Here is a 54,673-nt window from a genome sequence, read left to right as displayed (position 1 = left end):
GACGAGGTCGAACCGCGCCGCGACTTCATCCAGGACAACGCGCTTTCGGTGGCCAATCTGGATATCTGACGGGATCCGGCCTGCTTCGCGGGCCATCCGGATACGCTTTCAATATCGGGCGATGGCTCAGCCATCGCCCGTATTTTTTAAGTACGGCCGGTGCGTCGCGCGATTGCCCGCTCGAACATCACGAACGTGTCGTAAATCAGAAGCGCCAGCACGCCGACCACAAGCCCGCCCTGCAGAACGAAAGCGGTGTTGTTCGACAACAGCCCGGCGATGATGACCTCGCCAAGCGTCTTGGCCGCGACTGTCGAGCCGATCGTGGCCGTTGCCAGCGATATCACGACCGAAAGGCGGATGCCGGCCAGAATGACGGGAAACGCCAGCGGAAACTCGACCTGTGTGAGACGCTGTAACCCGGTCATGCCGACCCCGCGCGCGGCCTCGGACACATTGCCCGGCAGGTTGGTCAGCCCCGTCAGTGCATTCTCGAAAATCGGCAGCAGGCCATAGAGAAACAGCGCAATCAGCGTCGGTATCGGGCCGAAACCGAACATCGGCACGGCCAGCGCCAGCACGGCGACGGGCGGAAAGGTCTGGCCGATATTGGCGATCGAGCGCGACAGCGGCAGGAATTCCTCACCGAAGGGCCGGGTGACGATGATGGCAAGGCTGACGGAAAACAGCGTTGCCGCAACGGTTGCCACGCCGACAATGGCGAGGTGGCTGAGTGTCAGCGACAACAGGCTGGTCTGGGTATAGATCGCGGGTGCGCCATTTTGCGTGAACGGCCGGAATACCGGGGCGAAGGCTTCCGGAAAGACGATAAAGGCGATCAGCAGCGCAAGAAGCGCCAGACGGATGAGGACCGGGGCTTTCATGATGACGGTCCTGCGGCACGGCGGATCAGGGCATCGCGGGTGACCCGGCCGATCACCCGGCCATCGCGCTCGACGGGCAGCGCGTTGCGGCCGGACCACAAGGTGGCGGCAAGCGCGTCCTTCAGGCTTGCCGTCGCCGGGATCGGTTCGCCGTCCGCCGGTCCGTCCTCGAGAAGGTTTTCGCAGGCCTCGAGCGAAAGCATGCGGAATGCCTTGTCGCCGGTGCCGAGCAGCTCATTGACGAAATCGCTTGCCGGATCGGTGATGATCTCGGCGGCGCGGGCATATTGCTCGAGCCTGCCCTCATGCATGACGGCGATCCTGTGGCCGAGCAGAATGGCCTCGTCCATGTCATGGGTGACCAGCACGACCGTGGTGGAAAACCGGCGCTGAATGTCGAGCAGGTCTTCCTGCGCCTTGGCGCGGATGATCGGGTCGAGCGCGCCGAAGGGTTCGTCCATCAACAGCACGGCCGGTTCCGCCGCCAGCGCCCGGGCCACGCCGATGCGCTGCTGCTGGCCGCCGGACAGTTCATGCGGCATGCGGTCGCGAAAGGCTGATGGCTCCATGCGAAACAGCTCGAGCAGTTCATCGACGCGGGCATCGCGCCTTTTCCTGTCCCAGCCGAGAAGCTTGGGCACGGTGGCGATGTTTTCGGCCACCGTGCGGTGGGGAAACAGGCCGTGGCCCTGAATGGCATAGCCGATGCCGCGCCTGAGTTCGTAATCCGGCAGTTCGCGGTTGTCGCGCCCGTCGATGCGCACTGTGCCGGCGGTCGGTTCCACAAGCCGGTTGATCATCCGCATCAGTGTGGTCTTGCCGGAGCCGGAGGTGCCGACAATGGCTGCAAGCTCGCCGCGCTCGACGGTGAGCGAGACATTGTCGACGGCGCTGTAGCCGTCATAGACCTTGGTGATACCCTCGATCTCGATCATCTCCGGCTTCCTTTTCTGGCGCTGCCCTGGCTGATTTCAACAAGCGCATCGAGAATGATGGCCGCGGCGAAGGCCATGCCGACAACAGGCAACGCGCCCAAAAGCACCAGATCGGTCGCCGTCTGGGTAATGCCCTGAAAAACGAACGTGCCATAACCCCCGCCGCCGATCAGCCCGGCGATCACGGCAAGGCCGATATTCTGCACCAGCACGATGCGGATGCCGGTGAGGATGACGGGAAAGGCGAGCGGCAATTCCACCTGAAAAAGCTGTTGCCGGCCGGTCATGCCCATGCCGCGGGCGGCCTCGCGCGCATCGCGGGGAACACTGTCGAGACCGGCAACCGTGTTGGAGACAACCGGCAGCAGCGAATAGGCAAACAGGGCGACGATGGCCGGGGCAAAACCGATGCCGGCAATGCCGAGTTCGGCTGCCCCCGGCACATTGCGGCCGACCCAGGCCAGCGGCGCGATCAAAAGGCCGAACAGCGCGATCGACGGGATCGTCTGCAGCACATTCAGGCTGTTCAATATGGTGGCGCGCACCTTGGGCACGCGAAAGCACAGGATTCCGATGGGAATGCCGGCGGCGGCAGCTGCGGCCAGCGAGCCGAAAGCCAGTTCCACATGGGTGCGGCCCTCGCGCCAGAAGGCATCGGCGCGGTTATTGTATTCCTTCAAGATCGAAAGATCGTTCCACGCTCCCGACCACAGCAGAAGCCCGATGGCCGCTGCCGCAACCAGCAGAAATCCGATCCGCACCATCGGCGGCAGCGCCTTGCGCACGATGGCATCGGCCATGGCGATGGAAAAGGCAAACAGCAGGATCCAGAAGCTCGCGCCCGGCGAGACGCGGGCATAGGGATTGTCCGACGGCATCAGATAGTAACCGGCCCGTCCGACCATCAGCGCCAGAACGGCGATGGCGGCAATGGACACGGCAAGCCGGAGATTGACCGGCGTCCTGAACAGGATGACGGTAATGGCGGCCAGCATGGCAACAACGAGGGCGACGGCCTGCCAGAGCGGCATGGCCGACCAGACCATCACATTGTCGGCGGCAACGATGCGGTTTGCGCGGAAAAGCGCAAACGGCTGAAGAAAGAGCGCCAGCAGCGCAATCGCCGTGACGATGACGCCGAGCTTGTCCAGCTTTCCGGCGACCCGGCCCTGCTTTCGGTATTCGCTGATGGCTGTCATGCCATGCCTTTCGGCCGTCGGTTGGTTATCCCGCGAGGGCGGGGTGGTGGAATGCATGTCTTCGATCGCCTCCATTGAGGAGGAGACGATCGCATGGCTGGGCCGCACAGCCCCCAAGTCTTCTCGCCCCGGAGGGGAGAGATGTCGCGACAGCGACAGTGAGGGGGGAGGCTATCCACACGGACACCGTCACGATTTCGAAACGCTGCTTCACCCTCACTGCCCCTTTCGGGGCATCTCTCCCGCAAGCGGGAGAGAGTATATGGAGCGAAATTGCCCGCCCCACACAATCGCCGGCTCCTGACGAGAGCGATTGCTTTGGGGGCTCTGCCGCCGATTCCGGCCTTACTTCAAAAACCCGTTCGTTGTCAGATAGTCCTTGGCAACCGCATCGGCCGGTTCGCCGCCGACCTGGACGCGGCCGTTGAGGTTCTGCAGGGTTTCAAGCGTCAGACCTTCGAAGATCGGTTTCAGGATATCGGCAATCTGCGGATATTCCTCGAGCCGCACTTCGCGGATGATCGGGGTGGGAAGGTAGACCGGCTGAACGCCCTTGTCGTCCTTCATCACCGTCAGACCCGAAGGGGCGATGCCGCCGTCGGTACCGTAAACCATGGCGGCATTGGCGCCGGAGGTCTGCTTGGCGGCGGCGGCAATGGTGGCCGCCGTGTCGCCGCCGGAAAGCTGGATCAACTGGCCGGAGGCCAGGTCGAAATCATAGGCTTTCTCAAAGGCGGGAAGGGCCGCCGGCGAGGTGACGAATTCGGAGGATGCGGCAAGTTTCACCGTGCCGCCATCGGCGACATAGGCGCCGAACTCGCTCATGGTCGACAGGTTGTTCGGCTCGGCGACATCCTTGCGTAGCGCAATCGCCCAGGTGTTGTTGGCCTCCGCCGGGGTCAGCCAGACGATCTTGTTGGCGTCGTAATCGAGCTTCTTGGCCTCTTCATAGCCGGCTTCGGGCTTGTTCCAGACCGGCAGGTCGGTCTTGTTGAAGAAGAAGGCGGCATTGCCGGTATATTCCGGATAGATGTCGATCTGGCCCTGCGTGATTGCCTGACGCACGATCGGCGTGCCGCCAAGCTGGATCTTGTTTTCGGTCGGAATGTCGTTGGCCTGAAGCGCCTGAATGATGATGTTGCCGAGAACGCCGCCCTCCGTGTCGATCTTGGAGGAAACCACGACCGGATCGGCCGCGGCGGTTCCGGCAAACGCGAAGGCGGTGATCGCGAGCGCGCCGGTCAATGTAGCAAGTCGTTTCATGATGTGTCCCTCTCTTGCCAGTCCTTGCGGACCCCTGAATGATCGCCTGCGACCTCAAACCTCCACAGACGGTGCGAGTGCGAAAAAGTCATCGAGCAGGGCAAGCATCGCCTGTTCGATCAGTCCGGGCAATATCGCGTCCGAGCCGGGGTCCTCCTTGATCAGCTCGACCGCGCGCCAGGACAGCCTGCCCTTCACATAGGGCGCGTCATGCGATCTGACGATAGCATAGACCAGATTTGCAACACCGCGCGGGACATTGCCGAAAAATATCCACGACCTGTTCCCACTGCAGCGCCTTTAAGCCCGACGCATGGCAGAGGACCGTGCGGGTAAAAATGACAAAACGCAAATTATGCCATCTTTTTGAGGAACAACGTTTCCGTCTGATCGGTTGCTGTTCAGGCATGTCATCGGCATTTACAAAGGAGGTTGGCTTATGGCCATGTTTAAAGTTCCGTCGAAATCCTGGGTGATCGTGTGCGATGGTGCGCAGGCGATGTTCATGGAAAACATCGGTGATGTCGAGCAACTGAAGCTGCGCGTGGCCGAGCGCTTTGCCCAGAATAACGCGGCATCGCGCGAGATCGGAACAGACCGGCCCGGCCGTTCGCATTCCTCGGTCGGCGACGGTCGCAGTGCCATGGAAGAGACCGACTGGCATGAACAGGCCGAGCAGGACTTTCTCAAGGGTGTGGCCGAACGCCTCAACGCGCTGGTCTATGACAAGACGATCGAGGATTATGTGCTGATCGCGCCGCCGTCTGCGATCGGCGTCCTGCGCCCGTATCTCACACAGCAGACCAAAGACACGGCGCGCACCGAAATTCAGAAGGAACTGGCCAACCAGCCGGTTGCCCAGATCGAAAAACACCTGACCAGGCTCAAGGTCGCCTGAGCCGCGGCTGACCGGCGGTGCCGGAAAATCTTTCGGCCGGGCGCAGAACGGTCCGGCCGGTTGCCTTTCCTCAACGAATTTCGCCGGAGACTGGAAACCCGTCTGATTGTCGCTTAAGTGTGAACAGACGTTGGGTCCGGGACGGAAACGGCGTTCATCGCGCCGGACACGGGGGAATTTGGGCATGGCAATCATTGATGATGAAAACGGCGTCTGGCTCGGACGCGTTTTTCTGCCCGAGGCAAAAGGGCCGGCCGTCGTAACCCTGCGCGGCGGCGCGGTTTATGACATCACGTCCGAGGTTGCGCCGCTTGTGCGCGATATCTGCGAGATGGACGATCCGGCGGGTTATGTGATCGAGGCCCCCGGTTTCCGGCTTGGCATGCTGGAGGAAATCGCCGAAGCCGCGCCCGGCGATGAGAGCCGTATCCACTTTCTGTGCCCCTCGGACCTTCAACCCGTCAAGGCCTGCGGCGTTACCTTTGCCCGCTCGATGGTCGAACGGGTGATCGAGGAAAAGGCGGCGGGTGATCCCGGCAAGGCAGAAGCCATTCGTGCGCGTATCGGCGCGGCCATCGGCGACAGCCTGAAGAACATCGAAGCAGGGTCCAGGGCAGCCGAGGCCGCCAAACAGGCGCTGATCGGCGAGGGGCTGTGGAGCCAGTATCTCGAGGTCGGTATCGGCCCGGATGCGGAGGTATTTTCCAAGGCACAGGCGCTTTCGGCCGTGGGGCCGGGCGCCGAGGTCGGCCTGCATCCGGCATCGCACTGGAACAATCCTGAGCCGGAGGTGGTTCTCGCCGTGTCGTCTGCCGGCAGAATTGTCGGCGCAACGCTTGGCAACGACGTCAATCTTCGCGATATCGAGGGACGTTCGGCGCTGCTGCTCGGCAAGGCGAAGGACAATAATGCATCCGCATCGATCGGCCCGATGATCAGGCTCTTCGATGGCGAGTTCACGCTCGACGATGTCCGCCGCGCCGAACTGACCCTGACAGTCGAGGGAGAAGACGGCTACACGATGACGGGGCATTCATCGATGGCGGAAATCAGCCGCGATCCCGAAGCCCTGGTCCGCCAGACCATTGGCCGGCATCACCAGTATCCCGACGGCTTCATGCTCTATCTCGGCACGCTGTTCGCCCCGACCGAAGACCGCGATCTGCCGGGTGAGGGCTTTACCCACAAGCCGGGCGACAGGGTGGCGATTTCCGCGCCCGGTCTCGGCTGCCTTGAAAACACCGTCCGGCTTTCGACGGAATGCGCGCCCTGGACATTCGGCGTGCGCGCGCTGATGACAAACCTTTCCGAACGCGATCTCATTTGAACCGGCATTGTCCGGGTATTGAAGAATAACTCCCGAGGAGAATTCACTATGACTTTTGAACCGCATGGCAAACATCTGATCGGTGGCGAATGGCTGGCGACGGATGTTACCTTCACATCCCGACCCGCCAGCGGCGAGCCGCTCGAATTCTGCGAAGCCAATGAAAAGCGGATCGATCAGGCCGTCAAATCCGCCGAGGCGGCGTTCTGGACCTACGGCTATTCGACCCGGCAGGAGCGTGCGGCGTTTTTGAACAAGATTGCCGACGAGATCGAAAAGCGCGGCAGCGACATCACCGAAATCGGTTCGGCCGAAAGCGGCCTGCCCGCCGGGCGCCTCGAGGGCGAGCGCGGGCGCACCACCGGTCAGTTGCGTCTGTTTGCACGCCATATTCTCGATGGGGACTATCTTGATCGCCGGCATGATCCCGCCAATGCTGATGCGACGCCGCCCAGCCCGGACCTGAAAATGGTACAGCGGCCGATCGGTCCGGTTGCCGTTTTTGGCGCGTCGAATTTCCCGCTGGCGTTTTCGACCGCCGGCGGCGATACGGCGTCTGCACTGGCTGCCGGCTGCCCGGTTGTCGTCAAGGGGCACCCGGCCCATCCCGGCACGGCCGAGATCGTGGGCGAAGCGATTGCCGCGGCTGCGGAAAAATGCGGCATTCATCCGGGCGTGTTCTCGCTGCTGCAGGGCGCATCCCGCGAGGCTGGTTCGGCCCTTGTCACCCATCCGCTGATCAGGGCGGTCGGCTTTACCGGATCGCTTGCCGGCGGCCGGGCGCTGTTCGACCTCTGCGCCCAGCGCGACGAGCCGATTCCGTTCTTCGGCGAGCTTGGCTCGGTCAATCCGAATTTCCTGCTGCCCGATGCTCTGGCAAACCGCGGTGAGGAAATCGCCAAGGGCTGGGCCGGTTCGCTCACCATGGGTGTCGGCCAGTTCTGCACCAATCCCGGCATCGCAATCACGCTGGCGGGGCCGGAATCCAACCGTTTTGCCGAAGCGGCCGCAAAGGCGCTTGGCGAGGTCGGGCCGTCGGTGATGCTGACCGAGGGCATTGCCGATGCGTTCCGCCGCGGACGCACGGAGATTGCCGGAACAGACGGCGTCAAGACGCTGGTGCAGGCCGCCTGCGAGGGGCGCGAGGGCGCACCGGCGCTGTTTACCGTCAGCGGCAAGGATTTTCTCGCCAATCCGGCGCTGGCGCATGAGGTTTTCGGTCCGCTCGGCATCGTGGTGATGGCGGCCAATGCGCAGGAGATGCGCGCCATCGCCGAACGGATGGAGGGGCAACTCACCTGCACGCTGCATATGGACGACGACGACACCGAATTTGCCCGCAGCCTGGTGCCGATGCTGGAGCGCAAGGCCGGCCGCCTGCTGGCCAACGGCTTTGCCACCGGCGTTGCGGTGGCCGATGCCATGGTCCATGGCGGACCCTATCCCGCCTCGACCAATTTCGGCGCCACATCGGTGGGCACCATGGCAATCCGCCGCTTCCTGCGCCCGGTCTGCTACCAGAGCATGCCGTCGGCTCTCCTGCCAGAGGACCTGCGTCACGTCGGCTGAGGCGGCCGGAACCACAGCAAAACGCCACGCATCGTGACCGGTGCGTGGCGTTTTTGCATTTGAAGAAGAAACCGCGGCGGGTCACCGGATCGCGGGCGACGGACGGCCGGTTATTTTTCCGGCGCTGCCGCCGGTCGGGATGAAAGGCCGTGCGGCACGACACCTGGCGGATTCGGCCTGCCGAGCGTTCTTTCCCCGAGCTTTTCATGCCATGCGGCGGCCACGGCCGTCATCCGCAAGGCAGGCGGCACGTCGATTGCCGGCTGTGCAAGGCGCCACATGTCGAGCCGTTCGCCAACGGCCTTCAGGTCATTGGTATCCAGCGTCTGCCCGGCTGTTCCGGCAATTTCATCATGGGCGCCGAGCCCCTTTTGGGCGATGACCGGCGTGCCCACGGCATTGGCTTCGGCAAGCAGCATGTTGAACGGGTCGTCGTGGCGGGTTTGCGGGTAGAAAACGCAGAGCGAACGGCGCATCTGCTCGATCATAGCGCTTCTGGAAAGCCGTCCGAGAAAGTTCACGCCGGACGGCGGGAAGCTGCCCGACCACACCGGGCCGGCAGGTTCGGCAATATCGAGCTGGAGGGCTGGCCGGTCCTGTCTGACGGCGTTGAATGTCGCCAGAATTTCGGAAATTCCCCTCAGCGGCATGCCGGGAAACAGCAGCCGGTCGTGGTCGCGCGGGGTATTGTCGGCCACAAGATCGTCTTCGACCGGCGAATAGATCCAGCCGATTTTCGGCAGGCGGCGGTTTTCCGGAACAAGAAAGCGGGTGACATGGTCTGCATGGGCGCGCGAGGCGCAGATGATCTCGATACCCGCATCGGCCAGCGCTTCGCCCATGCGGCGGTTGTGGCGGCCGGGATGGGCGTGTGACCAGAGATATACCGGGCAGTTGGCGTTGAGCTTGCGCGCCTTCAGCGCGGTCTTCCAGGAATTGATGACAATGATGCTGTTGACGCCGGCGAGATTTGCGGCACTGACGGTATCGAGCGGCCGGTAGAGGCCGCAGTCGTCGCGGTCCATGTCAAGCCGGCCATTCTGGTAGAAATGGAAATGAAAACTGTCACTGAGGGCCTGTACAACCCTGAGAACAACGGCTTCGGTGCCGCCGACCTGTTCGGTGTCGAGTGCTTTTGTGGTTGAGGGCGTCAGGCAGAATGGATCGATAATGGCTATGGCGGAGGACACTTGATGCGTCCCCTTCCGCCGCGTTGGGCGGGCTTCGGACATGAAGGGTCTCCTCGTGGTAACCCCGTATCTGACCTGTTTGGCCTGTGCCTGCATTAAACTGGTTTGAAATCGGACGATTTTGTTAAATAAAGTCACCAGCTGCACAAAACCGGTCAGTTTTCCGTTGCGGTGGCGGCCCCGGCACGCCATTTTTGCCGGGATTTGAATCTCTTTGGGCGTCTTGCCGCATTTTGGGAGGTTGGGGAAGATGAGCCAGGATAGCTGTTTGACGCAGAAACTGTCGCATTATGCGCCGCTCAGTCCGTGTTCGCTGGACAATATCGCGCGTCTCGAGCGCGAAGAGCGGGCGTATCAGAAGGGTGTTGAAATTCACCAGGCCGGTGAGCGCAACGCCAATCTCTATGTGGTCCGGCACGGCTGGCTCTACAGCTATGCCGACATGAAGGACGGCAGGCGGCAGATTGTCGAAATCCACCATCCGGGCGATATCATCGGCTTTCCCGATATCGCGTTTAATGAACGCACCACGGTTTTGCGGGCCGCGGAGGATGTTCTGCTCTGTCCGTTCCCGAAAAAGGATCTGGATGAGGTGTTCACCAGCGCGCCGCAGCTGGCGGCCCTTCTGTTTGCGCTTGCAGTGCGCAACCAAGTGGTCCTCACCGACTTTCTGCGGGCCAACGGCCGGATGAACGCGCGCGAGCGGATCGCCTATTTCCTGCTTGATCTGATGGCCCGCCTGCGGATTGCCAACAAGATGATGACCACCACCTTTCGGCTGCCGCTTAACCAGACGGAGATTTCCGACGTTCTGGGGTTGACCAATGTCTATGTCAGCCGCTCCTTCACGGCGCTGCAGAAGGACGGGCTGATCCGGCGTGAAAACGGTACGGTCGAAGTGCTGAAGGAAGACGAGCTGGTCCGGCTCTGCGATTTCGTCGACCACCATACCCGCATTGACACGAGCTGGTTTCCGGCCGGCTGAAGGACTCTCTACTCTAGTGCTCCTCGCCGAACCGGTTGGCCACAAGCGCCTCGATGGCATCAAGCGCGGCCTGTGCATCGGGGCCGGCCGCTGAAACGATAATCGTGCTGTCAATGCTGGCAGCCAGCATCATCAGCCCCATGATCGAGGTGCCGCCAACCGTCATCCCGTCCTTGGCAACGCTGACGGATGCACTGAATTGTTCGACCGTCTGCACGAATTTGGCGGAGGCGCGGGCGTGGAGCCCCCTGCGATTGACGATCGTGAGTTCACGCGAGACCGGTTCTTCCATCGATGCTGTTATTTCCCGCTCAGGACGCGGCTTGCGACATTGATGTAGCGCCGCCCGGCATCTTCCGCCTCGGCAAGCGCCTTGGCCATGTCATTATCGGCACGCACCGCCACGAGTTTGATCAGCATCGGCAGGTTGACGCCGGCAATCACCTCGATCGTACCGTTGTTCATCACCGAAATAGCCAGATTGGAGGGCGTGCCGCCAAACATGTCGGTCAGGATGATCACCCCATTGCCGCTGTCGACATTGCCGACGGCGTTGAGGATGTCGTCGCGGCGCCGGTCCATGTCGTCTTCCGGGCCGATCGAAACGGTCTCGATGGCGTCCTGTGGCCCGACAACATGCTCAACCGCCAGCCGGAACTCGTCCGCCAGGCCGCCATGGGTCACAAGCACCAGTCCGATCATCTTCACCCTGCTCCTTACACAACAATCAACCTTGTCCGCCTTCTTTCGCATCTTGTCGAAGCGGGCGCGAAGTGCAAGCCAAAACGGCTAAAATACCACATGAAAACAGACGGGCGGATGGCGATGATGCAAGGCGACCACAAGCCGGCAACGAGATGACTCCTGGTATTACGGATCTTCTCCGGCTGGCGAAGGCCGTGCAGGGCGCCCGGTCTCAAGGCCGGGGCACAACGCCAGAAGCTTTGAAAGCGGATCGGGCGCGGGCCAGCGCAGGAAAGCCTGCGGCAGGAAGATGCCCGCGCCGAGGTCGAACCGGCTGTCAAACGGCGGCAGCCGGACGGCGTTTTCGGCGGATACCGGGGTGAGCGCAAAATCCATGACGGCGCAGTCGAGATGCTCAACAGGTGCAAGACCGGAGCCGCGGATTTCGATCAGCCCGGCAATCGCAGGCGGCGTGGCGGCAATCACCCGCCCCCCGGCCGACGATATCAGCACCTGATCATCCGAGACCAGCGCGGAAAAAAGCCCGTCCCGGCGGGCGGCGTGCAGCAGGGCAAGCGCCAGCTCGCTCTTGCCGGCGCCGGACGGCCCGCAAATCAGGATACCGGTGGAGCCGAGGACGATCGCGGTCGCATGCCGGTTGGCATTCTGCAGCGCCGTCATTGCGCCTTGCCGCCGGCAGCCGGCAGGGTGAGGGTGAAGCGGGCGCCCTTGATGTTGGTGTCATCGGGGTCGTCGCCGGCATCGCTATCCGGGGCACTGTCCGGATCGATGATGTTTTCCGCCGTCAGCGTGCCGCCATGGGCTTCGGCGATCTGGCGGGAAATGGAAAGGCCGAGGCCGGAATTCTGCCCGAAGGCCTCGCCGTCCGGGCGGTCGGTGTAGAAGCGCTCGAAAATACGTTCCACCGCATCCGGGCGGATGCCGGGTCCGTTGTCGTCGACGGTGATGATGATCTGGTTGCGCGCGCGCGTCAGCGTCACATCGATGCGGCCGCCGGTTTCCGGCACGAAGGAACGGGCGTTTTCGATCAGATTGGTGACGATCTGGCCGATCCTGAGGTCATGACCGAATGTCTCGAAAGCGCCCTTGCTGTGGTTTTCGGGGCTGATGGAAAAGCCGATCTCGACCGGCTTGTGGCGTCGCCCGGTCTCGCGCGAAATGGTGATCAGGTCCTTGAGCAGGACCTCCGCGTCAAAGCGCTTGGCGTCTTCGCGCGCCAGTTCGGCATCAAGCCGCGATGCATCGGAAATATCGCTGATCAGCCGGTCGAGACGGCGCACATCATGCTGGATGATCTCGGTCAGGCGGGCCTTGGACTCTTCCGTCTTGGCAAGCGGCAGGGTCTCGACCGCGCTTCGAAGCGAGGTCAGCGGGTTTTTCAGCTCATGGGCAACATCGGCGGCGAAGCTGTCGATCGCATCAATCCGGTCGTAAAGCGCCGTGGTCATTTCCCTCAGCGTTGTGGAAAGGTGCCCGATCTCATCCTGTCGGGCCGAGAAATCAGGGATTTCCTCGCGTTCGCGCGGGCCGCCGCGACGCACCCGGACCGCAGCCTCCGACAGGCGGCGCAGCGGGCTTGCGATCGTCGACGACAGCATGAAGGACAGGATCATGGTGACCAGCGCCGTGACGCCGAAGACGCGGATGATCGCGATCCGTTCGGCGTGGACGATCTTGTCGATGTCGCCGGCCTGGGTGGACAGCAGCAAAACGCCGAGCACGGCGCGAAAACGCTGGATGGGAACCGCCACGGAGACGATCAGCCGGCCCTTGTCGGTCACCCGGACGACGGCCGAGCGCTGGGCATCGAGCGCCTTGGTGACTTCCGGATAGATTGAGCCATCGCCGCCGGGGGCCTCTTCATAGCGCGGCAGGTTGCCCGGCTGCAGGAACCGGTTCATCAGATTGCCGAGCCTGTCGGAAATGCTTTCCGTCGTCGTCTGCGCGGTGTCCGGCAGATCGTAGCGCAGCACCTGCCCGCGCGAATAGAGATAACGTGAATCGAGGATCAGATTGGCATCGGGATCGTAGATCCGGGCGCGTGTACGGGTCGGCGAAATCAGCCGCCTCAGGATCGGCGCGACCTTTTCCGGGTTGAGGGGAAAACGCAGATCCTCGTCGCTGGAGGTGGGCCGCGCGCTTTCGCCGGCCTGCAGTTCCAGAAGCTTCTGCGGGTCGATCGTCATCGTATCGGTTTCGACCGAGGCCGATGAGGCGATCGCGCCGGCGATGATCTCGCCCTGGGTCAGAAGGCTTTCAACGCGGGCATCGATCAGCCCTTCACGGAACTGGTTGAGATAGAGAATCCCGCCGACGAGAAAGAACAGCGCCAGAAGATTGAAGAACAGGATACGCCAGTTGAGGCTGGAAAACACCGTCGACGCCAGAACCCAGCGCATCACCGCAAACGGCTTGCGCCAGCGCCTGCCCGGCTTCCTGCTCTCGGCTTTATCGCTGGTGTTCGTCAATCTTCGCCCTGCCTGCGGTGGCTGTTCAAGCCTCTATGAAGCCCGCGAATGCGTTCTGAGTGTGGTCGCACGCATCACGCTTCCGGCGCCACGGCCCCTTGTCAGGCCGCTTCGCGGAAACGATAGCCGACGCCGTAAAGGGTTTCGATCATATCGAAATCGGTGTCAACCAGCTTGAATTTCTTGCGCAGGCGCTTGATGTGGCTGTCGATCGTGCGGTCGTCGACATAGACCTGATCGTCATAGGCCGCATCCATCAGCGCATCGCGGCTCTTGACCACGCCGGGGCGCTGGGCCAGCGAATGCAGGATCAGAAATTCGGTGACCGTCAGGGTGACCGGGTCGCCCTTCCAGGTGCAGGTGTGGCGTTCGCGGTCCATCACCAGCGGCCCGCGTTCCAGCGGCCGGTTGGCCTCGCCCTCGGCGGGCTTGCCACCGCCGGCAATGGCGGCCTCGCGGGCGGCAACGCGGCGCAGCACGGCGCGCACGCGCTCCACCAGAAGCCGCTGGGAAAACGGCTTGGTGATGAAATCGTCGGCACCCATCTTCAGGCCGAAGAGCTCATCGATCTCCTCGTCCTTGGAGGTCAGGAAGATCACCGGAATGTCCGATTTCTGGCGCAGGCGGCGCAAAAGCTCCATCCCGTCCATGCGCGGCATCTTTATGTCGAAGATGGCCAGCTGCGGCGGATTGGCCTGCAGCCCGGTCAGGGCCGTGGCGCCATCGGTATAGGTATCGACACGATAACCTTCGGATTCCAGCGCAATCGACACCGAGGTCAGAATGTTCCGGTCGTCATCCACGAGCGCGATTGTCTGCATTTGGGGCTCCCTGACTGCAGTTTTATGGTCTTTGGACGGCAAGATTGTTCTCCGTCTCGCGATTTCTAGCATTTGTTGGAAAAAAACTGGAACAAATTGTGGCAAGATCAACCAAAGCGGGCGTTCAATTGAATCAAATCGAATTTCAAGTGCCGCTGCCCGATCCGGTTAACAGCCTGAGAATCCTTCAGAATCCGGAAAACATGCAAAACGCTAATTTTCTTTAATCGATTAAACGCATGATATTATTATATTTTGTCAGATTTCCTGTTGTCGGATGCGAACAAATTTAATATGTTTTTAAAAAATTAGATTTTGTTTGGAGAGGCATTTCGCATGGTGGAGCATGGAATCTACAATCGTCGTTTTCCGGTTGAAAATACGGGTCTGAAGGATCTGGCGGGCATTTACTACAATCTGATGCCGCCGGAACTGTGCGAGGAATCGCTTCGCCGCAGCGAAGCGGTCCTGACGGCAGACGGGGCGCTGCGCGCGCTCACCGGCCAGCACACGGGGCGTTCTGCCAAGGACAAGTTCATCGTCTGTGACGACAGCACGCGGGACCAGATCTGGTGGGATAACAACAAGCCGATGTCGCCGGAGCATTTCGAACTGTTGAAGGCCGACATGCTGGATCATGCGCGCGGCAAGGAGCTGTTCGTGCAGGACCTGATCGGCGGCGCCGACGCCGAAAACCGCCTGCCCACACGGGTGATCACCGAATATGCCTGGCATGCCCAGTTCATCCGCAACCTGCTGATCCGTCCCGAGCGCGACAATCTCGAAACGTTCGAGGCGAAGCTCACCATCATCAACCTGCCCACATTCGCGGCGGATCCCAAGCGCTATGGCTGCCGCACGGAAACGGTGATTGCCTGCGATCTTGAAAATGGCCTGGTGCTGATCGGCGGTACATCCTATGCGGGTGAAATGAAGAAGTCGGTGTTCACCGCCCTCAACTATCTTCTGCCCACCCGCGGCGTGATGCCGATGCACTGCTCGGCCAATGTCGGCGCGGCGGATGACGCGGCGGTGTTCTTCGGTCTTTCGGGCACCGGCAAGACCACGCTTTCCGCCGATCCCTCGCGCACGCTGATCGGCGATGACGAGCATGGCTGGGGTGAAAACGGCCTGTTCAATTTCGAGGGTGGTTGCTACGCCAAGACCATCCGGCTTTCGGCCGAAGCCGAGCCGGAAATCTACGCCACCACCAAGCGTTTCGGCACGGTTCTGGAAAACGTCGTGCTCGACGAGAACCGGGTGCCGGATTTCGATGATGGGTCGCTGACGGAAAACACCCGCTGCGCCTATCCGCTGGATTATATTCCCAACGCCTCGCGCACCGGGCTTGCGCCGCACCCGAAGACGATCATCATGCTGACGGCCGATGCCTTCGGCGTTCTGCCGCCGATCGCCAAGCTGACGCCCGAGCAGGCGATGTATCACTTCCTGTCCGGCTACACCGCCAAGGTGGCCGGCACGGAAAAGGGCGTGACCGAGCCGGAAGCCACCTTTTCGACATGCTTCGGCGCGCCCTTCATGCCGCGTCATCCGGCTGAATACGGCAATCTGCTGAAATCGCTGATTGCAAAGCACGGGGTACAGTGCTGGCTGGTCAATACCGGCTGGACCGGCGGCGCCTATGGCGCAGGCAGCCGCATGCCAATCCGCCAGACCCGCGCCATGCTGGCCGAGGCGCTGGCCGGCAGGCTTTCCGGCGCAACATTCCGGACGGACCCGAATTTCGGTTTCGAGGTACCGGTTGAAATTCCCGGTGTCGACGCGGCCATCCTGAACCCGCGCGGCACCTGGAGCGATCCCGCCGCCTATGACGCGCAGGCGGCAAGACTGGTGGACATGTTCGTCAACAATTTCGCCAAGTTTGAAGCCCATGTGGACGCCGGCGTGAAGGCGGCATCGCCGAAAATGATGGCGGCGGCCTGAAAACCATACGCAGGAGGAGCGTGTGAAATGCCCGGTTGCCGTCTGGCGCCGGGCATTTCCGTTTTTTCGCGTGTGGAATGGCAGGCTCTACCACGCAAGTTCCACATGCGGCCTGCCGTCGGAGGTTTTCGCCGGTGACCGGCCGGTCTCGTCAACCGTGCAGTTGATGCGCCGCCTGAAGGCCGAAAAACTGTCGAAGGTCACCACATCGACGGCGTCATCGAATTTCAGCGTCAGGCGATAATGCCCCGGCTTGTTTGAAAACGCCTTCACCGAAATGATTTCGGCGTTGAAGGCATGGCCGAGATAGGTTCCCGAAACGCGTGAACCGAGCAGCCACGGATTAAGCGGCGGGCGGTTGCCGATCCTGGCGTGCAGCGTGTTCCAGTCCCGAAAGCCGTATTGCGCGGCAATGAGTTCCAGCGCGCGCGAATGGGTGATCGTCTCACCCTCGCGGCCAAGATGGGCACGCAGGCGTTTGGCCTGATCCTTGACGGCCTCAAGCGCTGGCAGGGGTGCATTGGATAAATTGGGCATGGCGAAGTCTTTCCTTCGCATTCGCCTGTCAGGTGTTTCGGTGCCCGCATTGCCAAAACCGCGAATGCGCAAGGTTTTCAAAACATCGCTCATCGGTTCAAGGGGAACTTCACCATGGGTTTCTCAAAAACCCGCGGGCGGCCGGCGTCCCTTGCCGTAACGGCTCAGTAGGCCGCTTTTCCGTCCACGTCAAGCGTGTGGCCTTGAAGGGCAGGGGGCGGCGTGAGATAACGCCAGCCATGGCATCGCGTGACCTCATCATCAACGACCGTATCACCATTCTCGGCTGGGAACTGACCGAGCAGTTCGTGCTGTCCGGCGGACCCGGCGGGCAGAATGTCAACAAGGTGGCGACCGGCGTTCAGCTGTTCTTTCCCCTTGCCGCCTCGCCCTCCCTGCCGGAGCGGGTGAAGCGCAATGCGATGCGTCTTGGCGGCCGCAAGGTCTCCAAGGAGGGCGTCCTGATGATCGAGGCCAACGCCCATCGCAGCCAGGAGCGCAACCGCGAGGCGGCGCGCGAGCGGCTGAGAGAACTGATCCTGGCCGCTGCCGCCCCGCCGCCGCCGAAACGGCGCAAGACAAAGCCGACGCGCGGCTCGATCGAGCGGCGGCTGAAGGCAAAGGCCGGCCGGTCAACCATCAAGAAGATGCGCGGCAAGCCCGCGCCCGAAGAGTGAGCCATGAGCGCTGACAAGCCCGGCCTGCCCGAAGGCTTTCGCTATCTGCCGGACTATCTCGACCGCGCCGCACAGGCGGCGCTGGTCGAAGACATCCGCGCCGTGGTGGCAGAGGCCCCGCTTTACGTGCCGGCCATGCCGCATACGGGAAAGCCGATGTCCGTGCGCATGACCAATTGCGGCCCGCTCGGCTGGGTTACCGACAAGGAACGCGGCTACCGCTATCAGGCGGCCCATCCGGTCACCGGCAGGCCGTGGCCGCAAATGCCCGAACGGCTTAAAGCACTCTGGCGCGACCTTGCCGGCTATCGCGAACCGCCGGAAGCCTGCCTGATCAATTTCTATGACGATACGGCGAAAATGGGCATGCATCAGGACAGCGACGAGGCCGATTTTTCAGCCCCCGTGCTCTCGATCTCGCTCGGCGATACCTGCCTTTTCCGTGTCGGCGGCACGGACCGAAAGGACAAGGCCGTGTCGCTGAAACTGGCAAGCGGCGATATCGTGCTGCTTGCCGGCAAAAGCCGGCTTGCCTATCACGGCGTGACCCGCACCTATCCCGGCACCTCGACGCTTTTGAAGAATGGTGGGCGGATCAATCTGACGCTGCGGCGGGTAAGTTCTCCATCTCTGTAGCGTCATCCTCGGGCTTGACCCGAGGATCCAGGCTCTTTCCGCAAGACTGGCACTGGCTGTGGTCTTCAGCCATTACGATACGCGCCGCAAGGACCATTGACGCTTCTCGCGACAGAGGTGATTGGACCCTCGGGTCAAGCCCGAGGGTGACGCAAAAGGGATGGGCCTTGACCAACAGGCGCAGCCCTCAAAGAGGCTTTGTCCCACATTCCGGCGCAATCGCGCTCACAATTTCCTCAGCGCCACCGTTTCCACCAGATGGTCCTGGCCCTTGCGCAGGATCAGGTCGGCGCGGGGGCGGGTGGGGAGGATATTCTCCTCGAGGTTTTTCAGGTTGATATTGTTCCACAAATCCTCCGCCGTCGACAGCGCGTCCTTTTCCGAAAGCTGCGCATAGCGGTGGAAATAGGAGGCCGGGTCCTGGAAGGCGGTGTTGCGCAGTTTTTTGAAACGCTCGATATACCAGTGGTGGATCAGCGAGATATCGGCGTCGATATAGATCGAGAAGTCGAAGAAATCCGAAACCATCGGCACCATACGCCCGCCGGCGGGCAGGCTGCGGGCCTGCAGCACGTTGATGCCCTCGAAAATCAGGATATCGGGTCGGTCGACGGTGGTGAAATTGTCCGGCATCACATCATAGCTCAGATGCGAGTAAAGCGGCGCCTTCACATTCGGCATGCCGGCCTTGATCGCGGAGAGAAACCTGAGGATTGCCGCCGTGTCGAAGCTTTCGGGAAAGCCCTTGCGGCGCATCAGCCCTTCCATCTCCAGAACGGCATTGGGAAACAGAAAGCCGTCGGAGGTGACGAGATCGACCTTGGGGCTTGAAGGCCAGCGGGCAAGCAGCTGTTTCAGCAGGCGCGCGGTGGTGGACTTGCCGACGGCCACGGGGCCTGCAACGCCGATGATGAAAGGCGTCTTGCTGTCCTGCTCGCCGAAGCTCAGGAACCGGCTGCGCTGGCGAAACAGCATCTGCGAGCTTTCCACATGGGTGGACAGAAGCCGCGACAGCGATAGGTAGATGCGGCGCACCTCCTCCAGCTCGATCGGGTCGTTGAGCGAACGCAGCTTGCGCACTTCTTCCGCCGTCAGCGTCAGCGGCGTGTCGGCGCGAAAGCGCGACCATTCTTCCGCCGAGAAGAAGCGATAGGGCGAAACCGGGTCGGCCAGCGCCTCGCCCGCATTCACCTCGAGAAATGTGTCGTGGAATTCAGGAATCATGAAGGCGCGCGCCCGGCCTTTTCGGCAAGACCGGACTGGCCGGTGCGCCGTGCCAGCTCATCCATGACATCGGAAAGCGGAATATCGGCGATCTTCAGCACCACAAGCAGGTGATAGAGAAGATCGGCGGTCTCCCCGGTCAGGTTTTCGCGGTCCTCGGCAATCGCGGCAATCACGGTCTCGACCGCTTCCTCGCCCAGCTTCTTGGCGGCCTTGCGCTGGCCTTTTGCGACGAGTTTCGCCGTCCAGCTTTCCTCCGGCGAGGCCGTGGCACGGCTGGCGACGATCGCCTCGAGATCGGCGAGTGTGAATTCGGACATGCTTTTCCCTCCCCGCCTCAGTCGAGACGCATGGCGATGCCGTGATCAGCCATATACTGTTTTGTCTCGCCGATGGAATAGGTACCAAAGTGGAAGATCGAGGCGGCAAGCACGGCCGTGGCATGGCCGTCGCGAATGCCCTCGACCATGTGATCGAGATTGCCGACGCCGCCGGATGCGATGACGGGAACCGGGACGGCATCGGCGATTGCGCGCGTCAGCTCCAGATCGAAACCGGACTTGGTGCCGTCACGGTCCATCGAGGTCAGCAGGATTTCGCCGGCACCCCGGGCAACGACCTTGCGTGCGAATTCGACCGCGTCGATCCCGGTCGGCTGGCGGCCGCCATGGGTGTAGATTTCCCAGGCGCTTTCGCCATCCTTCGGGGCTTCGGTCCGCCGCTTGGCATCAATGGCGACGACGATGCACTGATTGCCGAACTTGTCGGCGGCTTCCGCGACGAAATCCGGGTTCTTCACCGCTGCCGAATTGATCGACACCTTGTCGGCGCCGCAGAGCAGAAGCTTGCGGATATCGGCTACCGTGCGCACCCCGCCGCCCACCGTCAGCGGCATGAAGCAATGTTCCGCCGTGCGGGTGACGACGTCGAAGATCGTTTCGCGATTGTCGGATGTGGCGGTGATATCGAGAAAGCACAGTTCATCGGCGCCGGCTGCGTCATAGGCACGCGCGGCCTCCACCGGATCGCCGGCATCAATCAGATCGACAAAGTTCACACCCTTGACGACACGGCCGTCCTTGACGTCGAGACAGGGGATGACACGGGCTTTGAGAGTCAAAACAGAACCTCTTGCAGTTTCGAAATTGCAATAGCTTAATAGAGCCCATGATCGAAAATGGCGAGTACATATTCTATGCGGATGAGAGCGGAGACCACTCTCTGGTCTCTGTTGACGCCGAGTATCCAATTTTCGTTCTGAATATCTGCGGCTTCCGAATTTCCGATTATTGCCGAAAAATTGTCCCGGCCTTTCAAACCGTCAAGTTCCGCCATTTCGGGCATGACATGGTCGTACTCCATGAAAGGGATATACGAAAGCAGTTCGGGCCGTTTTCCATTCTGACCAATGCCGATACCCGCACGGCTTTTCTCGCCGACATGTCGCATGCGGTCCAGACGGCCCGGTTCAGAATATTCAGTGTCGTGATCGACAAGCGTGAACTGAAATCGGAACTGCTTCAGGAAAACCCCTATTCCCTGGCATTGAGATTTCTTGTCGAGGAGATTTTCCGGTTTCTCAGGCAGAGGCAAGTTCAAGAGAAACGCTATTTCTTCGTGTTCGAGAAAAGAGGGAATAAAGAGGACATTGATCTCGAACTGGAGTTCAGGAGGATTGCCGACGGACAAAACAGCTATCGGCAGACATTTCCCGGGTTCAATATCGTGTTCGGGGACAAGAGAGCAAATTCGACCGGTCTGCAGATTGCCGATCTGACTGCGCGTCCCACCGGGCTCAAATATCTCCGTCCCGCTCAGCCCAACAAGGCATTTGCAATCATCGAACCGAAATTTCAGAAACTCAGGAAGCCCAAAGGCGTGTCCAAGGCGATTTCAACCATTTATGGGCCATAAAAAAGCTTTAGGCCCCGGAATACTCCGAAGCCTAACGCCGACCGAGAAACCCCAATCCACTTGAACCATATATAGCGCGAAACACCCCTGATTTCAAGATTCATACCTTTAAAACAAGGCATTAGGGATATTCTCGTAACCGATTCGTTTCATTGACCTTTCAGCATCTGAAGCGCTTCGGCCGGATCGATGCGGCCATCATAAAGCGCGCGGCCGGAGATTGCACCTTCGAGAATCTGGGCGTCGGGCCTGGTCATGCGGGCGATATCGTCCATCGAGGCGAGACCGCCCGAGGCGATGACCGGGATGTTGACAGCGGCGGCGAGCGAAAGGGTCGAATCCCAGTTGATGCCGGACAAAACGCCGTCGCGGTCGATATCGGTGTAGATGATCGCGGCAACGCCCGCGCCCTCGAAACGCTTGGCAAGCTCGACCACCTCAAGCTCGGAAGCTTCGGCCCAGCCTTCGACGGCCACCTTGCCGCCGCGTGCGTCGATGCCGACGGCGATCTTGCCGGGAAACGCCTTGCAGGCGGCCTTGACCAGTTCCGGGTCGCGCACGGCAACGGTGCCGAGAATGACGCGGGCAAGGCCCTTCGACAGCCAGTTTTCGATGTGTTCGAGCGAGCGGATGCCGCCGCCGAGCTGTACGGGATTGTTCGTCGCCTTCAGGATCGCGTCGACCGCATCGCCGTTGACGCTTTCGCCGGCAAATGCACCGTTGAGGTCCACCACATGCAGATGGGTAAAGCCCTGGTCTTCAAAGGCCTTGGCCTGAGCGGCTGGATCGGGATTATAGATCGTCGCCTGCTCCATGTCGCCGAGCTTGAGGCGCACGCACTGGCCGTCTTTCAGGTCGATGGCGGGGAAAAGGATCATCTGGCTTCAGTCTTTCGATACAGGAGGGGCAGGCTCAGGGCGTCCATGTCAGAAAATTGGCGATCAGCTTCAGGCCGAGCGTCTGGCTCTTTTCCGGGTGGAACTGGCTGCCGGCCTTGTTGCCCTCGGCAACGAAGGCGGTGACGGGGCCGCCGTAATCGGTGGTGGCGATCACCTGTTCGGGCCGTTTGGCGGCGAGGTGGTAGGAATGCACGAAATAGGCGTGCAAGCCGGTCTCGCCGGTCGCAATGCCGTTAAACAGCGGGTGCGGCGTGTTGAGCGTCAGCGTGTTCCAGCCGATCTGCGGGATTTTCAGCTCGGGGTCGGCGGGCGTGATTTCGGTGACGTCGCCGGCAATCCAGCCGAAGCCTTCCGAGACGGTCTTTTCAAGGCCGCGCTCGGACATCAGCTGCATGCCGACGCAGATGCCAAGGAAGGGGCGCGCCTTTTCCTCGGCCACTTCACGGATGGCCTCGACCATGCCCGGCACGGCATCGAGGCCCGCCCGGCAATCGGCATAGGCGCCAACGCCTGGCAGCACGATCCGGTCGGCGGCGGCCACGATCTCCGCCTTGTCGGTCAGGATGATCTCGGCGTCAGTGCCGCTTTCGCGCGCGGCCCGTTCAAAGGCCTTGGTGGCCGAGCGCAGATTGCCCGAGCCGTAATCGATAATCGCAACTTTCATGGTCGTCATCTTGCTGAATAGCTGTCCATCAGGCCGATGCCGGAGGGGCTCGACCCGTGATTGCCGGCAAGGCCGGGGGCAAAATCGGTAACCGGCCTATGGTCGGCGCGATCCGCGAAATACATTGCTTCCGCTGTTTCGATATCCGGTGCGACCACCACGTCGTCAAGCGTGAAACCGCGCCGTTCCATGGCGAGCGCTTTCCATTCGCGCGCCTCGAACCCGATCAGCAGGTTGAGCGCCAGAGAGGCCACACTTGAGGCAAGCGACAGGCTTTCGAAATAACCCGCAACCCCGAAGATAATGGAAAGCGCAAGCGTGAGCAAACCGGCAAGCCAGGCGCGGTTTGCCAGAAGCCAGAACGGACCGAACAGAAAGGCGAGCCACGCGAACCGGTCGGAGACGAAGCGGATCTTCGCCGGGTCGCTGTCGCCGGGCGGGATCAGGACGAGATAGCTTGCCATCTTGCCTCCTCTCAGGCGAGCATGCCCTTGGTGGAGGGCACGCGTCCCTCCTGGCGCGGATCGATCTCGGCGGCGACGCGCAATGCGCGGGCCACGGCCTTGAAGCAGGTTTCGGCGATATGGTGGCTGTTGGCGCCGTAATGGTTCAGGATATGCAGCGTGATACCGGCATTCTGGGCGAAGGCGTGGAAGAATTCGCGCACCAGTTCGGTGTCGAATGTGCCGATCTTTTCCGACGGGAAGGCGACGTTCCAGACAAGATAAGGCCTGCCGGAAAGGTCGAGTGCGGCCTTGGTCATGGTCTCGTCCATGGCAAGGTCGATCGAGGCGTAACGGTTCACGCCCGCCCGGTCCCCGAGCGCCTTTGCCAGCGCCTGTCCGATGGCGATGCCGACATCTTCCACCGTGTGGTGATCGTCGATATGCAGATCGCCCTTCGCCTCGATCGTCATGTCGATCAGGGAATGGCGTGAAAGCTGGTCGAGCATATGGTCGAAAAAGCCGATTCCCGTTGAAATCCGCGCGTCACCGGTGCCGTCGACATTGACGGTAACGGAAATCGCGGTTTCCCTGGTCTTGCGCGCGACTTCCGCGCGGCGGGCTTCGGTCTCGGCAGCCATGCTTATCTTCTTTCTCCATCATATGCGGTCTGGTCGTTTCTTAACAGGCAGGCCCGGCAAGCGCAAAAGAAAAGCGGAGAGTGGCCGTCTGTCTTGCCCAGTCACGGTGTGATAGCTTTCTGCCGTGATCGGGATAGACATCGATGATGAAAGCCAACGAAAAAGACAGGCAAGTCCTTGCCCAGGATGCCTCCGTCACGGTCAGGCTTTCAAAGGAGACTATCAAGGCCCGGATCATTCATGCTTTTGCCGACCACCCCCTTTTTCCAGCCCCGGATATCGGAACGAGAGTGACGCTATGCCCCCCGGAAACAGACTCATCGAACTCCTGCCCCATGATCCTTCTTGGCTGGTGGAGGCGGGAGTTGCAATCGCGGAGATTGAGGTAGCGTGCGCTGCCGTGCTTCGGGTGGAACATATCGGAAGCACTTCAATCCCTGAGCTTCGGGCGAAGCCAACCATTGATCTTATGCCTATCGTCCCCAGTTTCGAAAGCGGATTCGCATGCGTTGGACCAATGCAGGACCTCGGATATGAGTACCGGGGCGAGGCAGGCATCGCAGGGCGACATTATTTCAAGATGAAAGGGAGCAAATCACGAAACGTCCATATGTTCGCAAGAGACAACGAAAACATGAAACGGCACTTGAGATTTCGCGACTACTTGCGAGCACACGCAGACGCGCGTCGAGAATATGAAGCACTTAAGCTCGGACTGGCGAAGGAATTCGTGTCTAACACCCACGCCTACGCGGACGCTAAAACAGAATTCTGCAAGAAAATAGACGCACGCGCCAAGCTTGAGAACATGCGCGGTTAGGGCGGCATCGGAAATTCTAGCGCTGGGAATGACAGAACGCAGTTTAGGAAAGTCATTGCTTTCCTGGTTGTCATTTCTCCGCTAAGGGAAAACAAACAGCCCCGCCCGAAAGTCCCTCAAATGCCCTCCACCCGTCCTTCGATCATCTATTTCCTTGCCGCTTTCGCGGCCGGCTGCATCATGGCCGTCATGACCCATCTGAATGCGACCGTCGCGCTTTACGGGTCGCCCATGTATGCCTCCTGGGCCGGCCATGGCTGCGGCACGGTCGCTGCGATCGCCATCCTGGTCTTCCTCCGTTTCCGCAGACGCGAAAGCGAAGAAAATACCCCGAAAGCCGAAAAAATCAGCGTGCCATGGTGGGGCTATCTCGGCGGGGTTTCCGGCGCTGCCACGGTTGTTGCCGCCTCGCTTGCCGTCAATTCGCCGTTGGCGCTTTCCGGTGCGATTGCGCTCGGGCTTGGCGGACAGGTGCTGTTTTCGCTTGCCGCCGACCAGTGGGGCCTTTTCGGCCTTCCCGCCAGACGGCTTGACCTGAGGGACCTGTCGGCCGTCATTTTCATTCTGGCGGGCAGCGTTCTCGTCATCATGTCAGGGGGAGCGCAGGCATGATTTTCTCGATCATCTTTGCCGTCACTGCCGGCGTGCTTGTCGGCATCAGCCGTCAGGTCAATGGCCGCCTCAGTGTTTCGACCTCGCCGATGATGTCCTCGTTTTACAATCACATCGTCGGCTTCATCACCGTCAGCGTGGTTGCCGTCGTCATTGGCGGTCTTATTCCGCCGACGGTCTCCGAGGTGCCGTTTTACGGCTACCTTGCCGGGCCCATCGGCGTTATCTTCGTGGCGGCCGGTTCCTGGGTCATTCCGAAGATCGGCGCGGTCAATACCGCGGTGCTGATCATCGGCGGCCAGATGTTCATGAGCGCGGTCATGGATGTGGTCGAAGGCGTGGAAGGGCAACCCCTTCTGAGACTTGCCGGTCTGGCGCTCATTCTGGTCGGCATGATCATCGCCCAGAGCCGCAAGAAACCGCAAGTGATGGCCTGAGCCGAGCTTCACGGATTGCAAATGTGGCAAGGTTGCCTACATAGGGTGCCGGACAGGGCTTCGTGCGCTTTTGCGAAGCCGTAAGCGAGGTTTTTATCATGAGCGAACACAATCCCTTCGGCACCATGCACGCGACCACCATCATAACCGTGCGCAAGGACGGCAAGGTGGTGATGGCCGGCGACGGCCAGGTCTCGCTCGGCCAGACGGTGATGAAGGGCAATGCCCGCAAGGTGCGCCGCATCGGCAAGGGCAATGTCATTGCCGGCTTTGCCGGCGCCACCGCTGATGCGTTCACGCTGCTGGAGCGGCTGGAGCGCAAGCTGGAGCAATATCCCGATCAGCTGATGCGCGCCTGCGTGGAACTCGCCAAGGACTGGCGGACCGACAAATATCTGCGCAATCTGGAAGCGATGATGCTGGTCGCCGACAAGGACATCACGCTGGCTGTGACCGGTAACGGCGATGTGCTGGAACCCGAACACGGCGTCATGGCCATCGGTTCGGGCGGCAATTATGCCTATGCGGCCGCCTGGGCGCTGATGGACAGCGACAAGCCCGCCGATGAGGTGGCGCGCCGGGGCATGGAGATCGCCTCGGAAATCTGTGTTTACACCAACGGCAATATCATCGTGGAAACGCTGGATGCCGCATGACGGGACCATAAGTTTCAGGCCGCTTGCCGAAAGCGACCTCGGACTGATGGCCCGCTGGCTTGCCGCGCCGCATGTTGCGGCATGGTGGGAACGGGCGGAAAAGCAGGTGGAACAGATGCGTGCGCATCTCGATGACCCGACCGTTTCGCCTTTCGTCGTTTTGCTGGACGACACGCCATTTGGCTACATCCAGCTCTGCGATCTCGATGGCGAGCGTGAAAAAGAGCCGGCACTGGCCAAACAGCCCGCCGGCACGTTCGGGATCGACCAGTTTATCGGCCCGGCCGGGATGATCGGCAAGGGACTTGGAACCCGTCTCGTCTCCGCCATGGCGGAGCGGGCACTGAACAAAGACGCAAAGCGCGTCCTCGTCGATCCGCATCCCGACAACGCGGCGGCGATCCGCGCCTACGAGAAAGCCGGTTTCGTCCGGCTTGGAACTTTCAGCATGACAAGCGGTCCGGCGCTGCTGATGGCCCGCGATGCTTGAGGAGCAGTAACAGATGACCAATTTTTCCCCCCGCGAGATCGTCTCCGAACTCGACCGCCATATTATCGGCCAGCATGATGCCAAGCGCGCCGTTGCCATCGCGCTCAGGAACCGCTGGCGCCGCCAGCAGTTGCCGGACGATCTGCGCGACGAGGTGATGCCGAAGAATATTCTGATGATCGGCCCGACCGGTGTCGGCAAGACCGAGATTTCCCGCCGTCTGGCCAAACTTGCAGGTGCGCCTTTCATCAAGGTTGAGGCCACCAAGTTCACCGAGGTCGGTTATGTCGGCCGCGACGTCGAGCAGATTGTCCGCGATCTGGTGGAAATCGGCCTTGTTCTGGTGCGCGAGAAAAAGCGCCAGGAAGTGCAGGCGAAAGCCCACGCCAATGCCGAGGAGCGGGTGCTCGACGCGCTGGTCGGCAAGACCGCATCGCCGGCAACGCGTGACAGCTTCCGCAAGAAGCTGCGCAATGGCGAGATGGACGACAAGGAAATCGATATCGAGATTGCCGACAGCGGCTCCGGCATGCCCGGCCTTGAAATTCCCGGCATGCCCGGCGCCAATATCGGCGTGCTGAACCTTTCCGAAATGTTCGGCAAGGGCATGGGCGACAAGACCAAGAAGGTCCGCACCACGGTCAAGAATTCCTACGAAGACCTGATCCGCGACGAAAGCGACAAGCTGCTTGATGACGAGGTGATCCAGCGCGAGGCCATGCGTCTGGTGCAGGAAGACGGCATCGTGTTCCTCGACGAGATCGACAAGATCGCCGCCGGCGACGGCCGCATGGGTGCGGGCGTTTCCCGCGAAGGCGTGCAGCGCGACCTGTTGCCGCTGGTCGAGGGCACGACGGTTGCCACCAAATACGGCCCGATCAAGACCGACCACATCCTGTTCGTGGCCTCCGGCGCGTTCCACGTTTCCAAACCGTCCGACCTGTTGCCGGAACTGCAGGGTCGCCTGCCGATCCGTGTCGAACTGCAGGCGCTGACCAAGGAAGATTTCCGCCGTATCCTGACGGAAACCGAGGCCAGCCTGATCCGCCAGTACAAGGCGCTGATGGAGACGGAGGAGATGAAGCTCGATTTCACCGAAGATGCAATCGACGCGCTTGCCGATGTCGCCGTGCACCTCAATGCCACGGTCGAAAATATCGGCGCCCGCCGCCTGCAGACGGTGATGGAACGGGTTCTGGACGAAGTCTCGTTCACCGCACCCGACCAGTCGGGCCAGGAGCTGATGATCGATTCCGACTATGTGCGCGAGCATGTCGGCGATCTCGCCAATGATACGGACCTGTCGCGCTATATTCTCTAAAGGGTCTGTTAACCCTGTTTTCACGTGAAACATTCAAAGGCCGGTGCGCGCTGCGCCGGCCTTTTTGTGTTCGCCTGCCCGCTGGCCGTTTTCAGCCGGCCCTTTTCCCACTTTCGTCCGTTGGGCGGGGAATTCCGATATTAATTCCAATTCGGAAATAATATTTCAAATTTACACCGAATTGACGGCGTCGCCTGCGTCGCTACATTGGCATCAGACAATTCATCCGAAAAGGCGTTTTCTCCATGGCCCGTATCGAAAAACACGGTCTTCAGTTCGACAAGGCACTTTATGATTTTCTGACCGAAACCGTGCTGCCCGGAACGGGCGTGGACGCGGAAGCCTGGTTCAGCGGCTTTTCCGAAATCGTGCACGAGCTTGCGCCGAAAAACCGGGCGCTGCTGAAAACCCGCGATGCGATGCAGGAAAAGCTCGACGCCTGGTACAAGGAAAACGGCGCGCCGGCGGATATGGCAGCCTACGAATCCTTCCTGCGCGAGATCGGCTATATTCTGCCCGAGGGTGAGGATTTTTCCGTTGCGACCGACAATGTCGACCCGGAAATCGCAACGATTGCCGGGCCGCAGCTTGTCGTTCCGGTGATGAATGCGCGCTATGCGCTGAATGCGGCCAATGCCCGCTGGGGCTCGCTTTACGATGCGCTTTACGGGACCGATGCGATTTCCGAGGAGGACGGCGCGGAAAAAGGCAAGGGCTACAACCCGAAGCGCGGCGAAAAGGTCATCGCCTGGGCGAAGGATTTCCTCGACAAGAACGTGCCGCTGGCAGCCGGTAAATGGGCGGATGTCACCGGCTTTTCCTATCAGGACGGTTCTCTCATCGTCAAAAGCACGGTCGGCGAAACCGGTCTTGCCGATCCGGCGCAATATGCCGGTTTCAAGGACGAGGAAGGTGATGCTTTCCGGCTCTATTTCGTCAACAACAACCTCCATGTGCTGGTCTTCATCGACCCCGACAGCATGATCGGCAAGGACGACCCTGCCGGTATCGGCGATATCGGACTTGAATCGGCAATCACCGCGATCATGGATTGCGAGGATTCGGTGGCCGCTGTCGATGCGGAAGACAAGGTGCTGGCCTATTCCAACTGGCTCGGCCTGATGAAGGGCGACCTGACGGAGGAGGTTAGCAAGAACGGGCGCACCTTCACCCGCAGGCTGGCAGGCGACGTTACCTTCTCGGCCCCCGACGGTTCTGTGAAGACGCTGCCCGGCCGCTCGCTGATGCTGGTTCGCAATGTCGGCCATCTGATGACCAATCCCGCGATCCTAGACCGCGATGGCCGTGAGGTGCCGGAGGGCATCATGGATGCCGCTGTCACGGCGCTGATTGCGCTCTACGACATCGGCGAGGGCGGCCGTCACATGAATTCGCGCGCGGGCTCGATGTATATCGTCAAGCCGAAGATGCACGGGCCGGAAGAGGTTGCCTTTGCCGCCGAGCTTTTCACCCGTGTGGAAGAGATCACCGGCATGAAGCCCGATACGATGAAGATGGGCATCATGGACGAGGAACGCCGCACTACGGTCAACCTCAAGGAATGTATTCGCGCCGCCAAGGACCGGGTCGTCTTCATCAATACCGGTTTCCTCGACCGCACCGGCGACGAAATTCATACCTCCATGGAAGCCGGCCCGATGATCCGCAAGGGCGACATGAAATCGGCCGCCTGGATTGCCGCCTATGAGGACTGGAATGTCGATATCGGTCTGGAATGCGGGCTTTCCGGCCATGCGCAGATCGGCAAGGGCATGTGGGCCATGCCCGACCTGATGGCGGCGATGCTGGAAGCCAAGATCGGCCAGCCGAAGGCCGGCGCCAACACCGCCTGGGTGCCCTCGCCGACGGCCGCCACGCTGCATGCCACGCATTACCACACCGTCGATGTGGCCAAGGTGCAGGAACAGCTGAAGGGCCGCGAACGCGCCAGCCTGACCAATATTCTCTCCGTGCCGGTCGCGGTGCGGCCCAACTGGTCGGAAGAGGAAATCCAGGCCGAACTGGACAATAATGCGCAAGGGATACTCGGCTATGTGGTGCGCTGGATCGATCAGGGCGTCGGCTGCTCCAAGGTGCCGGATATCAACGATATCGGCCTGATGGAAGACCGCGCGACGCTGCGGATTTCCTCGCAGCACATGGCCAACTGGCTTTACCACGGTGTCTGCTCTGAGGAGCAGATCGTCGCCACCATGAAGAAGATGGCCGCCGTCGTTGACCGACAGAACGAGGGCGATCCGGCCTATCGCCCGATGGCAGGACATTTCGACGACTCGGTCGCCTTTCAGGCCGCACTTGATCTGGTGCTGAAGGGCCGCGAACAGCCGAATGGCTACACCGAACCCGTCCTCCACGCCCGCCGGCTGGAGCGCAAGGCCAAGGACGCGGCCTGAAGGCCTGCCTGAACGGGCCCGGCAAAGCCGGGCTCGGGCTGCTGACAAACGCTTGGAAACGCAGGTTGACGCCTTCACTTGCCTTTCCACAAGTGTCATGCTCGGGCTTGACCCGAGCATCCATGCGACCTCAAGCGATTGAATCGACTACGGTTTATTGTGAACCCTTGCCGCGCTGCCTGGATCCTCGTGTCGAGCACGAGGATGACACCGTGTTGAAGGATAGGTTTGTCAACAAACGATCCCCCGCGAAAGCCGGGCATTTGTTTTGCGTTTCCAAAGCACCGCCGAAACAATGCCAAGCTTTGCAAGCTGCGCATCATCAAAATCCCTAAAGTATTGTAATGTTTCGCGCCACAATTCTGGCGGGAACCGCTGTCTTCATCGCGCCGCTGTCAACATGCAGAAGAGGAAGACGTTCATGAGAATGCGTAGGATTATGTATGCGGGTGTTGCCGCTTCGGTGATTGGTATTCTCTCGCTTCAGACCACCGCCTCGGCGGCGGAAATGTTTGATTCCGGCGGCACATGGGATGCGGTTTGCGACAGTCAGATGACCTGTCGGCTGACCACCAGCCGGATGCCGGCCGATGACGGCGGACTGGCCATTCCCGTTTTCGTAAAGGCCAGCAAGGCCAAGGCGCCGGTCGCCATGGTTCTGCCCACGATTGACGGGATCGAAACACTGAGCCCCGACGGGGTGTTCACGATTGCCGTCGACGGGCAGGAAATTGCGTCCGTTCCGGTCAAGGACCTCAAGAAGGATGAGGCCGAAGGCGGATATGTGACCCATGATCAGAAGATCGTCCAGCCGGTGCTGTCGGCCGCCCGCGTCGGGCGCGATGAAATCATGGTCAGCTATGACGGGCCCGATGCGCAGGAGGTCGCGACCGCAGATCTTACAGGGCTTCACCAGAGCCTGGACTGGCTTTCCCAGCAGCAAGGCCATAATTCCTGAAACGGCTGAAAGTCCGCGCCTGTATCGCGCGCTGTCATCGCGATACAGGCGCAGTCGCTCGGTTCCGCCAAGCGGCGCTTGCAGGTCGGCGGATGCTGAACTACATCGGAAAGACAAGGCTTTCGCGACGGGCGCGAAAAAAGGGGCGGGGAGCTGCCGATGCTGATGACAGCAGCGCGTCAGGCGCTTTTGGATCTGATCGACCCCAAGATGCGGAGCATCCTGTGGAAGGTGCTCGGTCTTTCGCTGCTTTGTCTGATTGCGCTCTGGTTTGCGATCAGGGCGCTTTTCCTGTGGCTCGCCTTTCCCGTCCTTGCCAATCTGTTTCCCACCATGCCGGAATGGACCGGCTGGATCACCTTCGTTCTGCTGATCTTTGCCGCCGTCGGGCTGGCGCTGGGCCTTGCACTTTTGATGGCGCCGGTGTCCGCCTTCGTCGCCGGTATTTTCCTGGATGATGCTGCGGACCATATCGAGCGTCTGCACTATCCCGCTGATCCGCCCGGAACGGCGCTGCCGGTGTTCACGGCCATGAAGGAGGCGCTGAAATTCCTCGGCGTCATCATTCTGGGCAATATTCTGGCGCTTCTTCTGTTGCTGGTCCCGGGGGTCAATCTGGTGGCCTTCTTTGTGGTCAACGGCTACCTTCTCGGCCGGGAATTCTTCGAGTTTGCGGCGATGCGCTTCATGACGCCGGAAGCCGCCCGGGCCTTCCGCCGCGAAAGAGGGTTCACCGTTTTTCTCGCCGGTCTTGTGGTTGCCGGCTTTGTGGCGATCCCGATCGTCAATCTGGCAACCCCGCTGTTTGCGACCGCCTTCATGGTCCATATCGTCAAGCGGTTACGTGCGGCCTGAGACGATTTTTCGCGTGTTTGATGCGCAAAAACATTCATCTTTGCAACAAACAGCGAAACAATAGTCGTTGAATCGAAAACTATACGCGGCTATGACCGTTTTGAGGGTGAAACGGCAGAATGACGCACAGGAGCATACATCATGGGACGCATCGTTTATCTGAACGGGGAATGGCTGCCTGAAGACCAGGCAAAGGTGTCGATTTTCGACCGCGGCTATGTCTTTGCCGATGCCATATACGAGGTCACCTGCGTTCTCGATGGCAAGCTGCTCGATTATGATGGCCATGCCGCGCGGCTGAAGCGCTCCACCGATGCCATCGGCATCAAACTGCCGGTCGATGATGAAGGCCTGCTCGCGCTTCACCGTGAGATTGCCGAGCGTAACGACATGCGCGAAGGCCTGATCTATCTTCAGGTCTCGCGCGGCAATCCGGGCGACCGGGATTTCATGTTCGAAAAGGATATGGAACCGACCTTCTCGATGTTCACCCAGAAGAAGACGGTCATCGACACCCCGACGGCCAAAAACGGCATCACCGTGGTGACGCTTGAAGACCTGCGTTGGGGGCGTTGCGACATCAAGACGGTCCAGTTGCTCTATCCGAGCCTTGCCAAGATGGAAGCCCATGACAAGGGCGCCGATGATGCCTGGCTGGTAAAGGACGGGTTCGTGACCGAACAGACGTCGGCCACATCCTATATCGTCACCCAGGACGATGTGATCGTGACACGGCCGCTTTCCCATGTGGTTTTGCCCGGCATCACCCGCGCCTCTGCGCTGGAAATCGCCGCCCGCAACGGCTTCAAGGTGGAAGAGCGCCCCTTCAGCGTCGAAGAGGTCAAGGCTGCGAAGGAAGCCTTCTACACTTCCGCCAGCAACTTCATCACCCCCGTCATTGCTGTTGACGGCCAGCCGATCGGCGACGGCAAGCCGGGCCCGATAAGCCTGAAGCTGCGCGAACTCTATATTGCTGACCGGCGCGCCAACGCGATCTGACGTTTCTAGGCTGCGCCCTGCGGCTTCACCGAACCCCGCTCAACCAAGCTGACGGGGATGAAATGGTGTGAGGAGGGCGCGTCCGCCGGGCCGGTGATGGCGGCAAGGGTTGCTTTGGTCAGCGAGGACAGCGACTGGCGGATGGTGGTCAGCCGGTGCGACGACCAGTCGGAAATCGGCGCGTCATCGAAGCCGATCACCGAGACATCGTCGGGAACGGAGAGGCCGAGTTCGTGGCGGGCCGTGTTCATCACGCCGAGCGCGATTTCGTCGGTGACGCCAAAAACGCCGTCAATGCCGGGTGCGGACAGCAGGCCATGGGCGGCCTCGATGCCGGTTTCATAAGTGTTGCGGCCCTGGCTCCATTCGGTAACCGGTATGTTGTTTTCCGCCATCACCCGGATAAACGCCTCGGCCCGCGCCAGTTTGGCGGATGTTCTGGAGGCCGAAAGCACGACGGCCACATTCCTGCAGCCCGCGGCAATCAGCCTTTCCGCCGCCAGCGCGCCGCCGGCTGCTGAATCGGCCTCGATCTGGTCGACGCGTCCGATATTGTCCGGCAATGGCCGGTTGATCAGCACGAGGCGCGTGCCATTGGCCGCGGCCAGCCGCACCAGTGTATCGGGCACCGCACCGGATAACAGCACAACCGTGCGGACCCGGTATTCCAGAAGCTTTGCCAGCGCGTTTTCAACGTCTTCTTCGGCGCCTGCCAGGTTCAGCAGCATGCATTGCAGCCCGTTGCCGTGAAGGGCCGCCGTCAGAGCATCGACCTGCGCGGAGATATAGGGGTTCGACAGGTTGGCGCCGACAAGGCCGACGAGGTCGGAGCGCTGTTTGTGCAGCGTGCGGGCGAGAAGATTAACGCGGTAGCCCAGCTCCTCGGCCGCCTTCATCACCCGCGCCCGGGTTTTCGGCGCAACGCTGGCACCCTCGGTAAAGGTGCGGGAGACGGCTGAACGGGAAACGCCGGCCCGCCGGGCAACATCGGATGCGGAAACGAATTTGTCGGCCATGTCCTGCTTCAGACGGTCGGTTCTGTTCCAAGAAGGTTACGCGTTCTGACCGCATCGGCAAGGGCCAGCATCGGCGGCAGGGGGTATGTCTCATCCAGTCCGCGCAGCGCGCGCAGATGGGCAAGGGCTGCCTCGAAGCTTTCGAACCGGTGCCGAGCGAACGCCGAAAGCCAGAGCGCGATCAGCGCGACCGAGCGCGAACGCCCGCCGCGGCAATGGACAAGCACATGGCCCCTGCGGTGTTTGGGGTAATGCGGTTTGGCGGGCACATAGCCGCTCATCAGGCCCTCGATGGTCTGAACGGCGGCGGCCATCAGGTGTGGGCTGTTGCCGGCCCCGTCGATCATGCCGATCTGGTAGCGGCGGACATGGACGCCGTCCGCCAGTTCCAGCGGACCGGGAAACATGTTGATCGAAACGTTCAGCGTTTCGGTAATGCCGGCTTCAAGCAGGCAGTCGGCGTCTTCGGCCGCGGCGAGGTTTCCCAGAAACAGCGATTTGCGATGCGGCCCGAAATCCTCGATGACCCGGTAGAAAAGCGGACGGTCATCCTCGCGCGCTTCCGCCTCGGGCACGTGTTCGGGAACGCCGAGGCGTTTTTCCTTGGTCATTCAGATCTCCGTTTCGGTGCTCAGTCTTAGCCGCGAACCAAGCGCGCGGGCAAGTTCGGGGGCTCTGGCCATGTCGACAAAGGCGGGCAGAACCGTGGCCGCGCCGCAATCATTGGCAAGGGCAATCACATCGCGTTTTCGCGGATGGACGTTCCACGGCATCCAGACGGCCTCGCCACGGGCAATCAGCGCGGCGGCGGGCGTGCCGTCCGGCACATGGCTTGAGAAGATGAAGCGAAAGCCGCCCCGCGCCAGAAGCTCTGCAGAAAGCCCGGCCTCGCCGTTGGATTCGGTGGCGATGATGACCTGATCCGGTCTGGCGGTCTCACCGTCGACCACCGGAAATATTCTCCCTGTCGCCATCTGCGCTTCCCGGGCAATCACGTCGCTGGCATGAACCGCCAATCCGCGTTCCGCCATGGCCATGGCCATGTCCGCGCCGCGCCCGGCTGCGGGGCAGCACAGCACCGCACCCTCACTGGCCCTTGCGGCAATGGCGTCGATCTGCGCCGTCAGCGGTTGGTCGCGGTCGCCATAGGAAGCGTCGATCAGCAGGGTTTTCGCGCGCGGCGGCGGGTCGAACGGCATGCCGGCCGATTCCAGGCTGATATCGCCGGTATAGATGAACCCGCCGTTCTCTGTCTCAAGATGAAACCAGACACCGCCCGGCGCATGGCCGCAGCGTCCGGTGGTCAGCATCAAGCCTTCAAACCGGAACGATCCACGCTCCGGAATCACCTGTGCCGCTTCGGGTCTGATGCGCCCGTTCAGAAAACCGAGCGTGCGCTTTGTCGCTAAGACCGGCGGCGCGCCGATATCGTCGATCTTTTCCAGCAGGCCGGCATGGTCGGAATGGGCATGGCTGAGAAAGACGGCGTCGATAACGCCAAGGTCGCCGATATCGGGGTGTTCTCCGGGTTCCAGCCCGTCGCCGAAATCGAACAGGATACGTTTGCCATCGGTCTCGACCAGAAAGATGGCGGCACTCTTGCGGTTCAGTCCGCTGATCACTGTCAGTCGTGCCAAGGCAATACACCCTGCGGAAGCCGTCTTGCGAAGGTCAGGCTGAAAAGCATCAGCGTGAGGATGACCAGCACCATCAGGCAGCCGACGGCGGCGGCCAGTGTCGAAGAACCGGCCTCCTCGAGGAAGATGATCATCGGGCCGATGGTCTGCGCGCGCGAGGACACCAGCAGAACCGAAGTCTGGATTTCGTTGATCGCGGTCATGAACACCAGAATGGCGGACGCCGCGGCCGCCGGGGCCAGAACCGGCAGAATGATATCCTTCAGCCTGCGGAAAATGCCGGCGCCGACCACCTGTGCGGCTTCATCCAGCGATCGTTCGATCTGGGCGAAACCGCCAAGGATCGGCTGCAGCGCCAGCGCCAGAAAGTTCGACAGGTAGGCGGCGAGGATGACCCAGACCGTGCCATAGAGGCTGGTGCCCAGAACCGGCAGCGGTTTGAGGAAAAACAGGATCATCGCAACGCCGATGATGATGCCGGGCAGCGCATAGGCCAGCTGCGAGGAGAGATAGAGCAGGCGCGGCGTGACGCCATGGCGCCAGCTGAGGAAATAGCCCAGCGCGACAGACACCGGGATGAGAATGGCAACGGCAAGCCCGGTCAGCCACAGGCTGGTGAAAAACGCCTCGCGGATGCCCTCGTGATGGAAGAGCGCATTGGAAAAGTTCTCGAAGGTCAGCGTTTCCAGATTGAGCGGCTGGCCGTAGCCGCGCACCAGAGCCGAACCGGCAAGGGCTGAAAGCGGCAGCGCCAATGCCAAAACGAGATAGCCCCACGCAAGTGCTGTGACCGGAAGACGGAAACGGCCAAGCGGAAATTTGAACGGTTTAGACGCGCCATCGACGCGCTGGTCGCCCATGCGGCTCAGCCATCCGGCAAGGCCCATGCCCAGCACGGTCAGCACGGCGAGCAGCAGCGCCAGAAGCGCCATGTCATTGAGCGCGGAGGGACCATAGGAATTCAGCCGCCGGTAGATCAGCGTGATCAGCGTCGGCACGCGGGCGGGAATGCCGAGCATTGCCTGAATGCCGAAATTGCCGATGGAGGAGACGAAGGCAAGTGCTGCTCCGGCGAAAATACCGCCGCGGATCAGCGGCAGGATGACGCCGAGCGTTGCGCGCAACGGCGAGGCGCCGACCGCGCGGGCGGCTTCCACCAGATCGGCGGGTACGCGGCGCAGATTGGCACGCACGGCGAGAAACACAAGCGGCGCATTGTAGATGCCGAGCAGCAGAACAATGCCGCCGGCGGAATAAAGCGGGTGGCGCATGCCGGGTTCAAGCGACAGGCCGAAAAGCTGCATCACCGGGCTTGCCGGCGAGAAGGCCTGTATCCAGGCCAGCGCGATTACCTGCGGCGGGATCATCAGCGGCAGCACGAAGCCGAAAACCCAGGCCGTGCGGCCCTTCATGTCGCTGGCGCCGACCAGAAGTGCTGCAAGCGTTCCGGTGACGGTGGCCAGTGCGGTTGCGGCAAGCGAAATCCAGACGGTGTTGACGGTGGCCTCGAACACGCGCCGCCCGCCGAGAACATCGGCGATGCGTTCAAGTTCAAAACCCGTGCCGGTGACGAAAGCGGCGTAGAGGAGCCGGCCGAGCGGCAGGATGGACAGCACGCCGACAAACAGTGCCAGCGCCAGCATCAGCGTGCGCTCGTTGCGCAATGCGCCGGAAAGCGTGGAGAGCGTCCGCAACGGACGCTCCCCTGCAATTGTGGTCGAAAGAGACATTGCGCTTACAGACCGAAGATGTCGGCGAACTGTTCGCGCACCTGATCGTTGTTTTCAACGGCGGTGTCGACGTCGTAGCCGAGAAGCTTCATCGAGGAGAGGTCGGGATAGCCTTCCGGTGCGGCAACGCCCGGCAGCAGCGGAATATTGCCCTGTTTGGAAACCAGCTCCTGGCCTTCCTGCGACAGCAGGAAGTTGACGAAGGTCTTGGCGGCATCTTCATGCTGGGTCGTGCTCATGATGGCGACCGGCTCGCCGATGAAGGAAACGCCGTCCTTCGGTGCGATATAGTCGACCGGCGAGCCATCAGCCTTGGCGCGCAGCGTGTTGGCGTCGACGATGATGGCGTATTTCGCCATGCCGGAGGCAACCGCCTTGGTGGCCGGGCCGTTGCCGCCTTCGGGCACGATGTCGAGGTCGTTCAGACCTTCATAAAAGGCCCAGCCGATGTCCGGCGCATTGATCAGGGCGTGAAGGTGGTTCAGCGCCGCACCGGAATAAAGCGGGCTCGGCACGGCGATCTGGCCGCGATTGTCTTCCACCAGAAGGTCGTTCCAGGTCTCGACCGGTTCGGCGGTTTCGGTGTTGTAGGCAATGCCGGTGGTGATTGCCTTGGTGCCGAAGAAGGTCATGTCCTTGTCGTAGGCGGCCTTGTCATAGCCATCGACCGGGGCTTGCGGATAGGCCATCAGGTGGCCGCCGGCCTTCAGCGTGCCGAGGTTGATCGGGTCGGCGACCAGAAGCACGTCGGGCTGGATATTGCCGGCTTCGATTTCCGCACGCATCACATTCATCAGCGCCGAGGTGCCGTTGCGGGTCCAGTTGACCTTGATGTCGGGGTTGGCGGCTTCGAACGCGTCCACCGTTTCCTGCGCGATTTCCGGCGACTGGCTGGTGTAGAGCGTGATCGTTTCTTCAGCGTGGGCGGCCGAAAAGGCAAGTGCGCTGACGGTGGCAAGGGCGAGCATGGAAAGTTTCATCGGGGATTTCCTCGATTGTTGGGAGCTAGAAAGAGGCGTCTTCTGTTTGCAGGTCCGGAAGGACCCAGCCGTCGGCAAGCGTGACGGCTACGCGCTGCCCGGCCTCGATACGGGCCGGGGCAGGAACGTTCATGAAAAGGGTGTGGTTATCGGGGCCGGCGGCAAGCTCGACCCGCAGGATATCGCCGCGATAGGTGATCCGGCGGATGGTGGCGGCAATGCCGTCGGTTTCGCTCAGCCGCAGGTCGCCGGGGTGAAAGGCAACGCGCGCCGTGTGGCGGGGCGAAGCGGACGGATGGCAGCGCAATTGCACCGGCGCGCCGAAGAAACGGGCAAAGCCATAACCGCTGTGGTCGGGCCGGAAGTCCTCGATCACGCCAAGCTGACCTTCGCCGATAAAGGTGGCGACCATCTCGTTTGCGGGCTGGCTGTAGAGTTCGGAAGGGCTGGCGAACTGGCTGATCGTCCCCTTGTCCATCACCGCAACCCGGTCTGCCAGCGCAAGGGCCTCCGACTGGTCGTGGGTGATGTAGAACATCGTCGCGCCCGATTCGTGGTGAAAGCGCGCAAATTCCTCTTCCATCTCACCGCGCAGGTGGACATCCAGATTGGCCAGCGGCTCGTCGAGCAGCACGACGCCGGCATCCATGGCAAGGCAGCGGGCAAGCGCCACGCGCTGGCGCTGGCCGCCGGAAAGGGCTGCCGGGCGACGGTCGGCAAAATCCGTCAGGCCGACGAGGTCCAGAACCCGCCTTGTGCGCTCTTCGCGCTCCTGCCGCGCAAGCCCCTTGACCCTGAGCCCATAGGCGACATTTCCGGCAACGCTCATATGCGGCCAGAGCGCGTAGCTCTGGAAGACGACGCCGATGCCGCGTTCTTCCGGCGGCACATGATGTCCCTCGCCGGAAAGCAGCGTATCGCCAATGCGGATCGTACCCCGGTTGACCGGCTCGAAACCGGCCAGCGCGCGCAACAGCGTCGTCTTGCCGCAACCCGACGGGCCCAGAACGGCCACGAATTCGCCCGAGCGAATGGAAAGCGAGACGCCGCGCAATACGCTGGTTTTGCCGAAGGATTTATCGACTGATGTGATTTCGATCGCGCTCATGAAACCGTCCCGGCCCTTTCCTGAACGCTGCCGGAAGCGGCGGCGGTCAGGTCTGAAAGAGATTTTGCACAGCTGTGCAATTCACGGCGCAATCAATGCACCGATACTGTGACAGTTCTGTTTCAGTGAATTTTCGGTTTTATGAAAATTGCAGGCGCGCGCCGGCTGCCCGCACAACGGGGCCTTGTATCGATATATGAATCAAGTCGTGCAGGGGTGCTGAACCCGCCGCTTTTCATGAACGCCATTCATGGGCGCCAGTCGTGCCGCCGCCTTTTACAGCAGCCATCACCGCACTAAATTCCATAGTGCTGAATAAAACTGAAGCAGCGCCCGATGATGTCCGGGCGTTGACGCGCATCAGGCAAGGCTGTGCCGCGCCTGCGTCGATCTTTTCAAATACAGGAGCCCTCAATGCCACATGTGATCGTGAAAGTCCGAGCCGGTAAAAGCGAAGAGCAGAAAAGAAAACTGGCCGAATCCATCACCCGGGATGTCGTGGAACATATGGATACCGGCGTTGATGCCGTGAGCGTGGCGATCGAGGAAATCGAGCCCGAACGGTGGAAGGACGATGTCTATACGCCGGAGATCATGTCTGCACCGGAAAAGCTTTACAAAAAGCCTGGCTACACGCTGTGAAACGGGCAAGCCGGGCGGCGTTAGCGCGTCCGGCTGCCTCTCAGGTGCAATACAGCATTTTTGCCGCGAACGCGCGGGAACGCCGCGGCATTTCCACGGCGGTCTGTCAAAGGCCTATTCGCCCTCGGGAAAGTCCGCGCTGAGGGTGAGGTCTTTCCAGTCTTCGAAGTTCCTGCGCAGTTCCTCGATCCGTTCCATAGCGCGTTCATAGGCTTGTGCGCTGAGCAGAAGGCGCAGCGGCGGGTTTTCGACCTCGGTGATTTTCACCACGGCTGCGGCCGCGCGCACGGGATCGCCCGCCTGATGGCCCGAACCGTCCTTCAGCCTCTTGCGGTAGGCGCCGGCGGTTTCGGCGTAATCGTCGATCTCGATGCTGGATTCGATCACCGAGCGTCCGGCCCAATCGGTGCGGAAGCCACCGGGTTCGACGATGGTGACCCTGATGCCAAGAGGTGCCGCTTCCTTTGCCAAAGCCTCCGAAAGCGCCTCGACGGCGAATTTGGACGCGTTGTAATAGCCGAGCGCCGGATAGGCGATCAGCCCGCCGATGGAGGAGAAGTTGAGGATATGCCCCTTGCGGCGCGCGCGCATTCCGGGAAGGACTTTCAGCGTCAGCGTGTTGAGACCGAAGACATTGGTCTCGAACTGACGGCGGATTTCAGCGTCCTCGCCTTCCTCGATCCCGGAGAAATAGCCATAACCGGCATTGTTGACGAGAACGTCGATATGGCCGAAGCGGGCTTCTGCGTCGGCAACGGCCTTGTCGATCGTCGCCGGATCGTTCAGGTCGAGTGAAAGCGCCAGGGCGCGGTCTTCATGGCCTTCGACCAGATCGGCAAGGCTTTCCGGGCGCCGGGCGGTCATCGCGATGCGCCAGCCTTTTGAAAGAACCAGCTTGGCGATTTCCCGTCCGAAACCGGTCGAGCATCCGGTAACGAACCAGACGGGTGTGTCCTGTGACATGGCAGAACCTCTTCGTTGTTGAAATGTGAGATGAAACCGGTTCGTTCACGCGGGGCGCGCGAATGAAAGGGAGGCCACAGCTGTCATTCAGCGGGCTTCCATAATATCTGGGGAGCAAAGCGGGGCGTTTCATGGGCATGGCAGACATAATATTCATGCAGCCAGCTCATCAATCGCGGTCAGCCGAAGGGCTCAGAACAGACCGTCCAGCCTGCAATTGACGTGGAGTTCGGGCACGGAAGCCGTGTTCGGCAGTTCGATGGCATGCATCACCAGCCCGGCAACATCTTCCGGCTGGGTCATGTGGGAAAGTTCGCGGCTGCCGGGTGCTGCGGATGCGCCCATATCCGTTGCCACCGGTCCGGGGCAGACGGCCGTGGCCCGCACGCCCTGTTCCCAACCCTCGTGGCGCAGTGCATGGGCAAGCGCCACGGCGGCAAATTTCGAGACCGCGTAAAGCCCCGTCGCCTTGCCCGCCACCCGTTTGCCCGACAGCGAACCGAGAATGACGACCCGGCCATGGCCGGTTTCGCACAAGGCTTTCCAGGCGGCAGAAGCCAGCTTGCGCGGGGCGTGCACATTGATTTCGAACAGGTTGTCGACCTCGTCGTCGCTCGCCTCGGTCAGCAACGTGTCGGTGATGATCCCGGCGCTGGCGACGACCGCGTCGATCCGGCCATGGCGAGCAACGACATCGGCCACCCAGGGCGCTGCCGAACCACGATCCGTTGCATCATAGGGGTGAAATTCAGCGTGGTCGGGATCAAGCCCCGCAGGCAGTTGCGGGCGATCGCCGCGCAGACCGAGGCACACATGCCATCCCCGCGCCTGTGCGTCCCTGGCAATGGCATGGCCGATACCGCGGCTTCCCCCGGTCAGCATCATGATCGGACGATCTGTCATCAATAACCCCTTTCTTTCCGGTTGCAGCGCAGTGTGCACTCACACAGCATCGACCGGCACGTCTTCCCACGCGCTTCTGTGCTCTTCTCCAACGAAGTCGTTTGCCACCGTCAGTTTGCTGTCGAAGCGCAGATAGGCAAGCGTTTTCGGGTCATGCTGCGGCCATTCGGGCATGGCGTCCGTCTGCGGGCTGCCCGAGCGGGCGAACGCGATGAAGCTGTCGCGCATGCGGCGGCGCCAAACCAGGGCCGACGCCGAAACGTCGTCGGCAAGAATGCCCGGCAGACGCTGTTATCTGCCGGGCCTTTGTCGCGCGAAGGCGTGAAATCTTATGCTGTGAAACCGAAACCGCCTTCAGCAAGTCGTATCGGCCTGCCGCTGCCGGCAGGCCGATACGGCGTTTCCGTTTACCAGGGCTGGTTGGCCGGCCCGACGGTGAACTCGCTGACATTGGTATCTTCCGGCATGTCGAGCGCGAAGGCGACGACGTCGGCGATGCGGTCCGGCGAGATGCCGAAGGCGTCATAGACCTGCTGCATGCCATCGGCCGAACCCTTGTCGGTGATGGTGTCGAGCAGTTCGGTGTTGATCGCGGCCGGATAGAGCGTTGCCGTGCGGATATTGGTGCCTTCCATGGCGGATTCCATGCGCAGCACTTCCATGAAGTCGCGGACGAACCACTTGGTGCCGCCATAGACAGCCGTACCCGGATAGGCCTTGAGGCCGGCAACGGAGGAAACCGCGAGGATGTGACCCGACTTCTGTTCGGTAAATGTCGGCATGACGGCGGCAACGCCGTTCAGAACGCCGTTGATGTTGACGTCGATCATCTGCTTCCACTCGTCGGTCTTGACGGCGGAAACCGGGCTGACCGGCATCAGGCCGGCATTGAGGAAGATCGCGTCGAGGCGGCCGAAGCTGTCCTTGGCGAGCTTGACGATGGCTTCGTTGTCGGCCGGCTTGGTCACGTCGAGCGCCTGATAGACGGCCTCGCCGCCGGCGCTCTTGATCTCGTCGGCAATCTGTTTGAGCTTGTCTTCGCGGCGTGCGCCGAGAACGACCTTGGCGCCCTTGCTGGCGATGAGCTTGGCGGCGGCTTCGCCGATACCGGACGATGCACCGGTGATGAGAACGACTTTATCCTTAATCATAACAAACCTCCTTGTTCATTTTCTGTGCCGGATGTCCCGGCGGCATGCCCGGGGTCCAGGCCCCGGTGTTGGAATGAATGCTATATTTCACCTCATTGCGGAGACAAGGTAGACTGATTCAGTCAATTTCTTGCCTGATCCTCCAAACCTCGGGAATTTCAGGCGACATCCAGCCGCGCACCCCTTATGCTGAACACAACACGATCAAGGGACGTCTGAAATGACAAACCATACTCAGAACGGGCCTCAGGCCATGTCCGACGATAAATTTAGAGCACTCTGCGATATTGTCGAGCGCCACATCGCCGGCCGGGAAGACCGGGAAACGCCGGTTCCCAACCTTGCGCTTTTCCGAAGAGAGACGACGACGGAGCCGGTCAGCTGCCGCGTCGAGCCCTGTATCGTCTTCGTTTTGCAGGGCGCAAAGCAGATGCTGATTGGCGACCGGGAATACAGGTATGGCGCAGACCGGTTCCTGATCGCCTCGCTCGATCTGCCCGGCAGTTCGCAGGTGCTCGAGGCAAGCCCCGACAAGCCCTGTCTGGGCATGGTCATGCGCCTTGATCTGCGCATGATTGCCGAACTGAGCGCGCAGGTCTCCGTGCCGACGGCCCGGGCGGGCGCGGATGCCGGTGCGGCCGTCGGCACCATGACGCCGGGATTGGAGGAGGCGTTTGGCCGGCTCCTGTCGCTGGTGGACGAGCCCGAAGCGATTGACGTGCTCGCACCGCTGATCGAGCGTGAAATTCACTACCGGCTGCTCAGGACCGATGTTGCCGAACGGCTGCTGCGGATCGTCTCCGTCGGCAGCCAGGGCCAGCGGATCGCCCGCGCCGTCGACTGGCTGAAGACCAATTATGCGCGACCTCTGCGCGTCGAGGACCTGGCCGCCCATGTGCAGATGAGCCCGTCCAGCCTGCATCACCATTTCCGCCACCTGACGGCAATGAGCCCGCTGCAATATCAGAAATGGCTGCGTCTCAACGAGGCGCGGCGGCTGATGCTGAACGCGCATCTCGATGCCGCGGGCGCGGCCTTCCATGTCGGCTATGAAAGCCCTTCGCAGTTCAGCCGCGAATACAGCCGCCTGTTCGGGGCCCCGCCGAAGCGCGACATCGAGGGGCTGGCCGGCAAGGCCCTGCCCAGCATGGCAACGGTGTGAGGGATGCGGCGCGTCTGAAATTGGTCCGGGGCGTGCGGACGCACCCGTCAAACACCGGCTTTCGTATTTTCGGTTTGAAAAGAACCGGTGGAGAGTGCTAACGGGTTGCAAACCTTTTCCAAGCGGTTTCCCGCGAGGTTTCCTCGTCGGTTGCCTGCACATAAGAAGAGATCCCGATGGCGGAAAATGTCTCCGGCCCGACCGTGCGGCAGGACACCGAAACGGTGTCGCCAATGGTCAGCTTTGAAAATGTGACCAAGAGCTTCAACAGCCGGGAGACCGGCAAACGCGCCTTCAAGGCGCTCGACGATGTCAGCTACAGCGTGCCCCGGGGCGCAATTACCGGCATTATCGGCCGGTCGGGCGCGGGCAAGTCAACGCTCGTGCGGCTGGTCAACGGCCTGGAGAAGCCAAGCGCGGGCCGCGTGATTGTCGACGGCACGGAGGTTTCCGCCCTTGACGAAGTGGCGCTGAGGTCCGTACGCCGGTCAATCGGCATGATCTTCCAGCACTTCAATCTTCTGTCGTCGCGCACGGTTTATGACAATGTCGCCATGCCGCTGGAGATTGCGGGCGTCGGCAAGCAGGAGATCCGGAAGCGGATCGAGCCGCTGATCGATCTTGTCGGCCTTTCCGAACGCACCCGCCATTACCCGGCACAGCTTTCCGGCGGGCAGAAACAGCGGGTCGGCATTGCGCGCGCGCTTGCCTCAGAGCCCAAACTGCTGCTTTCCGATGAAGCGACATCGGCGCTTGACCCGGAAACCACCCAGCAGATCCTCGAACTGTTGAAGACGATCAACCGCGATCTCGGCCTGACCGTGCTGCTGATTACCCATGAGATGGAAGTGGTCAAGGCCGTGACATCCCGCGTTGCCGTGATGGACAACGGCCGGATTGCCGAAAGCGGGCGGACCTTCGATGTCTTCACCGCACCGCAACACGAGACCACCCGGTCGATGCTGGCGGCACTGCCGGGCGGCAGCCTGCCGGACTGGATCGGACGCCAGGTGATCTCCGAACCGAAACCGGGATGCGATGCGCTTCTGCGCCTGCGGTTTTTCGGCGAAACCGCCGATCAGCCGCTGGTTTCGCGCCTGATGGCGGAGCTTGGAAGCCCGGTCAACATCATTGCCGGAACCGTGGACGAGATTGCCGGAGAACCCTACGGCACGCTCTATGTGGCCTATTCCGCCGATCCGGCGGTGATGAAGAAGGCCGAACACTTCTATGCCCGGACCGGTCTGAATGCGGAGGTCGTCGGTTATGTCGCCTGATATGCTCATTTCTCTTCTGACCAAGGGAACATTGCAGACGCTGCAGATGGTCGCCATTTCCGGCCTGATCGGCACCGCGCTTGGCCTGCCGATCGGCATTTTTCTCGCCACGAGCGGCCGGGGCGAATTGCTGCAGGCGCCGCTCCTCAACCGCATTGTCGGGCTGATCGTCAATGCCGCGCGCTCAACGCCGTTCATCATTCTCGTGGTCGCGATCATTCCGTTCACGCGGCTGATCGCAGGCACGTCGATCGGCACCCAGGCGGCGATCGTGCCATTGACGGTTGCCACCATTCCCTTCTTTGCGCGGCTTGTCGAAAGCGCGATCCGAGAAGTCGACAAGGGGCTGATCGAGGCGGCCCGCGCCATGGGCGCTACGCCGATGCAGATCGTCGTCAAGGTGCTGCTGGCGGAATCGAAGCCCGCCATCACGCTGGCCTTCACGCTCACCATCGTCAGCCTGATCGGCTATTCCGCCATGGTCGGTGCCGTCGGCGGCGGCGGCCTCGGCGATCTCGGCATCCGTTATGGTTATCAGCGCTTCATGCCGGGCGTCATGCTGGCGGTCGTGGTGGTGCTGATCGTGCTGGTGCAGGCGATCCAGAGTGCCGGTGACCGTCTGGCGCGCAGCTTCGACAAGAAAAACGCAAGCCGGTAGGCGATCGGCAGCACCGATGCCGATCCCCAGGAATTTCCCAAGCCAACAGGATCTGTCATGAAGAAACTGCTCTCCACCGCGGTGCTCGCCGCCCTCCTTTCCGCCGGTCTGGCGCATGCCGAAACCAAAAAGGTCGGCGTCACACCCGGCCCGCATGCCCAGATTGTCGAGAAGGTGAAGGCGGTTGCCGCCGAAAAGGGGCTTGATCTCGAAGTCATCGAGTTCTCCGATTATGTCGTGCCGAACCAGGCGCTCAACGATGGCGATCTCGATATCAATTCCTTTCAGCATCAGCCCTATCTCGACAATCAGGTCGCCGATCGCGGTTTCGATCTCGTCAGCGTCGCCCAGTCGGTGAATTTTCCGATGGCCGGCTATTCCAGCAAGATCGATAGCAAGGATGCCATTCCCGACGGGGCGACGATCGCGCTTCCCAACGACCCGAGCAATGGCGCACGCGCCCTGCTGATGCTTGAGGATCAGGGCCTGATCGGCCTGACGGACGGGATCGGTGTGCGCGCCAGCGTTATCGACATTGTCGACAATCCGCATGATTTCGAGTTTGTCGAACTGGATGCCGCCCAGCTGCCGCGCGCGCTCAATGATGTCGATGTTGCGCTGATCACCACCAATTATGCGCTGGATGCCGGCCTCAACCCGGTCAAGGATTCGCTGTTCCGCGAAGGCGCAAAGGCGCCCTATGTCGGCATCATCGCCGTGCGTGCGGAAGACAAGGATGCCGACTGGGTGAACACCTTTGTTGAAAGCTACCACAGCCCCGAGGTCAAGGCCTATATCGAGGAACAGTTCAAGGGTGCCATCACCCCGACCTGGTAAGGTGCTTGCAGGTGTCCGGCCCGGCTGCGGGCGCACCGGTTTTTGGCAAGAAATTGCGCCAAGGCCCCGGCTTTGGAAACCGGATTTCTTCAGCATCGGCCGGGCACAGGATAATCAGAGAAAAATATCAGGAAACAGGGCCTGTCCGGCATCATGACCGGTGGCCCAGCCCAGGGACAACACAATGAAATTTGTAAATCTATTTGCCTCACTCGCTTTGTCCGCTGCCCTCGTTGCAGGGCCCGCCCTTGCAAAGGACAAGATCATCGTCGGCGTGACCCCCGGTGCGCATGAGGAAATTCTCGAGCAGGTGCAGAAGCTTGCCAAGGAGAAGGGGCTTGATGTCGAAATCGCCAGCTTCAGCGATTACGTCGTGCCCAATCAGGCGCTCAATGACGGCGATCTCGATCTCAACAGCTTCCAGCACGTGCCCTATCTCGACAACCAGGTCGCCGATCGCGGCTACGACCTGAAGGCCGTCGGCAAGACGATCATCACGCCGATGGGCATTTATTCCAACAAGGTCGAAAGCGTCGACGATATCCCGGAAAACAGCCGCGTCGCGATCCCGAACGATCCGACCAATGGCGGCCGTGCGCTTCTGCTGCTGCAGGCCAAGGGCGTTATCAAGCTTGCCGATGGCGCCGGACTGAAGGCAACGCCGCTGGATATCGTTGAAAACCCCAAGAATATCGAAATTCTTGAGCTGGATGCGGCGCAGCTGCCGCGCGTTCTCAACGATGTTTCGGTTGCCGCGATCAACACCAATTATGCGCTTGATGCCGGTTTCAACCCGATCGAGGATTCGATTGCCATCGAAAGCCCCGACAGCCCCTACGCCAACGTGATCGTGGCGCGCACCGAAGATGCGGATGCCGACTGGGTCAAGGAGTTCGTCGAGATTTACCAGTCCGATGAAATCCGCAACTTCATCGAAACCACCTATGGCGGCGCCGTCGTTCCGGTCTTTTGATCGCAACAGTTGATGACCCGACAGGCTGCTGCAAGGTGATTTTTGCGGTCGCCTGTCCGGTGTTTTTCCGGGCCTGACATCATCCATATGCCGTCCGACAGACGTCGGTTTCAGATGCCGCCATATCCATGGCGGCATTTTTGATGCGCAATCATGTCGTTTTCAGACACGAATCGGCCTTCTTCCACGCAGATGATGAGTGTTCATAGCGAGCCTGGGAGGAAGACATGGCAAGTGCATCAAACCGCGGCGTGATATTTCAGGGCGCCGGCAAGGTTACAGTCGAGACGATCGACTTTCCGAAACTGGCGCTGGGAGAACGCCGCTGCGATCACGGTGTGATCCTGAAAATCCTGACCACCAATATCTGCGGATCCGATCAGCACATGGTGCGCGGGCGCACCACCGCACCGCAGGGCCTTGTGCTTGGCCATGAAATCACCGGCCAGGTGATCGAATGCGGCCGCGATGTCGAATTCATAAGCGTCGGCGACGTCGTCTCCGTACCATTCAACATTGCCTGCGGGCGTTGCCGCAACTGCAAGGAAGGCAAGACCGGCATTTGCCTGAACGTCAACCCGTCGCGCCCGGGCGCGGCTTACGGCTATGTCGACATGGGCGGCTGGGTCGGCGGGCAGGCCGAATATGTCATGGTGCCCTATGCCGATTTCAACTTGCTGAAATTTCCCGACCGCGAACAGGCGATGGAGAAGATCACCGACCTGACGCTGCTCTCCGACATCTTCCCGACCGGCTTTCATGGCTGCGTGACGGCGGGTGTGGGGCCGGGTTCGATCGTCTATATCGCCGGCGCCGGCCCGGTCGGCCTTGCCGCCGCAGCCTCTGCACGGCTTCTGGGGGCGGCCTGCGTTATTGTCGGCGACATGATCCCCGAACGGCTGCGGCAGGCAAAAAGCTTCGGCTGCGAAGCCATAGATCTCAGGCAGGATGCGAGCCTGCCGGAAATGGTTGCCGAGATCACCGGTTCGCCGGAGGTGGATGCCTTTGTCGACTGCGTCGGGTTCGAGGCGCATGGCTGCGGCCATGATCACGGACACGAAAAGCCCGCCACCGTTCTGAACTCGGCCATGGACCTGACACGGGCCGGCGGTCAGATCGGCATTCCCGGTCTTTACGTCACCGAAGACCCCGGCGCGGAAGACAAGGCCGCCCAGACGGGATCGCTCAGCCTGCGTTTCGGCCTCGGCTGGGCCAAGTCGCATTCCTTCCACACCGGCCAATGCCCGGTGATGCGCTATAACCGGGCGTTGATGCAGGCCATCCTGTTTGACCGAGTCGATATCGCCAAGGCGGTCAATGTCGAACTCATCACCCTCGATGATGCGCCGCGCGGCTATGCCGATTTCGATGGCGGCGCGGCAAAGAAATTCGTCATCGACCCGCACGGATCGGTCGCGGCATAGCAAAAACGGCGGAGAGGCCCAGCTCAGGTGAGCGGCACCAACGGCGCCGGCATCTCGCTGGTCTTCTCCGCCGCCTTGCAGATATCGGCGATGACGCAGGCCGGACAGTCCGGCTTGCGGGCCTTGCAGACATAGCGTCCGTGCAGGATCAGCCAGTGATGGGCGTGGAACAGATAATCCGGCGGGATGATCTTTTCGAGCTTTGCCTCTACCTGATCCGGCGTCTTGCCGGGGGCCAGACCGGTGCGGTTGGCGATGCGGAAGATATGGGTGTCGACGGCAATCGTCGCTTTCCCGAAAGCCATGGACATCACCACATTGGCGGTCTTGCGGCCGACGCCGGGCAGGCTGACCAGTTCCTCGCGCGTTTTCGGAACCGCGCTGCCGAATTCATCGATCAGCTTCCGGCTCATCGCGATCACGTTTTTGGCCTTGTTTCGGTATAGCCCGATGGTCTTGATGTAGGAAATCAGTCCTTCCTCGCCGAGTTCCAGCATCTTTTCCGGCGTGTCGACGACGGCGAACAGTGCCCGGGTCGCCTTGTTGACGCCGACATCGGTGGCCTGTGCGGAAAGCGCAACGGCAACCAGCAGCGTGAAGGCATTGGTGTGTTCCAGCTCGCCCTTCGGCTCCGGTCGCTGCACCGAAAACCGGCGGAAGATTTCCCGGATTTCATCCTTCGAATAGGCCGAGCGAGCCGATCCGCGCTTGTCGGACGCGCCCGGATTTGACTTTTTCGCTCTTTGGGTGCTCACTGATGACTTGGCTTTTATCATGTTTGTCTGATCGCTTGCATTCTGCCCATGACCGATGTGACCGCGTTTGAGGACAGGCCGGTGTTCTCGGCTGAACTTTTCCCCCATCGCTCCCTGGGGCGCAAGGGGTTTCGTGTGCTGCTCGCACTTGCCGCGGTCGGCCTTTTTCCCAATGCGCTCTGGTTTGCCGCTCACGGCGCCTGGCCGATCGCGCTTTATTGCGCGCTGGCGTTTGTCGCGCTTTATGGCGCTTTCAGGCTGTCCTACCGCTCGGCCAGGATGCGTGAACATGTTTCGGTTTCAAGGCTTTGCGTCTCGGTGCGGCAGGTGGCGCCTTCGGGGCGCATGGTTGAAACCCGTTTCAATCCGTTCGGCACGCGTTTTGCCGTCGACCGTCACGATGAATTCGGCATTACCGGCATGCGGCTTTTAAGCCGAGACGCGCGGCTCGAGATCGGCGCCTTTCTCAATCCTGATGATCGGGAGAGCTTTGCCGTCGCCTTTCGTCAGGCTCTTGCCACCGTAAAACAGCGCATATGACGGGTGTCGGCAAGTTTCGGGTGGTCGTGACGGCAAAAAGCATGTTTCCTTCATGGATTGAAGGAGCCCGAAACCGATGAACATCCTCGCTGACACCATTTCCGATAATGCCGTCGACAACACGCCGCGCGATGCGGACTATGATATCGTGCGCCAGGTGATTGCGATCATCAGCGAGGAATACCGCGACCAGCCGGGGCTTGAAACCATTGCCCGGCGGCTCGACATGTCGCCGACCACATTGCAGAAGACGTTTACCCGCTGGGCAGGGCTGTCGCCCAAGGCCTTTCTCCAGGCCATCACGCTCGACCACGCCAAACGCCTGCTCGGCGAGGAGAAGTTGCCGCTTCTCGACACCTCTTATGAACTCGGCCTTTCCGGCCCGGGGCGGCTGCACGATCTGTTCGTGACGCATGAGAGCATGTCGCCCGGTGAGTGGAAGGCCGGCGGCGGCGGGCTTGTCATCCGTTACGGTTTTCATGCCTCGCCCTTCGGTACCGCACTGGTGATGGCAACCGAACGCGGGCTTGCCGGCATCGCCTTTGCCGATCCCGGTGAGGAAAAGGCTGCCCTTGAAGACATGTCCGCCCGCTGGCCGCAGGCCTGCTATGTCGAGGACTGGGTCATGACGGAGGCTTTTGCCCGGCGGATCTTCGATCCGGCGGAATGGACACCGGAACGCCCGCTCAAGGTCGTGCTGATCGGGACGGATTTTCAGGTTCAGGTCTGGGAAAGCCTTCTGAAAATCCCGCTGGGCACGGCCAAAACCTATTCCGACATCGCCCGCGAGATCGGCCGCCCCAAGGCGTCCCGCGCGGTCGGCGCTGCCATCGGGCGCAATCCGATATCCTTCGTCGTGCCCTGTCATCGCGCTATCGGAAAATCCGGTGCGCTGACCGGCTATCACTGGGGCCTGACCCGCAAGCGCGCCATGCTTGGCTGGGAGGCAGGGCAGGTCTGATACCGGATCTGACCGGGCCCCGGACGGCGCGTTGCGACAGCGCGCTGTTTTTTCCCGACATTGTTTGAGCACGGTCAAACACAAGTCTAAATCGATTGATATCCTGCCTTGACTCGAAAAATGGCGCTTTGCGATACTCGCGGGCGAAATTCAGCGGACGTCGGCGCTTGCGTCCGGCGCCGATGTTTGCCAACAGTCATTGAAAGATCACCGCGGCGCGTTAACCTACTGGCAGACCGCGCGGAAATAGCGCGAACGCTGTTTGGCATCGAAATTGAAAGTGGTCCGCAAGCCATCGTGTCGCGGACCCGGAAAACGAAGGATGAAGATCATGGCTTCCAAACTTGACCAATTGCGCGAGATGACGACGGTCGTCGCTGATACCGGCGACATCAAGGCCGTCGCCAAGATCAAGCCGGTCGACTGCACGACCAACCCCAGCATCGTGCTCAAGGCGCTGTCGACCGATATGTTCGACGAGCAGTTTGCCGACGCCATCAAATGGGGCAAGTCCCAGTCCGGCGACAAGGATGAAGTCGTTGCAGCCGTCGCCAGCCGCCTTGCCATCGATGTCGGCGAGGCTCTCGTCAAGCTGGTGCCCGGCCGCGTTTCCACCGAAGTCGACGCCGACCTGTCGTTCAACACCGAAGGCTCGATTGCCAAGGCCCGCGAAATCATCGCGGCCTATGAAGAGCGCGGCATCGGCAAGGACCGTATCCTCATCAAGCTGGCTTCCACATGGGAAGGCATTCGCGCCTGCGAAGTGCTGCAGAAGGAAGGCATTGACTGCAACCTGACGCTGCTGTTTTCCAAATGCCAGGCAATTGCCTGCGCCGATGCCGGCGCTTTCCTGATTTCGCCCTTCGTCGGCCGTATCCTTGACTGGTACAAGAAGTCCACCGGCGAGGACTACACCGCCGAGACCGATCCCGGCGTCCTGTCGGTGCGTTCGATCTATAATTACTACAAGGCCAATGGCATCAGCACCGTGGTCATGGGCGCGTCGTTCCGCAATACCGGTGAAATCGAAGGCCTGGCCGGCTGCGACCGCCTGACCATCTCGCCGAACCTGCTCGAGGAACTGGCCAATGACGAAGGCAAGCTGGAACGCAAGCTTGCACCGGAAACCTTCGAAGCCGAACCGAAGGTCGAAATGGACGAGCAGACCTTCCGCTGGATGATGAACGAAGACGCCATGGCGACCGAAAAGCTGGCCGAAGGCATCCGTAATTTTGCCGCCGACCTCGGAAAACTGCGCACGAAAGTGGCAAAAGAACTCGACGCTTGATCACGAAAACGTCAGATTGCACAAAAATCAACCCGGTCCTTGCGGCCGGGTTTTTTGATGCGCGGGTCACCTCAGCCAGCCGCGCGCGCCTGTGATGCGCATATATATCCTATTGATAATAAAAGAATAATTCTATTGACCAGTGCGCTGGATTGCGAGGCGTGCGCGCTGTTTCAGTGAACGCCCGCCGGAGAGTGTCAACATTTTGACAACGCAGCGGTGCGAAAATGGCGTCTTGTTGATCATCCGATTAAATCCTAACTCCCGGTCATCGAACGAAACAACGATGACACACAGGAGTTCATCACAATGTCCAAGTTTATCGCATCCGCCGCCCTGGTCTCTGTTCTTGCCGCCGCTCCGGCCGCCTTCGCGCTTCAGCCTTCGGCTATTCCGGAAACCGGCACGCTCACCAAGGCCCCCGTCGGCAGCACGGTTACCATCGAATCGACCGGCAAGTTCGGCAACCGTTACCAGAACTACTTCCGTGTTGCTGAAAACGGCGAACTGGAATTCGTTTTCCAGGACACAGTGAACTGATTTCACACGACAAAAGAGGCGCGGGCAAGGGGCTGAACGGCTCCAGGCCCGCCGCTCAAAACCCGCAGAGCGATCAAAAAATTTCGCTTACATCGCTTTGAGCCTCTTGTTAATCAATTGATTAAAACTACATCTGAACCATCAGATAGAATCAGTCAGGAGACTGTCATGAAGAAGATTTTCGCATCCGCCGCCCTGGTTTCCGTTCTTGCGGCTGCCCCGGCTGCGTTCGCCATCCAGCCTTCGGCTATCCCGGAAACCGGCACGCTGACCAAGGCTCCGACCGGCAGCACAGTCGTGATCCAGTCGACCGGCAAGTTCGGCAACCAGTACGACAACTATTTCCGCGTGGGTGAAGACGGCGAACTGGAATTCGTCGACCAGTTCCGCATGAACTGATCATCGCCTGCGCAACAGGGCAAGAGCGACGGGGCATGGGGCCCTCGAGCTTGAGCCCGCAACCCGCCCGTCAGCGTCGCGGTCAGGCATGAAGCCGGCCTGTGGAATAGCTTTCGGGCAACCCAAACACTCCCAAGACTTTAAAAACCAATTAGGAGAGACTCCCATGAAGAAGATTTTTGCATCCGCCGCCCTCGTTTCCGTTCTCGCTGCTGCTCCGGCCGCCTTCGCGCTTTCGCCGTCGGCTATCCCGGAAACCGGTACGCTTTCCAAGGCACCGGTCGGCAGCACCGTCATGATCGAAGGCACCAACAAGTTCGGTGACCACTTCGACAACTATTTCC

62 protein-coding genes (2 of these 62 only partly in view) are annotated in these 54,673 nt (G+C 61.0%); 32 read left to right on the top strand and 30 right to left on the bottom strand.

The features are described from left to right. On the top strand, positions 1-69 hold the 3' end of the coding sequence (gene gyrB / locus ACHZCU_RS08145; protein WP_319518371.1) for a DNA topoisomerase (ATP-hydrolyzing) subunit B. The gene continues 2,367 nt to the left of window position 1, outside the view; 69 of the gene's 2,436 nt are visible here — the last part of the coding sequence; its start codon lies beyond the left edge, outside the window; the stop codon is at positions 67-69. Positions 70-146: 77 nt separating this feature from the next. On the opposite strand, the gene ACHZCU_RS08140 is transcribed toward gyrB, so the two are convergent. The 5 genes from ACHZCU_RS08140 to ACHZCU_RS08120 form a co-directional block, all read right to left on the bottom strand. Then, complete coding sequence (locus ACHZCU_RS08140) at positions 147-884, bottom strand: ABC transporter permease (RefSeq protein WP_106309185.1); 738 nt, start codon at positions 882-884, stop codon at positions 147-149. Continuing rightward, positions 881-1,819 carry an ABC transporter ATP-binding protein gene (locus tag ACHZCU_RS08135; protein WP_319518370.1) on the bottom strand — a complete coding sequence of 313 codons (939 nt, stop codon included), beginning with the start codon at positions 1,817-1,819 and terminating at the stop codon, positions 881-883. The genes ACHZCU_RS08140 and ACHZCU_RS08135 overlap by 4 nt, the downstream gene beginning before the upstream one ends. Further along, a complete protein-coding gene (locus ACHZCU_RS08130; protein WP_319518369.1) occupies positions 1,816-3,018 on the bottom strand; it encodes an ABC transporter permease in 1,203 nt (400 codons plus the stop codon). The genes ACHZCU_RS08135 and ACHZCU_RS08130 overlap by 4 nt, the downstream gene beginning before the upstream one ends. A gap of 345 nt (positions 3,019-3,363) precedes the next feature. Then, complete coding sequence (locus ACHZCU_RS08125; protein WP_319518368.1) at positions 3,364-4,281, bottom strand: ABC transporter substrate-binding protein; 918 nt, start codon at positions 4,279-4,281, stop codon at positions 3,364-3,366. A gap of 54 nt (positions 4,282-4,335) precedes the next feature. Further along, positions 4,336-4,479 carry a hypothetical protein gene (locus tag ACHZCU_RS08120; RefSeq protein WP_319518367.1) on the bottom strand — a complete coding sequence of 48 codons (144 nt, stop codon included), beginning with the start codon at positions 4,477-4,479 and terminating at the stop codon, positions 4,336-4,338. 241 nt (positions 4,480-4,720) lie between these two features. Between ACHZCU_RS08120 and ACHZCU_RS08115 the strand changes: the two genes are divergently transcribed. The 3 genes from ACHZCU_RS08115 (at position 4,721) to ACHZCU_RS08105 (ending at position 8,075) form a co-directional block, all read left to right on the top strand. After that, positions 4,721-5,179, top strand: coding sequence for a host attachment family protein (locus ACHZCU_RS08115; RefSeq protein WP_319518366.1), 459 nt, complete (start codon positions 4,721-4,723; stop codon positions 5,177-5,179). A gap of 184 nt (positions 5,180-5,363) precedes the next feature. Further along, complete coding sequence (locus ACHZCU_RS08110) at positions 5,364-6,506, top strand: fumarylacetoacetate hydrolase family protein (RefSeq protein WP_319518365.1); 1,143 nt, start codon at positions 5,364-5,366, stop codon at positions 6,504-6,506. Between the two features lie 48 nt (positions 6,507-6,554). Further along, entirely contained in the window at positions 6,555-8,075 is a 1,521-nt protein-coding gene (locus ACHZCU_RS08105) for an aldehyde dehydrogenase (NADP(+)) (protein WP_319518364.1), read from the top strand. A gap of 110 nt (positions 8,076-8,185) precedes the next feature. Here ACHZCU_RS08105 and ACHZCU_RS08100 read toward each other — a convergent pair whose 3' ends face one another. Further along, the gene (locus tag ACHZCU_RS08100) at positions 8,186-9,265 is read right to left on the bottom strand and encodes a glycosyltransferase (protein WP_319518363.1); all 1,080 of its coding nucleotides are present in this window, start codon (positions 9,263-9,265) and stop codon (positions 8,186-8,188) included. Positions 9,266-9,533: 268 nt separating this feature from the next. Here ACHZCU_RS08100 and ACHZCU_RS08095 point away from each other — a divergent pair, with 268 nt between their 5' ends. Beyond that, the gene (locus ACHZCU_RS08095) at positions 9,534-10,250 is read left to right on the top strand and encodes a Crp/Fnr family transcriptional regulator (protein ID WP_319518362.1); all 717 of its coding nucleotides are present in this window, start codon (positions 9,534-9,536) and stop codon (positions 10,248-10,250) included. A 13-nt stretch (positions 10,251-10,263) separates the two neighbouring features. Here the strand turns inward: ACHZCU_RS08095 and ACHZCU_RS08090 are convergent, their stop codons facing one another. The 5 genes from ACHZCU_RS08090 to ACHZCU_RS08070 all read right to left on the bottom strand — a co-directional run bounded on the left by ACHZCU_RS08090 (position 10,264) and on the right by ACHZCU_RS08070 (position 14,244). Then, positions 10,264-10,542 (bottom strand): HPr family phosphocarrier protein, encoded by a 279-nt coding sequence (locus ACHZCU_RS08090; RefSeq protein ID WP_106309166.1) that lies wholly within the window; start codon positions 10,540-10,542, stop codon positions 10,264-10,266. An 8-nt stretch (positions 10,543-10,550) separates the two neighbouring features. Beyond that, positions 10,551-10,952, bottom strand: a complete 402-nt coding sequence (locus tag ACHZCU_RS08085) for a PTS sugar transporter subunit IIA (protein WP_106309163.1) — start codon at positions 10,950-10,952, stop codon at positions 10,551-10,553. Between the two features lie 168 nt (positions 10,953-11,120). Beyond that, on the bottom strand, positions 11,121-11,615 hold the full coding sequence (locus ACHZCU_RS08080) for an HPr kinase/phosphorylase (protein WP_319518361.1): 495 nt from the start codon (positions 11,613-11,615) through the stop codon (positions 11,121-11,123). After that, positions 11,612-13,354, bottom strand: a complete 1,743-nt coding sequence (locus ACHZCU_RS08075) for a sensor histidine kinase (protein WP_319519765.1) — start codon at positions 13,352-13,354, stop codon at positions 11,612-11,614. Before ACHZCU_RS08075 ends, ACHZCU_RS08080 begins: the two co-directional genes overlap by 4 nt. 170 nt (positions 13,355-13,524) lie before the next feature. Then, complete coding sequence (locus ACHZCU_RS08070) at positions 13,525-14,244, bottom strand: response regulator transcription factor (RefSeq protein ID WP_106309155.1); 720 nt, start codon at positions 14,242-14,244, stop codon at positions 13,525-13,527. Positions 14,245-14,580: 336 nt separating this feature from the next. Here ACHZCU_RS08070 and ACHZCU_RS08065 point away from each other — a divergent pair, with 336 nt between their 5' ends. Then, entirely contained in the window at positions 14,581-16,188 is a 1,608-nt protein-coding gene (locus tag ACHZCU_RS08065; protein ID WP_106309152.1) for a phosphoenolpyruvate carboxykinase, read from the top strand. Between the two features lie 87 nt (positions 16,189-16,275). Here ACHZCU_RS08065 and ACHZCU_RS08060 read toward each other — a convergent pair whose 3' ends face one another. Further along, the gene (locus ACHZCU_RS08060; RefSeq protein WP_319518360.1) at positions 16,276-16,725 is read right to left on the bottom strand and encodes a glyoxalase superfamily protein; all 450 of its coding nucleotides are present in this window, start codon (positions 16,723-16,725) and stop codon (positions 16,276-16,278) included. 239 nt (positions 16,726-16,964) lie between these two features. On the opposite strand from ACHZCU_RS08060, the gene arfB reads away from it, so the two are divergent. Both arfB and ACHZCU_RS08050 read left to right on the top strand, forming a co-directional pair. Further along, positions 16,965-17,402 (top strand): alternative ribosome rescue aminoacyl-tRNA hydrolase ArfB, encoded by a 438-nt coding sequence (gene arfB, locus ACHZCU_RS08055; RefSeq protein ID WP_319518359.1) that lies wholly within the window; start codon positions 16,965-16,967, stop codon positions 17,400-17,402. 3 nt (positions 17,403-17,405) lie between these two features. Further along, positions 17,406-18,038 (top strand): alpha-ketoglutarate-dependent dioxygenase AlkB, encoded by a 633-nt coding sequence (locus ACHZCU_RS08050; protein WP_319518358.1) that lies wholly within the window; start codon positions 17,406-17,408, stop codon positions 18,036-18,038. 225 nt (positions 18,039-18,263) lie between these two features. On the opposite strand, the gene coaA is transcribed toward ACHZCU_RS08050, so the two are convergent. The 3 genes from coaA to hisF are packed head-to-tail and all read right to left on the bottom strand — an operon-like array spanning position 18,264 to position 20,382. Beyond that, on the bottom strand, positions 18,264-19,262 hold the full coding sequence (coaA, locus tag ACHZCU_RS08045) for a type I pantothenate kinase (protein WP_319518357.1): 999 nt from the start codon (positions 19,260-19,262) through the stop codon (positions 18,264-18,266). Further along, positions 19,259-19,582, bottom strand: coding sequence for a phosphoribosyl-ATP diphosphatase (locus ACHZCU_RS08040; RefSeq protein ID WP_106309144.1), 324 nt, complete (start codon positions 19,580-19,582; stop codon positions 19,259-19,261). Before ACHZCU_RS08040 ends, coaA begins: the two co-directional genes overlap by 4 nt. Before the next feature lie 17 nt (positions 19,583-19,599). Beyond that, the gene (hisF, locus tag ACHZCU_RS08035) at positions 19,600-20,382 is read right to left on the bottom strand and encodes an imidazole glycerol phosphate synthase subunit HisF (RefSeq protein ID WP_319518356.1); all 783 of its coding nucleotides are present in this window, start codon (positions 20,380-20,382) and stop codon (positions 19,600-19,602) included. Positions 20,383-20,429: 47 nt separating this feature from the next. Between hisF and ACHZCU_RS08030 the strand changes: the two genes are divergently transcribed. Continuing rightward, complete coding sequence (locus ACHZCU_RS08030; protein WP_319518355.1) at positions 20,430-21,176, top strand: DUF3800 domain-containing protein; 747 nt, start codon at positions 20,430-20,432, stop codon at positions 21,174-21,176. A 149-nt stretch (positions 21,177-21,325) separates the two neighbouring features. On the opposite strand, the gene hisA is transcribed toward ACHZCU_RS08030, so the two are convergent. From hisA to hisB, 4 genes are read right to left on the bottom strand one after another with little or no spacing between them, the layout of a single operon-like run. Next, complete coding sequence (hisA, locus tag ACHZCU_RS08025) at positions 21,326-22,054, bottom strand: 1-(5-phosphoribosyl)-5-[(5-phosphoribosylamino)methylideneamino]imidazole-4-carboxamide isomerase (protein WP_319518354.1); 729 nt, start codon at positions 22,052-22,054, stop codon at positions 21,326-21,328. A 34-nt stretch (positions 22,055-22,088) separates the two neighbouring features. Next, positions 22,089-22,739: an imidazole glycerol phosphate synthase subunit HisH gene (gene hisH / locus ACHZCU_RS08020; protein ID WP_319518353.1), complete on the bottom strand. Its 651-nt coding sequence runs from the start codon at positions 22,737-22,739 to the stop codon at positions 22,089-22,091. Positions 22,740-22,744: 5 nt separating this feature from the next. Further along, positions 22,745-23,203, bottom strand: coding sequence for a DUF2628 domain-containing protein (locus ACHZCU_RS08015; protein WP_319518352.1), 459 nt, complete (start codon positions 23,201-23,203; stop codon positions 22,745-22,747). Between the two features lie 11 nt (positions 23,204-23,214). Next, on the bottom strand, positions 23,215-23,823 hold the full coding sequence (gene hisB / locus ACHZCU_RS08010; protein WP_106309130.1) for an imidazoleglycerol-phosphate dehydratase HisB: 609 nt from the start codon (positions 23,821-23,823) through the stop codon (positions 23,215-23,217). Positions 23,824-24,121: 298 nt separating this feature from the next. Here hisB and ACHZCU_RS08005 point away from each other — a divergent pair, with 298 nt between their 5' ends. From ACHZCU_RS08005 to ACHZCU_RS07960, 10 genes are all read left to right on the top strand, one after another. Then, positions 24,122-24,643, top strand: a complete 522-nt coding sequence (locus ACHZCU_RS08005; RefSeq protein WP_394706036.1) for a GrpB family protein — start codon at positions 24,122-24,124, stop codon at positions 24,641-24,643. A 120-nt stretch (positions 24,644-24,763) separates the two neighbouring features. Continuing rightward, positions 24,764-25,255 (top strand): DMT family transporter, encoded by a 492-nt coding sequence (locus ACHZCU_RS08000; RefSeq protein ID WP_319518351.1) that lies wholly within the window; start codon positions 24,764-24,766, stop codon positions 25,253-25,255. Beyond that, complete coding sequence (locus tag ACHZCU_RS07995) at positions 25,252-25,692, top strand: DMT family transporter (protein ID WP_319518350.1); 441 nt, start codon at positions 25,252-25,254, stop codon at positions 25,690-25,692. Before ACHZCU_RS08000 ends, ACHZCU_RS07995 begins: the two co-directional genes overlap by 4 nt. A gap of 98 nt (positions 25,693-25,790) precedes the next feature. After that, positions 25,791-26,348 (top strand): ATP-dependent protease subunit HslV, encoded by a 558-nt coding sequence (gene hslV, locus ACHZCU_RS07990; protein WP_106309441.1) that lies wholly within the window; start codon positions 25,791-25,793, stop codon positions 26,346-26,348. Beyond that, positions 26,338-26,838: a GNAT family N-acetyltransferase gene (locus ACHZCU_RS07985; protein ID WP_319518349.1), complete on the top strand. Its 501-nt coding sequence runs from the start codon at positions 26,338-26,340 to the stop codon at positions 26,836-26,838. The genes hslV and ACHZCU_RS07985 overlap by 11 nt, the downstream gene beginning before the upstream one ends. 13 nt (positions 26,839-26,851) lie before the next feature. After that, a complete protein-coding gene (gene hslU, locus ACHZCU_RS07980; RefSeq protein WP_106309119.1) occupies positions 26,852-28,159 on the top strand; it encodes an ATP-dependent protease ATPase subunit HslU in 1,308 nt (435 codons plus the stop codon). Between the two features lie 245 nt (positions 28,160-28,404). Then, the gene (locus ACHZCU_RS07975) at positions 28,405-30,573 is read left to right on the top strand and encodes a malate synthase G (RefSeq protein ID WP_319518348.1); all 2,169 of its coding nucleotides are present in this window, start codon (positions 28,405-28,407) and stop codon (positions 30,571-30,573) included. 421 nt (positions 30,574-30,994) lie between these two features. Then, on the top strand, positions 30,995-31,531 hold the full coding sequence (locus ACHZCU_RS07970; RefSeq protein ID WP_319518347.1) for a hypothetical protein: 537 nt from the start codon (positions 30,995-30,997) through the stop codon (positions 31,529-31,531). A gap of 159 nt (positions 31,532-31,690) precedes the next feature. Then, positions 31,691-32,386 (top strand): sulfate transporter family protein, encoded by a 696-nt coding sequence (locus ACHZCU_RS07965; protein ID WP_319518346.1) that lies wholly within the window; start codon positions 31,691-31,693, stop codon positions 32,384-32,386. 141 nt (positions 32,387-32,527) lie between these two features. Continuing rightward, positions 32,528-33,385 (top strand): D-amino-acid transaminase, encoded by an 858-nt coding sequence (locus ACHZCU_RS07960; protein WP_319518345.1) that lies wholly within the window; start codon positions 32,528-32,530, stop codon positions 33,383-33,385. A gap of 5 nt (positions 33,386-33,390) precedes the next feature. Here ACHZCU_RS07960 and ACHZCU_RS07955 read toward each other — a convergent pair whose 3' ends face one another. From ACHZCU_RS07955 to ACHZCU_RS07930, 6 genes are read right to left on the bottom strand one after another with little or no spacing between them, the layout of a single operon-like run. After that, the gene (locus ACHZCU_RS07955; RefSeq protein ID WP_319518344.1) at positions 33,391-34,401 is read right to left on the bottom strand and encodes a LacI family DNA-binding transcriptional regulator; all 1,011 of its coding nucleotides are present in this window, start codon (positions 34,399-34,401) and stop codon (positions 33,391-33,393) included. 8 nt (positions 34,402-34,409) lie between these two features. Beyond that, the gene (locus tag ACHZCU_RS07950) at positions 34,410-35,012 is read right to left on the bottom strand and encodes a dual specificity protein phosphatase (protein WP_319518343.1); all 603 of its coding nucleotides are present in this window, start codon (positions 35,010-35,012) and stop codon (positions 34,410-34,412) included. Then, entirely contained in the window at positions 35,013-36,038 is a 1,026-nt protein-coding gene (locus ACHZCU_RS07945; protein ID WP_319518342.1) for an MBL fold metallo-hydrolase, read from the bottom strand. Next, positions 36,026-37,732 carry an iron ABC transporter permease gene (locus tag ACHZCU_RS07940; RefSeq protein ID WP_319518341.1) on the bottom strand — a complete coding sequence of 569 codons (1,707 nt, stop codon included), beginning with the start codon at positions 37,730-37,732 and terminating at the stop codon, positions 36,026-36,028. The genes ACHZCU_RS07945 and ACHZCU_RS07940 overlap by 13 nt, the downstream gene beginning before the upstream one ends. 41 nt (positions 37,733-37,773) lie before the next feature. Then, on the bottom strand, positions 37,774-38,748 hold the full coding sequence (locus ACHZCU_RS07935) for an ABC transporter substrate-binding protein (protein ID WP_319518340.1): 975 nt from the start codon (positions 38,746-38,748) through the stop codon (positions 37,774-37,776). Between the two features lie 25 nt (positions 38,749-38,773). Further along, positions 38,774-39,856 (bottom strand): ABC transporter ATP-binding protein, encoded by a 1,083-nt coding sequence (locus ACHZCU_RS07930; protein WP_319518339.1) that lies wholly within the window; start codon positions 39,854-39,856, stop codon positions 38,774-38,776. Positions 39,857-40,270: 414 nt separating this feature from the next. On the opposite strand from ACHZCU_RS07930, the gene ACHZCU_RS07925 reads away from it, so the two are divergent. Beyond that, on the top strand, positions 40,271-40,498 hold the full coding sequence (locus tag ACHZCU_RS07925; RefSeq protein WP_319518338.1) for a tautomerase family protein: 228 nt from the start codon (positions 40,271-40,273) through the stop codon (positions 40,496-40,498). A gap of 114 nt (positions 40,499-40,612) precedes the next feature. Here the strand turns inward: ACHZCU_RS07925 and ACHZCU_RS07920 are convergent, their stop codons facing one another. The 4 genes from ACHZCU_RS07920 to ACHZCU_RS07905 all read right to left on the bottom strand — a co-directional run bounded on the left by ACHZCU_RS07920 (position 40,613) and on the right by ACHZCU_RS07905 (position 43,515). Further along, positions 40,613-41,461 carry an oxidoreductase gene (locus ACHZCU_RS07920; protein ID WP_319518337.1) on the bottom strand — a complete coding sequence of 283 codons (849 nt, stop codon included), beginning with the start codon at positions 41,459-41,461 and terminating at the stop codon, positions 40,613-40,615. 192 nt (positions 41,462-41,653) lie between these two features. After that, a complete protein-coding gene (locus ACHZCU_RS07915) occupies positions 41,654-42,364 on the bottom strand; it encodes an SDR family NAD(P)-dependent oxidoreductase (protein WP_319518336.1) in 711 nt (236 codons plus the stop codon). A 39-nt stretch (positions 42,365-42,403) separates the two neighbouring features. After that, positions 42,404-42,592 carry a hypothetical protein gene (locus ACHZCU_RS07910; protein WP_319518335.1) on the bottom strand — a complete coding sequence of 63 codons (189 nt, stop codon included), beginning with the start codon at positions 42,590-42,592 and terminating at the stop codon, positions 42,404-42,406. 179 nt (positions 42,593-42,771) lie between these two features. Next, positions 42,772-43,515 carry an SDR family oxidoreductase gene (locus tag ACHZCU_RS07905; protein ID WP_319518334.1) on the bottom strand — a complete coding sequence of 248 codons (744 nt, stop codon included), beginning with the start codon at positions 43,513-43,515 and terminating at the stop codon, positions 42,772-42,774. Between the two features lie 220 nt (positions 43,516-43,735). Between ACHZCU_RS07905 and ACHZCU_RS07900 the strand changes: the two genes are divergently transcribed. From ACHZCU_RS07900 to fdhA, 6 genes are all read left to right on the top strand, one after another. Continuing rightward, positions 43,736-44,677, top strand: a complete 942-nt coding sequence (locus ACHZCU_RS07900; RefSeq protein ID WP_319518333.1) for an AraC family transcriptional regulator — start codon at positions 43,736-43,738, stop codon at positions 44,675-44,677. A gap of 233 nt (positions 44,678-44,910) precedes the next feature. Then, positions 44,911-45,954: a methionine ABC transporter ATP-binding protein gene (locus ACHZCU_RS07895; protein WP_319519764.1), complete on the top strand. Its 1,044-nt coding sequence runs from the start codon at positions 44,911-44,913 to the stop codon at positions 45,952-45,954. Next, positions 45,944-46,612, top strand: a complete 669-nt coding sequence (locus ACHZCU_RS07890; RefSeq protein WP_319518332.1) for a methionine ABC transporter permease — start codon at positions 45,944-45,946, stop codon at positions 46,610-46,612. Before ACHZCU_RS07895 ends, ACHZCU_RS07890 begins: the two co-directional genes overlap by 11 nt. Before the next feature lie 57 nt (positions 46,613-46,669). Next, on the top strand, positions 46,670-47,449 hold the full coding sequence (locus ACHZCU_RS07885; protein WP_319518331.1) for a MetQ/NlpA family ABC transporter substrate-binding protein: 780 nt from the start codon (positions 46,670-46,672) through the stop codon (positions 47,447-47,449). 184 nt (positions 47,450-47,633) lie between these two features. Next, on the top strand, positions 47,634-48,422 hold the full coding sequence (locus ACHZCU_RS07880; protein WP_319518330.1) for a MetQ/NlpA family ABC transporter substrate-binding protein: 789 nt from the start codon (positions 47,634-47,636) through the stop codon (positions 48,420-48,422). Between the two features lie 227 nt (positions 48,423-48,649). Then, positions 48,650-49,846, top strand: coding sequence for a formaldehyde dehydrogenase, glutathione-independent (gene fdhA, locus ACHZCU_RS07875; RefSeq protein WP_106309066.1), 1,197 nt, complete (start codon positions 48,650-48,652; stop codon positions 49,844-49,846). A gap of 23 nt (positions 49,847-49,869) precedes the next feature. On the opposite strand, the gene nth is transcribed toward fdhA, so the two are convergent. After that, on the bottom strand, positions 49,870-50,622 hold the full coding sequence (gene nth, locus ACHZCU_RS07870) for an endonuclease III (RefSeq protein WP_319518329.1): 753 nt from the start codon (positions 50,620-50,622) through the stop codon (positions 49,870-49,872). A gap of 27 nt (positions 50,623-50,649) precedes the next feature. On the opposite strand from nth, the gene ACHZCU_RS07865 reads away from it, so the two are divergent. The 6 genes from ACHZCU_RS07865 to ACHZCU_RS07840 form a co-directional block, all read left to right on the top strand. Continuing rightward, the gene (locus tag ACHZCU_RS07865; protein WP_319518328.1) at positions 50,650-51,141 is read left to right on the top strand and encodes a DUF2244 domain-containing protein; all 492 of its coding nucleotides are present in this window, start codon (positions 50,650-50,652) and stop codon (positions 51,139-51,141) included. A 76-nt stretch (positions 51,142-51,217) separates the two neighbouring features. After that, entirely contained in the window at positions 51,218-52,102 is an 885-nt protein-coding gene (locus ACHZCU_RS07860; protein ID WP_106309061.1) for a methylated-DNA--[protein]-cysteine S-methyltransferase, read from the top strand. Between the two features lie 331 nt (positions 52,103-52,433). Beyond that, a complete protein-coding gene (tal, locus tag ACHZCU_RS07855) occupies positions 52,434-53,390 on the top strand; it encodes a transaldolase (protein ID WP_319518327.1) in 957 nt (318 codons plus the stop codon). Positions 53,391-53,699: 309 nt separating this feature from the next. Then, the gene (locus ACHZCU_RS07850) at positions 53,700-53,930 is read left to right on the top strand and encodes a hypothetical protein (protein ID WP_106309058.1); all 231 of its coding nucleotides are present in this window, start codon (positions 53,700-53,702) and stop codon (positions 53,928-53,930) included. A gap of 168 nt (positions 53,931-54,098) precedes the next feature. Next, complete coding sequence (locus ACHZCU_RS07845; protein ID WP_106309055.1) at positions 54,099-54,329, top strand: hypothetical protein; 231 nt, start codon at positions 54,099-54,101, stop codon at positions 54,327-54,329. A gap of 166 nt (positions 54,330-54,495) precedes the next feature. Beyond that, positions 54,496-54,673, top strand: partial view of a hypothetical protein gene (locus ACHZCU_RS07840; protein ID WP_106309052.1) — the 5' portion only. It continues 59 nt past the right edge of the window; the window shows 178 of its 237 coding nt (coding positions 1-178); it begins with the start codon at positions 54,496-54,498; its stop codon lies beyond the right edge, outside the window.

This window comes from uncultured Martelella sp., assembly GCF_963677965.2.
GTDB classification, from domain to species: Bacteria; Pseudomonadota; Alphaproteobacteria; order Rhizobiales; family Rhizobiaceae; genus Martelella; species Martelella mangrovi.
The sequence above is the reverse complement of the archived record's forward strand: the minus strand, read 5'-3'. Positions and strand labels throughout refer to the sequence as shown.

Coding starts and splice junctions, on each gene's coding strand:
- ACHZCU_RS08110 (WP_319518365.1), top strand. CDS start 5,364: ATGGCAATCATTGATGATGAAAACGGCGTCTGGCTCGGACGCGTTTTT.
- ACHZCU_RS07895 (WP_319519764.1), top strand. CDS start 44,911: ATGGTCAGCTTTGAAAATGTGACCAAGAGCTTCAACAGCCGGGAGACC.
- ACHZCU_RS07860 (WP_106309061.1), top strand. CDS start 51,218: ATGAACATCCTCGCTGACACCATTTCCGATAATGCCGTCGACAACACG.
- ACHZCU_RS07915 (WP_319518336.1), bottom strand. CDS start 42,364: ATGACAGATCGTCCGATCATGATGCTGACCGGGGGAAGCCGCGGTATC.
- hisB (WP_106309130.1), bottom strand. CDS start 23,823: ATGGCTGCCGAGACCGAAGCCCGCCGCGCGGAAGTCGCGCGCAAGACC.
- ACHZCU_RS07920 (WP_319518337.1), bottom strand. CDS start 41,461: ATGTCACAGGACACACCCGTCTGGTTCGTTACCGGATGCTCGACCGGT.
- ACHZCU_RS07960 (WP_319518345.1), top strand. CDS start 32,528: ATGGGACGCATCGTTTATCTGAACGGGGAATGGCTGCCTGAAGACCAG.
- coaA (WP_319518357.1), bottom strand. CDS start 19,262: ATGATTCCTGAATTCCACGACACATTTCTCGAGGTGAATGCGGGCGAG.
- ACHZCU_RS07970 (WP_319518347.1), top strand. CDS start 30,995: ATGAGAATGCGTAGGATTATGTATGCGGGTGTTGCCGCTTCGGTGATT.
- ACHZCU_RS07925 (WP_319518338.1), top strand. CDS start 40,271: ATGCCACATGTGATCGTGAAAGTCCGAGCCGGTAAAAGCGAAGAGCAG.
- ACHZCU_RS08040 (WP_106309144.1), bottom strand. CDS start 19,582: ATGTCCGAATTCACACTCGCCGATCTCGAGGCGATCGTCGCCAGCCGT.
- ACHZCU_RS07950 (WP_319518343.1), bottom strand. CDS start 35,012: ATGACCAAGGAAAAACGCCTCGGCGTTCCCGAACACGTGCCCGAGGCG.
- ACHZCU_RS08140 (WP_106309185.1), bottom strand. CDS start 884: ATGAAAGCCCCGGTCCTCATCCGTCTGGCGCTTCTTGCGCTGCTGATC.
- ACHZCU_RS07995 (WP_319518350.1), top strand. CDS start 25,252: ATGATTTTCTCGATCATCTTTGCCGTCACTGCCGGCGTGCTTGTCGGC.
- ACHZCU_RS08000 (WP_319518351.1), top strand. CDS start 24,764: ATGCCCTCCACCCGTCCTTCGATCATCTATTTCCTTGCCGCTTTCGCG.
- ACHZCU_RS07900 (WP_319518333.1), top strand. CDS start 43,736: ATGACAAACCATACTCAGAACGGGCCTCAGGCCATGTCCGACGATAAA.
- arfB (WP_319518359.1), top strand. CDS start 16,965: ATGGCATCGCGTGACCTCATCATCAACGACCGTATCACCATTCTCGGC.
- ACHZCU_RS07865 (WP_319518328.1), top strand. CDS start 50,650: ATGACCGATGTGACCGCGTTTGAGGACAGGCCGGTGTTCTCGGCTGAA.
- ACHZCU_RS08060 (WP_319518360.1), bottom strand. CDS start 16,725: ATGCCCAATTTATCCAATGCACCCCTGCCAGCGCTTGAGGCCGTCAAG.
- tal (WP_319518327.1), top strand. CDS start 52,434: ATGGCTTCCAAACTTGACCAATTGCGCGAGATGACGACGGTCGTCGCT.
- ACHZCU_RS07955 (WP_319518344.1), bottom strand. CDS start 34,401: ATGGCCGACAAATTCGTTTCCGCATCCGATGTTGCCCGGCGGGCCGGC.
- ACHZCU_RS08085 (WP_106309163.1), bottom strand. CDS start 10,952: ATGATCGGACTGGTGCTTGTGACCCATGGCGGCCTGGCGGACGAGTTC.
- fdhA (WP_106309066.1), top strand. CDS start 48,650: ATGGCAAGTGCATCAAACCGCGGCGTGATATTTCAGGGCGCCGGCAAG.
- ACHZCU_RS07965 (WP_319518346.1), top strand. CDS start 31,691: ATGCTGATGACAGCAGCGCGTCAGGCGCTTTTGGATCTGATCGACCCC.
- hisH (WP_319518353.1), bottom strand. CDS start 22,739: ATGAAAGTTGCGATTATCGATTACGGCTCGGGCAATCTGCGCTCGGCC.
- ACHZCU_RS07845 (WP_106309055.1), top strand. CDS start 54,099: ATGAAGAAGATTTTCGCATCCGCCGCCCTGGTTTCCGTTCTTGCGGCT.
- ACHZCU_RS08075 (WP_319519765.1), bottom strand. CDS start 13,354: ATGCGCTGGGTTCTGGCGTCGACGGTGTTTTCCAGCCTCAACTGGCGT.
- ACHZCU_RS08065 (WP_106309152.1), top strand. CDS start 14,581: ATGGTGGAGCATGGAATCTACAATCGTCGTTTTCCGGTTGAAAATACG.
- hslU (WP_106309119.1), top strand. CDS start 26,852: ATGACCAATTTTTCCCCCCGCGAGATCGTCTCCGAACTCGACCGCCAT.
- ACHZCU_RS07975 (WP_319518348.1), top strand. CDS start 28,405: ATGGCCCGTATCGAAAAACACGGTCTTCAGTTCGACAAGGCACTTTAT.
- ACHZCU_RS07985 (WP_319518349.1), top strand. CDS start 26,338: ATGCCGCATGACGGGACCATAAGTTTCAGGCCGCTTGCCGAAAGCGAC.
- ACHZCU_RS08125 (WP_319518368.1), bottom strand. CDS start 4,281: ATGAAACGACTTGCTACATTGACCGGCGCGCTCGCGATCACCGCCTTC.
- ACHZCU_RS07890 (WP_319518332.1), top strand. CDS start 45,944: ATGTCGCCTGATATGCTCATTTCTCTTCTGACCAAGGGAACATTGCAG.
- ACHZCU_RS08130 (WP_319518369.1), bottom strand. CDS start 3,018: ATGACAGCCATCAGCGAATACCGAAAGCAGGGCCGGGTCGCCGGAAAG.
- ACHZCU_RS07910 (WP_319518335.1), bottom strand. CDS start 42,592: ATGCGCGACAGCTTCATCGCGTTCGCCCGCTCGGGCAGCCCGCAGACG.
- ACHZCU_RS08105 (WP_319518364.1), top strand. CDS start 6,555: ATGACTTTTGAACCGCATGGCAAACATCTGATCGGTGGCGAATGGCTG.
- nth (WP_319518329.1), bottom strand. CDS start 50,622: ATGATAAAAGCCAAGTCATCAGTGAGCACCCAAAGAGCGAAAAAGTCA.
- ACHZCU_RS08070 (WP_106309155.1), bottom strand. CDS start 14,244: ATGCAGACAATCGCGCTCGTGGATGACGACCGGAACATTCTGACCTCG.
- ACHZCU_RS08030 (WP_319518355.1), top strand. CDS start 20,430: ATGATCGAAAATGGCGAGTACATATTCTATGCGGATGAGAGCGGAGAC.
- ACHZCU_RS08015 (WP_319518352.1), bottom strand. CDS start 23,203: ATGGCAAGCTATCTCGTCCTGATCCCGCCCGGCGACAGCGACCCGGCG.
- ACHZCU_RS07850 (WP_106309058.1), top strand. CDS start 53,700: ATGTCCAAGTTTATCGCATCCGCCGCCCTGGTCTCTGTTCTTGCCGCC.
- ACHZCU_RS07935 (WP_319518340.1), bottom strand. CDS start 38,748: ATGAAACTTTCCATGCTCGCCCTTGCCACCGTCAGCGCACTTGCCTTT.
- ACHZCU_RS08090 (WP_106309166.1), bottom strand. CDS start 10,542: ATGGAAGAACCGGTCTCGCGTGAACTCACGATCGTCAATCGCAGGGGG.
- ACHZCU_RS07885 (WP_319518331.1), top strand. CDS start 46,670: ATGAAGAAACTGCTCTCCACCGCGGTGCTCGCCGCCCTCCTTTCCGCC.
- ACHZCU_RS08115 (WP_319518366.1), top strand. CDS start 4,721: ATGGCCATGTTTAAAGTTCCGTCGAAATCCTGGGTGATCGTGTGCGAT.
- hisA (WP_319518354.1), bottom strand. CDS start 22,054: ATGATCCTTTTCCCCGCCATCGACCTGAAAGACGGCCAGTGCGTGCGC.
- ACHZCU_RS07880 (WP_319518330.1), top strand. CDS start 47,634: ATGAAATTTGTAAATCTATTTGCCTCACTCGCTTTGTCCGCTGCCCTC.
- ACHZCU_RS08005 (WP_394706036.1), top strand. CDS start 24,122: ATGCCCCCCGGAAACAGACTCATCGAACTCCTGCCCCATGATCCTTCT.
- ACHZCU_RS07905 (WP_319518334.1), bottom strand. CDS start 43,515: ATGATTAAGGATAAAGTCGTTCTCATCACCGGTGCATCGTCCGGTATC.
- ACHZCU_RS08080 (WP_319518361.1), bottom strand. CDS start 11,615: ATGACGGCGCTGCAGAATGCCAACCGGCATGCGACCGCGATCGTCCTC.
- ACHZCU_RS07930 (WP_319518339.1), bottom strand. CDS start 39,856: ATGAGCGCGATCGAAATCACATCAGTCGATAAATCCTTCGGCAAAACC.
- ACHZCU_RS08050 (WP_319518358.1), top strand. CDS start 17,406: ATGAGCGCTGACAAGCCCGGCCTGCCCGAAGGCTTTCGCTATCTGCCG.
- ACHZCU_RS08135 (WP_319518370.1), bottom strand. CDS start 1,819: ATGATCGAGATCGAGGGTATCACCAAGGTCTATGACGGCTACAGCGCC.
- hslV (WP_106309441.1), top strand. CDS start 25,791: ATGAGCGAACACAATCCCTTCGGCACCATGCACGCGACCACCATCATA.